This window comes from Serratia sp. BIGb0234 (assembly GCF_024809915.1).
GTDB classification, from domain to species: domain Bacteria; phylum Pseudomonadota; class Gammaproteobacteria; order Enterobacterales; family Enterobacteriaceae; genus Serratia; species Serratia liquefaciens.
In genome coordinates this window covers 115,344-159,274 of sequence record NZ_JANUEI010000009.1, presented here as the reverse complement: position 1 = coordinate 159,274, position 43,931 = coordinate 115,344, and the positions used below count along the sequence as shown (strand labels likewise).

42 protein-coding genes (1 of these 42 only partly in view) are annotated in these 43,931 nt (G+C 54.8%); 29 read left to right on the top strand and 13 right to left on the bottom strand.

Annotation, left to right across the window (positions count from 1 at the left end; all coding sequences use genetic code 11):
• The 3 genes from M2407_RS23750 to mdtD all read left to right on the top strand — a co-directional run.
• A partial coding sequence (locus M2407_RS23750) for a hypothetical protein (RefSeq protein ID WP_259220042.1) occupies window positions 1–188 on the top strand: 188 nt, incomplete at its 5' end.
• Window positions 189–218: 30 nt separating this feature from the next.
• Window positions 219–908 carry a FadR/GntR family transcriptional regulator gene (locus M2407_RS23745; protein WP_201895886.1) on the top strand — a complete coding sequence of 230 codons (690 nt, stop codon included), beginning with the start codon at window positions 219–221 and terminating at the stop codon, window positions 906–908.
• Between the two features lie 66 nt (window positions 909–974).
• Entirely contained in the window at window positions 975–2,390 is a 1,416-nt protein-coding gene (gene mdtD, locus M2407_RS23740) for a multidrug transporter subunit MdtD (protein ID WP_041415120.1), read from the top strand.
• Here the strand turns inward: mdtD and rbsR are convergent.
• The 7 genes from rbsR to kup all read right to left on the bottom strand — a co-directional run bounded on the left by rbsR (window position 2,387) and on the right by kup (window position 10,367).
• A complete protein-coding gene (gene rbsR / locus M2407_RS23735) occupies window positions 2,387–3,388 on the bottom strand; it encodes a ribose operon transcriptional repressor RbsR (protein ID WP_020837691.1) in 1,002 nt (333 codons plus the stop codon). The genes mdtD and rbsR overlap by 4 nt on opposite strands.
• Before the next feature lie 5 nt (window positions 3,389–3,393).
• On the bottom strand, window positions 3,394–4,320 hold the full coding sequence (gene rbsK, locus M2407_RS23730; protein WP_046374851.1) for a ribokinase: 927 nt from the start codon (window positions 4,318–4,320) through the stop codon (window positions 3,394–3,396).
• Between the two features lie 61 nt (window positions 4,321–4,381).
• Window positions 4,382–5,269, bottom strand: a complete 888-nt coding sequence (gene rbsB / locus M2407_RS23725) for a ribose ABC transporter substrate-binding protein RbsB (RefSeq protein WP_041415747.1) — start codon at window positions 5,267–5,269, stop codon at window positions 4,382–4,384.
• A gap of 24 nt (window positions 5,270–5,293) precedes the next feature.
• On the bottom strand, window positions 5,294–6,259 hold the full coding sequence (gene rbsC / locus M2407_RS23720) for a ribose ABC transporter permease (protein WP_259220041.1): 966 nt from the start codon (window positions 6,257–6,259) through the stop codon (window positions 5,294–5,296).
• A 6-nt stretch (window positions 6,260–6,265) separates the two neighbouring features.
• A complete protein-coding gene (rbsA, locus tag M2407_RS23715) occupies window positions 6,266–7,771 on the bottom strand; it encodes a ribose ABC transporter ATP-binding protein RbsA (RefSeq protein WP_046374849.1) in 1,506 nt (501 codons plus the stop codon).
• 7 nt (window positions 7,772–7,778) lie between these two features.
• Window positions 7,779–8,198, bottom strand: coding sequence for a D-ribose pyranase (gene rbsD, locus M2407_RS23710; protein WP_020837697.1), 420 nt, complete (start codon window positions 8,196–8,198; stop codon window positions 7,779–7,781).
• Between the two features lie 300 nt (window positions 8,199–8,498).
• On the bottom strand, window positions 8,499–10,367 hold the full coding sequence (kup, locus tag M2407_RS23705) for a low affinity potassium transporter Kup (protein ID WP_020837698.1): 1,869 nt from the start codon (window positions 10,365–10,367) through the stop codon (window positions 8,499–8,501).
• A gap of 283 nt (window positions 10,368–10,650) precedes the next feature.
• Here kup and ravA point away from each other — a divergent pair, with 283 nt between their 5' ends.
• Together ravA and viaA are read left to right on the top strand one after the other, a co-directional pair.
• A complete protein-coding gene (gene ravA / locus M2407_RS23700; protein WP_020837699.1) occupies window positions 10,651–12,159 on the top strand; it encodes an ATPase RavA in 1,509 nt (502 codons plus the stop codon).
• A 2-nt stretch (window positions 12,160–12,161) separates the two neighbouring features.
• Window positions 12,162–13,625, top strand: coding sequence for an ATPase RavA stimulator ViaA (viaA, locus tag M2407_RS23695; RefSeq protein ID WP_046374847.1), 1,464 nt, complete (start codon window positions 12,162–12,164; stop codon window positions 13,623–13,625).
• A gap of 3 nt (window positions 13,626–13,628) precedes the next feature.
• Here the strand turns inward: viaA and asnA are convergent, their stop codons facing one another.
• The gene (asnA, locus tag M2407_RS23690; protein ID WP_020837701.1) at window positions 13,629–14,621 is read right to left on the bottom strand and encodes an aspartate--ammonia ligase; all 993 of its coding nucleotides are present in this window, start codon (window positions 14,619–14,621) and stop codon (window positions 13,629–13,631) included.
• A gap of 155 nt (window positions 14,622–14,776) precedes the next feature.
• Between asnA and asnC the strand changes: the two genes are divergently transcribed.
• From asnC to M2407_RS23575, 23 genes are all read left to right on the top strand, one after another.
• On the top strand, window positions 14,777–15,238 hold the full coding sequence (asnC, locus tag M2407_RS23685; RefSeq protein WP_004950461.1) for a transcriptional regulator AsnC: 462 nt from the start codon (window positions 14,777–14,779) through the stop codon (window positions 15,236–15,238).
• 97 nt (window positions 15,239–15,335) lie between these two features.
• A complete protein-coding gene (gene mioC / locus M2407_RS23680; protein WP_115060894.1) occupies window positions 15,336–15,776 on the top strand; it encodes an FMN-binding protein MioC in 441 nt (146 codons plus the stop codon).
• A gap of 381 nt (window positions 15,777–16,157) precedes the next feature.
• Window positions 16,158–18,047, top strand: coding sequence for a tRNA uridine-5-carboxymethylaminomethyl(34) synthesis enzyme MnmG (gene mnmG, locus M2407_RS23675; protein WP_020837702.1), 1,890 nt, complete (start codon window positions 16,158–16,160; stop codon window positions 18,045–18,047).
• A gap of 137 nt (window positions 18,048–18,184) precedes the next feature.
• Window positions 18,185–18,805 carry a 16S rRNA (guanine(527)-N(7))-methyltransferase RsmG gene (rsmG, locus tag M2407_RS23670; RefSeq protein ID WP_259220040.1) on the top strand — a complete coding sequence of 207 codons (621 nt, stop codon included), beginning with the start codon at window positions 18,185–18,187 and terminating at the stop codon, window positions 18,803–18,805.
• Window positions 18,806–19,443: 638 nt separating this feature from the next.
• On the top strand, window positions 19,444–19,827 hold the full coding sequence (gene atpI / locus M2407_RS23665; protein WP_020837704.1) for a F0F1 ATP synthase subunit I: 384 nt from the start codon (window positions 19,444–19,446) through the stop codon (window positions 19,825–19,827).
• Between the two features lie 21 nt (window positions 19,828–19,848).
• Window positions 19,849–20,625, top strand: a complete 777-nt coding sequence (gene atpB / locus M2407_RS23660) for a F0F1 ATP synthase subunit A (RefSeq protein ID WP_020837705.1) — start codon at window positions 19,849–19,851, stop codon at window positions 20,623–20,625.
• A 49-nt stretch (window positions 20,626–20,674) separates the two neighbouring features.
• Window positions 20,675–20,914 carry a F0F1 ATP synthase subunit C gene (gene atpE, locus M2407_RS23655; protein WP_004093904.1) on the top strand — a complete coding sequence of 80 codons (240 nt, stop codon included), beginning with the start codon at window positions 20,675–20,677 and terminating at the stop codon, window positions 20,912–20,914.
• Between the two features lie 57 nt (window positions 20,915–20,971).
• On the top strand, window positions 20,972–21,442 hold the full coding sequence (gene atpF, locus M2407_RS23650; protein WP_004950476.1) for a F0F1 ATP synthase subunit B: 471 nt from the start codon (window positions 20,972–20,974) through the stop codon (window positions 21,440–21,442).
• 14 nt (window positions 21,443–21,456) lie between these two features.
• The gene (gene atpH, locus M2407_RS23645; RefSeq protein WP_020837709.1) at window positions 21,457–21,990 is read left to right on the top strand and encodes a F0F1 ATP synthase subunit delta; all 534 of its coding nucleotides are present in this window, start codon (window positions 21,457–21,459) and stop codon (window positions 21,988–21,990) included.
• A gap of 12 nt (window positions 21,991–22,002) precedes the next feature.
• Window positions 22,003–23,544 (top strand): F0F1 ATP synthase subunit alpha, encoded by a 1,542-nt coding sequence (gene atpA / locus M2407_RS23640; RefSeq protein ID WP_020837710.1) that lies wholly within the window; start codon window positions 22,003–22,005, stop codon window positions 23,542–23,544.
• Window positions 23,545–23,602: 58 nt separating this feature from the next.
• The gene (gene atpG, locus M2407_RS23635; RefSeq protein ID WP_020837711.1) at window positions 23,603–24,466 is read left to right on the top strand and encodes a F0F1 ATP synthase subunit gamma; all 864 of its coding nucleotides are present in this window, start codon (window positions 23,603–23,605) and stop codon (window positions 24,464–24,466) included.
• A gap of 32 nt (window positions 24,467–24,498) precedes the next feature.
• Complete coding sequence (atpD, locus tag M2407_RS23630; protein WP_020837712.1) at window positions 24,499–25,881, top strand: F0F1 ATP synthase subunit beta; 1,383 nt, start codon at window positions 24,499–24,501, stop codon at window positions 25,879–25,881.
• 20 nt (window positions 25,882–25,901) lie between these two features.
• Window positions 25,902–26,321 carry a F0F1 ATP synthase subunit epsilon gene (locus M2407_RS23625; protein ID WP_020837715.1) on the top strand — a complete coding sequence of 140 codons (420 nt, stop codon included), beginning with the start codon at window positions 25,902–25,904 and terminating at the stop codon, window positions 26,319–26,321.
• 296 nt (window positions 26,322–26,617) lie between these two features.
• The gene (gene glmU, locus M2407_RS23620; RefSeq protein WP_259220039.1) at window positions 26,618–27,988 is read left to right on the top strand and encodes a bifunctional UDP-N-acetylglucosamine diphosphorylase/glucosamine-1-phosphate N-acetyltransferase GlmU; all 1,371 of its coding nucleotides are present in this window, start codon (window positions 26,618–26,620) and stop codon (window positions 27,986–27,988) included.
• Window positions 27,989–28,279: 291 nt separating this feature from the next.
• Window positions 28,280–30,109, top strand: a complete 1,830-nt coding sequence (gene glmS, locus M2407_RS23615) for a glutamine--fructose-6-phosphate transaminase (isomerizing) (RefSeq protein WP_046374842.1) — start codon at window positions 28,280–28,282, stop codon at window positions 30,107–30,109.
• A gap of 336 nt (window positions 30,110–30,445) precedes the next feature.
• Window positions 30,446–31,486, top strand: coding sequence for a phosphate ABC transporter substrate-binding protein PstS (gene pstS, locus M2407_RS23610; protein WP_020837719.1), 1,041 nt, complete (start codon window positions 30,446–30,448; stop codon window positions 31,484–31,486).
• A 92-nt stretch (window positions 31,487–31,578) separates the two neighbouring features.
• A complete protein-coding gene (gene pstC / locus M2407_RS23605; protein ID WP_044554283.1) occupies window positions 31,579–32,535 on the top strand; it encodes a phosphate ABC transporter permease PstC in 957 nt (318 codons plus the stop codon).
• Between the two features lies 1 nt (window position 32,536).
• Window positions 32,537–33,427 carry a phosphate ABC transporter permease PstA gene (gene pstA, locus M2407_RS23600; RefSeq protein WP_041415128.1) on the top strand — a complete coding sequence of 297 codons (891 nt, stop codon included), beginning with the start codon at window positions 32,537–32,539 and terminating at the stop codon, window positions 33,425–33,427.
• A gap of 54 nt (window positions 33,428–33,481) precedes the next feature.
• Window positions 33,482–34,252 carry a phosphate ABC transporter ATP-binding protein PstB gene (gene pstB / locus M2407_RS23595; RefSeq protein ID WP_369982368.1) on the top strand — a complete coding sequence of 257 codons (771 nt, stop codon included), beginning with the start codon at window positions 33,482–33,484 and terminating at the stop codon, window positions 34,250–34,252.
• 11 nt (window positions 34,253–34,263) lie between these two features.
• Complete coding sequence (gene phoU, locus M2407_RS23590) at window positions 34,264–34,998, top strand: phosphate signaling complex protein PhoU (RefSeq protein WP_020837725.1); 735 nt, start codon at window positions 34,264–34,266, stop codon at window positions 34,996–34,998.
• Window positions 34,999–35,164: 166 nt separating this feature from the next.
• Window positions 35,165–36,004, top strand: a complete 840-nt coding sequence (locus M2407_RS23585) for an ABC transporter substrate-binding protein (RefSeq protein WP_044554285.1) — start codon at window positions 35,165–35,167, stop codon at window positions 36,002–36,004.
• Window positions 36,005–36,083: 79 nt separating this feature from the next.
• On the top strand, window positions 36,084–36,809 hold the full coding sequence (locus M2407_RS23580) for an amino acid ABC transporter permease (protein ID WP_116691524.1): 726 nt from the start codon (window positions 36,084–36,086) through the stop codon (window positions 36,807–36,809).
• 1 nt (window position 36,810) lies between these two features.
• Window positions 36,811–37,551, top strand: a complete 741-nt coding sequence (locus tag M2407_RS23575; protein ID WP_048759323.1) for an amino acid ABC transporter permease — start codon at window positions 36,811–36,813, stop codon at window positions 37,549–37,551.
• Here M2407_RS23575 and yieH read toward each other — a convergent pair.
• Entirely contained in the window at window positions 37,544–38,209 is a 666-nt protein-coding gene (gene yieH / locus M2407_RS23570; protein WP_115060905.1) for a 6-phosphogluconate phosphatase, read from the bottom strand. The two genes, M2407_RS23575 and yieH, sit on opposite strands and share 8 nt — an antisense overlap.
• A 349-nt stretch (window positions 38,210–38,558) precedes the next feature.
• Here yieH and M2407_RS23565 point away from each other — a divergent pair, with 349 nt between their 5' ends.
• Window positions 38,559–39,896 carry an NCS2 family permease gene (locus M2407_RS23565; RefSeq protein WP_020837732.1) on the top strand — a complete coding sequence of 446 codons (1,338 nt, stop codon included), beginning with the start codon at window positions 38,559–38,561 and terminating at the stop codon, window positions 39,894–39,896.
• Window positions 39,897–39,933: 37 nt separating this feature from the next.
• Here M2407_RS23565 and M2407_RS23560 read toward each other — a convergent pair whose 3' ends face one another.
• From M2407_RS23560 to M2407_RS23545, 4 genes are all read right to left on the bottom strand, one after another.
• A complete protein-coding gene (locus M2407_RS23560) occupies window positions 39,934–40,983 on the bottom strand; it encodes a hypothetical protein (RefSeq protein ID WP_041415130.1) in 1,050 nt (349 codons plus the stop codon).
• A 96-nt stretch (window positions 40,984–41,079) separates the two neighbouring features.
• A complete protein-coding gene (locus tag M2407_RS23555) occupies window positions 41,080–41,646 on the bottom strand; it encodes an NADPH-dependent FMN reductase (RefSeq protein ID WP_259220038.1) in 567 nt (188 codons plus the stop codon).
• Window positions 41,647–41,825: 179 nt separating this feature from the next.
• Window positions 41,826–42,551, bottom strand: coding sequence for a 4'-phosphopantetheinyl transferase superfamily protein (locus M2407_RS23550; protein ID WP_020837736.1), 726 nt, complete (start codon window positions 42,549–42,551; stop codon window positions 41,826–41,828).
• 96 nt (window positions 42,552–42,647) lie between these two features.
• Window positions 42,648–43,931: the 3' portion of a lysine N(6)-hydroxylase/L-ornithine N(5)-oxygenase family protein gene (locus tag M2407_RS23545; RefSeq protein WP_259220037.1), read on the bottom strand. The gene runs 30 nt beyond the window's last position; 1,284 of the gene's 1,314 nt are visible here — the last part of the coding sequence; its start codon lies off the right edge, out of view; it ends in the stop codon at window positions 42,648–42,650.

Genomic DNA, 43,931 nt, shown 5'->3' with positions numbered 1-43,931 from the left:
TCGTTAGAGGAGTCGTTGTTCCCGGTCAGTGGAGGCGCATTATAGGGAGTTCTCAGAAGGCCGCAACCCCTAAATGCAAAAAACTTTTCAAGCGCGGTATTTTTCGACAAAACGCTGCACAAGCCAGCGTTTTCGTCACTTTTTCCGGAAATCAGCGACTAAAGCTGGCGATCCGTAGAGTAAAATAAGAGTAACAATGTCAGTAAGGACTCGCAGCCATGCAATTTAATGCTCAACAACAGGCCGCCCAACGCAATCTTTCTTATCTACTTGCAGAAAAACTCGGCCAACAAATTCTGGCAGGCGATTATCAGGCCGGCAGTATCCTGCCCGGGGAGATGGAACTCGGGGAACAATTTGGCGTGAGCCGCACCGCGGTACGTGAAGCGGTGAAGATGCTGGCCGCCAAAGGCATGCTGCTCCCCCGTCCGCGCATCGGCACCCGGGTCATGCCGCAAAGCCAGTGGAACTTTCTCGATCAGGATTTACTGACCTGGTGGATGACAAAAGAGAACTTCGATCAGGTGATGCAGCATTTCCTTATCCTGCGAACCTCGCTGGAACCTCAGGCCTGCTCATTGGCGGCTGCCAACGCCAGCACGCAGCAAACCGCACGGTTGGCTGAACTGATGGCGGAAATGCGGGCACTGCATGTTCAGTTTGACCGCGAGCACTGGATCCAGGTCGATACCCAGTTCCACCAGCTTATCTATGAGGCCAGCGGTAATCCGTTTCTAACCTCATTCGCCAACCTGTTCAGTTCGGTGTATCAAAGTTACTTCCGCGCCATCACCGGTAACGAAGTGATTAAGCTCCAGAACCATCAGGCCATTGTCGATGCGATACTCGCCGGCGACGGCGCAGGGGCATTAGCCGCCTGCCAAGTCTTGCTCAGAAAGAAAGACTAACTCATGCCCTACTTATATATAGAAGAACAATGAAGGGACAAATACGACAGTTAACCGGGAATCATAATGACTAAATCCGCGCGCAGTATGGCAGGGCTCCCCTGGATCGCCGCAATGGCATTCTTTATGCAGGCGCTGGACGCCACCATCCTCAACACGGCGTTGCCTGCGATAGCGCAAAGCCTGGAGCGCTCGCCACTGGCAATGCAGTCTGCCGTAATCAGCTATACGTTGACGGTTGCCATGCTGATCCCGGTCAGTGGCTGGCTGGCAGACCGTTTCGGTACCCGGCGGGTATTTATCTTTGCGGTTTCGCTATTTACTCTCGGTTCGCTGCTGTGTGCGCTTTCCCCAACGCTAAGCGTGTTGGTGACCTCACGCGTCATTCAGGGCGTTGGTGGTGCGATGATGATGCCGGTAGCACGTTTGGCCCTGTTGCGCGCCTACCCGCGCAGCGAGCTGTTGCCGGTTCTGAACTTCGTGACCATGCCCGGGCTGGTTGGCCCGATCATGGGGCCGATGCTGGGGGGATGGCTGGTCACCTACGCCACCTGGCACTGGATTTTCCTTATCAACATCCCGATTGGCCTGCTCGGCATCTTCTATGCACGCAAATATATGCCGGACTTCACCACGCCCAAGCGTCGGTTCGATTTCCTCGGCTTTATGCTGTTTGGCCTGAGTCTGGTGCTGGTTTCTACCGGGCTTGAGCTGTTTGGGGAACAGGTGCTGGCCAGCTATATCTCACTGGGTATTCTGCTCAGCGGCGTGGTGATGCTATTCGGCTATATCGCTCATGCCCGCAGGCACCCTCAGCCACTGATTGGTTTGGATTTATTCCAGACTCGCACCTTCTCCGTAGGGATCGCCGGCAATGTCGCTTCACGCCTGGGTACCGGCTGCGTGCCGTTCCTGATGCCGCTGATGCTGCAGGTCGGTTTCGGTTACTCGGCGATTATTGCGGGCTGCATGATGGCACCGACGGCCATCGGCTCACTGATGGCGAAATCCACCGTGACTCAAGTGCTGCGCTGGTTCGGCTATCGCAAAACGCTGGTTGGCATCACGTTGATTATCGGCGTGCTGATCGCCCAGTTTGCATTACAAAGCCCGGGAATGCCGCTGTGGTTGATGATCCTGCCGCTGTTCGTGCTGGGGATGGCGATGTCTACACAGTTCACCGCCATGAATACCATCAGCCTGGCGGATTTAAACGATGCCAATGCCAGTTCCGGCAACAGCGTGCTGGCGGTTACTCAGCAGCTTTCCATCAGCTTCGGCGTGGCGATCAGCGCAGCAGTGCTACGTTTCTATGAATCTATGTCGCTCGGCACCATGGTCGATCACTTCCACTACACCTTTATCACCATGGGGATTGTCACCCTGGCCTCAGCATTTGTCTTTATGCTGTTAAAAAGGAAGGACGGTCGAAATCTGATCAGTGGCCGTGACAGCAAGAAAGAAGCCGAAGCTACCCGCTAGCGGCGGCCAACCGAAGCGCGTTCCACCAGCTCAGGGGTCAGTACCAGAACCTGAGCTTCACGTTCCGGATTCTGCAGGCGGTTGATCAACGCATCGATCGCCAATTCGCCCAGCGAATCTTTAGGTTGATGGATAGTGCTTAGCGGCGGCGCAAGGTATTTGGCCAGTTCGATATCATCGTAACCCATCACCGCCATGTCCTGCGGTACCGATAACCCAGCCTGATACAACGCCTGGTAAGCCCCCACCGCGACCGCGTCGTTGCCGGCGAACACCGCGTGGGGTGGCTCAGCCAAGGCCAACAGCTGTTTCATGGCGATGACACCACCTTCAAATTCAAAATCGCAGTGCACTTCATACCCCGGCAGGATCGCCAGCCCAGCACGCTGCATGGCACTGCGATAGCCTTCCAATCGGTGACGTGCCGTGGTTTTATCCTGCGGGCCGGCGATGCAGGCGATTTTGCGATACCCGCGAGCGATCAGATGATCGGTCGCCATCTCGCCACCCAACAAAGAGTTGTCCTGGATGATGTCGTTAGCCCCTTCGAACGGCGCCCAGTCCATCATCACTATTGGTAGAGACGGGTAGCGACTCAGCGCATCCTGCGATGGCCGATGGTTTTCGGTACACATCAACAGCAAACCGTCGACGCGCTTTTGCAGCAGCGTCTCCATATTACGGTTCATGCGCGCAGCATCTTCTTCGGTATTGCACAGGATCAAACTGTAGCCACGTTCATAACAACTGCGCTCGACGCCACGCACCACCTCAGCATAAAAGGGGTTGTTGCTGGAGGTGACCAGCATGCCGATGGTTCGCGTCTGATTCAGTTTGAGACTGCGCGCCAGGGCGGAAGGCGCATAGTTCAGTTGTTCTATGGCCGCCATGATTTTGGCTCGCACGCTGTCGCTGACAAAGCGATTGTTATTAATGACGTGCGAAACCGTTGAGGTTGAAACACCCGCCAGGCGGGCGACATCTTTCATGGTGGCCAAGGGGGTTACTCCTGCTGCTGCAAGAAGGCGTCAATCTCTTCGCGCCAGGGCACGGAAGGTTGGGCGCCGGGACGGGTCACCGCAATTGCCGCTGCTGCATGAGCAAAGCGCACCGCATCCGCCATGGTTTTGCCTTCCAGCAGCGCCGTGACCAGCGCCCCGTTGAAGGTATCGCCAGCGGCGATAGTATCGACCGCTTTAACCTTGAAACCGGGTACCAATTTGCCGTTGCCGTTCTCACTCAGCCACACACCACGGCTACCAAGGGTGATGATCACCGTTGCGATACCTTTATCGTGCAACGCCTGAGCGGCGCGCGCGGCATCATTATCGTCATTGACCGCAATACCGGTCAGGCGCTGAGCTTCGGTTTCGTTTGGCGTAATCATATCGATAGTCGCCAGTAGCTCGTCCGGCAGCTCACGAGCAGGTGCCGGGTTAAGGATAACCTGCGTCTGATGCTGTTTCGCCAGGCTGGCGGCTGCGATAACGGTTTCCAACGGAGACTCGAGCTGCATCAGCAACGCGTCGGCGTCGATAACCTTTTGCTGATAACGTGCAAGATAATCGGGGGTCACTGCGGCATTGGCACCCGCATCGATGCCGATCACGTTCTCGCCTTCCGCATTAACGAAAATCAGCGCGACGCCCGTGGTGCTGTCGGCAATAGCTTCTATCGGTTGGGTATCAATGCGATCGCTTGCCAGTTGCTGACGTACGCGTTCACCGATGTCATCGGCACCCACGCAGGCGATAAAAGCGATATCTGCACCGCTGCGCCCAGCCGCCACCGCCTGGTTTGCGCCCTTGCCGCCAAACGCCACTTTATACTGTTTCCCGATCACCGTTTCGCCCGGGCGAGGAAACTGCTCAATATTAAGGATATGGTCGGCATTGATACTGCCCAGAACCACCAGCTTACCTGTTGCCATCGCATTGATTCCTGAATTACGCGCCATCATAAACGCCCCGTTTTGATGGCGCTGGTATGACTTATTGGGTGACCAGTTTCAAATCCACCGGAATGGTAGCCGACACTTTCTCGCCTTTCAGCACTTTATCGGCAGTTTCTACGCCGATCACGCCGATCTGATCCGGACGCTGCGCGACGGTAGCCGCCAGTTTGCCGCCTTCAACCGCTTTCACGCCGTCGGCAGTGCCGTCGAAGCCTACCACGACCACGTCGGTTTTACCGGCGGTTTGCAGCGCACGCAGGGCGCCCAGCGCCATTTCATCGTTCTGGGCAAACACCGCCTGCACATCTGGGTGAGCGGTCAGCAGGTTCTGCATCACGTTCAGGCCTTTGGTACGGTCGAAATCTGCCGGTTGGCTGGCCAACAGTTTGAATTTGTTCTGATCCAGTGATTGTTTAAAGCCTTCGCCACGCTCACGAGCAGCGGAGGTACCGGCGATCCCTTCCAGTTGGATCACTTTAGCGTCTGCGCCCACTTTTTTGGCAATGAAATCACCGGCCATTTTGCCGCCAACGCGGTTATCCGAAGCGATATGGCTGACCACTTCGCCCTTGCTCGCCACGCGGTCCAGGGTGATGACCGGGATCTTGGCCTGATTGGCCATCTTGATGGCGTTACCGACCGCATCAGAATCGGTTGGGTTAATCAGCAGCAGCTTAGGCGCCTGCACCATCAGATCCTGCACGTTAGCCAGCTCTTTCGCCGGGTTATTCTGCGAATCCAGCACCACCAGGTTGTAACCCAGCTTGTTGGCTTCCTGCTGCGCCCCCTCTTTCATTGAGACAAAGAACGGGTTGTTCAGCGTGGAAACCACCAGCGCAATGGTGTCTTTCGCCAGCGCGTTAGCGCTCAGGGTGGCGCTCAGTGCGAAGGCTGAAGCCAAAATTGCCAGTTTTTTCATTTTCATCATCGTGATTCCTGTAGGGGGAGATTATTTGTTGCTTTTGTTCTCTACCAGAACCGCCAGCAGTATCACCACTGCCTTCACGATCATTTGGTAGTAAGAAGAAACACCCAGTAAATTCAATCCGTTGTTCAGGAAGCCAAGGATCAGCGCCCCGATCAAGGTACCAACAATGCGGCCCTTGCCGCCGGCCAGGCTGGTACCGCCCAGCACCACTGCGGCAATGGCGTCCAACTCATAGCCGGTGCCGGCGGTCGGCTGCGCGGAAGACAGGCGCGCCACTTCGATCACGCCCGCCAACGCCGCCAACAAACCACAAAGCGAATAAACGATAATCTTCACTTTATCAACGCTGATACCGGACAGGCGGGTCGCCGCCTCGTTGCCGCCCAGAGCATAAATATAGCGGCCCAGGCGGGTATGGTGCAGCATGTACCACGCAGCGATAAAGACGATCGCCATGATCCAGATCGGGGTTGGTACGCCCAGCGGCCGGCCGATACCGAACCAGCCGAAAGTATCGGCCACGTCGGTAAAGCCGGTGTTCACCGGGCTGCCGTTGGTGTACACCATGGTGACGCCGCGCAACAGCAGCATCATCACCAGGGTCGCAATAAATGCCTGCACCTTGCCTTTGGCAACGATCACCCCGGTACAGGCGCCGACCGCGGCCCCCAATGCCAGTGCCGCCGCCACGGCCACCACCGCGTTGACGTCAAAGCCCACGATCGATGCCGCTACCGCACCAGTTAACGCCAGTAGCGATCCCACCGACAAATCGATGCCGGAAGTGAGGATCACCAGCGTCATCCCCACCGCCATAATGGCGTTAACAGAGGTTTGCTGCAGAATATTGAACAGGTTATTTAGGGTGAAGAAATTCGGGCTCATTGAAGAGACCACGGCGATCAGCACCAGCAGAGCAATTAGTGATTTTTGCTCTAACAGCCACTCTTTACTGAACCAGCGCTTTGCCACACTCTGGGAACTCATATCTGATTACTCCTGCTTTACGCCGTATTGCTTGCCAACGGCCGCAGCCATCAACGCTTCCTGGGTGGCCTGTTCAATCGGGAACTCGCCGCTAAGGTGTCCTTCGTGCATCACCAGAATGCGGTCGCTCATGCCCATGACCTCCGGCATTTCCGACGACACCAGAATGATGCTCAGACCTTCCTGCTTGAACTGGTTAATTAACTGATAGATTTCTTTTTTGGCACCGACGTCGACACCGCGTGTCGGTTCATCGAGGATCAACACCTTTGGCCGCGTCATCAGGCCGCGGGCGATTGCCACTTTTTGCTGATTGCCGCCGGAGAGCAGGCCAATGGGCTGTTCCATCGACGGCGTCTTGATATTGAACAAGCGGATGAAATCCCCCACCGCCTGCTGTTCTTCGGCCTGTTTCAGGCTGCCGCCGGCACGGCTGAAATAGCGCAGCGCGGTCAACGACATGTTTTCCTTCACCGACATCCCCAACACCAGACCATCGCGCTTGCGGTCTTCGGAGATATACACAATGCCGTTCGCCAAACCGTCCTGTGGAGAATGAGTGACCACCTGGCGGCCATCGAGGCTGACCGTGCCGGCCTTGCGCGGTGCTGCCCCGTAGAGAATTTTCATCAGTTCGGTTCGCCCGGCGCCCATCAACCCGGCGACGCCAAGAATTTCGCCACGGTACAGCGTAAAGCTGACGTCATGCACACCCGGACCGGAAACCTGACTGACCTCCAGCCGTTTTTCACCGCGCGGCTGGTTGAGGCGCGGGTATTGTTCTTCCAGCTTGCGGCCGACCATCATTTCTATCAGCGAATCTTCCTGCAGCTCACTGACCGGACGCTCGGCGATAAACTGCCCGTCACGAAACACCGTGACGTCATCGCAAATTTCAAAAATTTCTTTCAGCCGGTGGGAGATGTAAACAATCCCTCGCCCTTCGGCCTTCAGTTCATTGATCACTTTAAATAAAGAGGCCGTCTCGGTATCGGTCAACGCATCCGTCGGCTCATCCATAATGATGACTTTCGATTCGAAGCTCAGCACCTTGGCGATTTCCACCATTTGCTGATCGCCGATCGACAGTTCCCCCACCAGCCGGTGGCTGCTGTAACTCAGGTTCAGTCGTGCGAGCAGTTTGTCTGCTTCGGCATACATGCGCTTCCAGTCGATGCGGCCGATACGGTTAACGAACTCACGCCCGAGGAAGATGTTCTCCGCAATGGTCAATTGCGGGATCAGGTTCAGTTCCTGATGGATGATGCCGATGCCCGCTTCCTGCGAATCCTTTGGGCCGTTGAACGCCACCTCTTTTCCGAGAAAGTACTGACTGCCGGCGTCTTTGTTATAAATGCCGGTCAGCACCTTCATCATGGTGGATTTCCCGGCGCCGTTTTCCCCCACCAGCGCCATCACCTTGCCCGGGTACACGCTGAGCGCAGCGCCGGAAAGCGCCTTCACGCCGGGAAAGGCTTTATCGATCCCTTTCAGTTGCAGTAAAGGTTGCATAAGTGCCTCAGAAAGTTACGCCGGCGCAAAGGATCACGTTCGCGTAGGGCGAACATTCCCCGCTGCGGATCACCGCACGGCAGTGTTCCGTTTGTGCTTTAAAAGCCTGGTGGCTGATATAGCTCAGGCTGATGCTCTTTCCCTGGCGTTGGCCAAGTTCGGTCAGCTGAGCCAATAACGCGCTATGAAGCTGTGGATTTTGCTTAACGATCTCTTCCGCCAGAATGGCGCTTTCGACCTGCATCTCCTGCGTCACGACCTCGAGTACCTGTAGAAAAGTCGGCACCCCCTGAGTCAGCGCCAAATCGATGCGCTGTGTGGCCGCCGGAATAGGCAGACCGGCATCACCGATAGCTATCTGATCGGTATGACCGAGACGGGAAACCACGGCAGAGACATCAGCATTCAGCAACACGCCTTTTTTCATCTTGTTCTTCTCATTCCACCAGCGAAACGTTTCGCTTGTGTCTGGAGTTTAAAAAAACGTCAGTAGAAGGCAACCGGGATAATGCAGAAGTGTGATCGTCATCGAAACGTTTCGCTCGTGTTACCGAGAACAGATACCCTAAATAATTGACGTTGCATCGCGGCGGCAAGCCTGCGAATTCCCGGGAGCATAATCCACTATGTGATCGGGATGAGCTGGTGCAGCCAACAAAGAGGCAGCTTCAAGTATGACGGGGTTAAACAGAAAGGGCCCAGCGGTGGCTGAGCCCTTGAGGGGGAGTTAAATCTCGACCTGGGTTCCCAGCTCGATCACCCTATTGGGCGGGATCTCGAACTGGTCCGGCGCGCGTAGCGCATTGCGGCTCAATGCAATAAACAGCTTGCCGCGCAGGAACAGGTACCACGGCCGTTTGGTCAGGATCAACGACTCGTGCGACATAAAGAACGAGGTTTCCGTCATCCGGCACGGCAGCCCTTCCAGCCCGCAGCGGTGGAACACTTCTTCAACGTTCGGCGTTTCACGCCAGCCATAGCTGGCCACCACCCGCCAGAAGGTCGGTGACAGCTGTTCGATGGTCACTCGCCGCACGTTGTGAACGTAAGGTGCATCCTCGGTACGCAACGTCAACAGCACCACGCGTTCGTGCAGCACCTTGTTGTGCTTTAGGTTATGCAGCAGCGCAAAAGGGATCACGTTGATGGCGCGTGACATAAAGACCGCGGTGCCAGGCACCCGCACCGGCGGCGATTTTTCCAGCGAGGCGATCATCGCCTCCAGGGAATTGCCGTGCTCGTGCATGCGGCGCAGCAGGCGGAAACGTTCGCTCTTCCAGGTGGTCATGATGATGAACATCACCAGCGCCAACATCAGCGGCAGCCAACCACCCGAGAACAGTTTCAGGGCGTTGGCGGAGAACATCGGGATGTCGATAATCAGCAGGACAACCAGAATGCCGACGGCGAAGAAGCGATTCCAGTGCCAGTTTTTAATCGCCACCGACGTCACCAGAATACTGGTCAGCACCATGGTGCCGGTCACGGCGATGCCGTAGGCCGCCGCCAGATTACTGGAGTGTTCGAAACCGACAATCACCAGCACCACCGCGATATACAGCGTCCAGTTGATCACCGGAATGTAGATTTGGCCGGATTCCATCTCAGACGTATGGATGATGCGCATTGGCGACAGGTAACCCAGGCGCACCGCCTGACGGGTCAGGGAGAACACGCCGGAGATCACCGCCTGCGAGGCGATAACCGTGGCCAGCGTCGCCAGAATTAATAGCGGGATCAGCGCCCAGTCCGGCGCCAACAGGAAGAACGGGTTCTTGATCGCCTCCGGATTTTTCAGCAACAGAGCGCCCTGGCCAAAATAGTTCAGCACCAGTGAAGGCAGCACCACGGTGAACCAGGCCAGGCGAATAGGGAATTTGCCGAAGTGGCCCATATCGGCGTACAACGCCTCAACGCCGGTAATCGACAGCACCACCGCACCCAGCGCAAAGAACGAAACCTTCTTATATTCAATAAAGAAGTTCAGCGCCCATTTCGGGTTCAACGCCTGCAACACTTCCGGGTTAGCCATAATGCTGCGCGCCCCCAGTACCGCCAGGACGATAAACCACAGCAGCATCACCGGTGCAAAGAGCTTACCGACGCTGCCGGTACCGTGTTTCTGGATGGCGAACAGCAGCGTCAGCACCAGAATCGACAGCGGAACGATATAGCCATCGAGCGACGGAGCGGCGATTTCCAACCCTTCTATCGCGGACATCACCGATATCGCCGGGGTGATCACCACCTCGCCATAGAAGAAGCTGCCGCCAATCAGGCCCAGGATCACCAACACTGCAGTAGTGCGCGCTGAAGTATTACGCCCGGCCAACGACATCAGCGTCAGGATCCCGCCTTCGCCGGCGTTATCTGCCCGCATGACATAAGTGAGGTATTTAAGGGAAACAATGATGATCAGCATCCAGAAAATCAGCGACAGGAAGCCGAAAACTACGTCTGGACGAACATCGAAGCCGTAATGGCCGGAGAAACACTCTCTGAGAGTATAGAGAGGACTGGTGCCGATATCACCGTAAACCACCCCAATTGCCGCCAGGGTTACCGCCGATAAGGACTGTTTATGCTCTGTGCTCATAATTCGTTTCTTTATTAGAACATCCGTTAGCGATGCATCCGCATCAGCCAGAGATACGGGCTCTAAGATCCGTTACGCCCACTAAAAGGCGCACAGTATGCACGATTTATACTGCTTGCCTACTCTTATATCAGACCCAAAAAATAAACAAAATGTGAACCGGCCGCTCTTTTGATAATAGAAAGATTTTACTAATCAACAAGCTATACCATTAAAAATAATGGTGGTTTATCATCGGATTATCCACCAAGATTGGCTAACTCTCGGACAACACGACAATAATATGGCGCCATCATCACTTCTTGCAGAACGGATTTCCCGCCTCAGCAGCGCGCTGGAGAGCGGTCTTTATGAACGTCAGGAAGCCATTCGCCTGTGTCTGCTAGCGGCGCTCAGCGGTGAAAGCGTGTTCCTGCTCGGTCCACCGGGCATTGCCAAAAGCCTGATTGCACGCCGGTTAAAATTCGCCTTTCGCCATGCGCGCTCCTTTGAATACCTGATGACGCGCTTCTCGACGCCGGAAGAGGTGTTCGGCCCGTTATCCATCCAGGCGTTAAAAGACGAAGGCCGCTATCAGCGCCTGACCGCCGGCTACCTGCCCGAAGCGGAAATCGTATTTCTGGATGAGATCTGGAAAGCCGGCCCGGCAATCCTCAATACCCTGCTGACCGCGATCAACGAACGTCGCTTCCGTAACGGCAACGCGGAGGAACCGATCCCCCTGCGGCTGTTGGTCACCGCCTCCAACGAACTACCGGAAGCCGACAGCAGCCTGGAAGCGCTGTACGACCGCATGCTGATACGCCTGTGGCTGGACAAAGTGCAGGACAAGCAGAACTTTCGCTCGTTGCTGGTCAGCCGCCAGAACGAGAATGAAAACCCGGTGCCGGAAGCCCTGAGCATCACCGACGAGGAGTATCACCAGTGGCAATCGCAGATCGACAAAATCAAGCTGCCTGAAAGCTGCTTCGAACTGATATTCCAACTGCGTCAGCGGCTGGATGCGCTGGACCATGCTCCTTACGTTTCCGATCGCCGATGGAAAAAGGCATTGCGCCTGTTGCAGGCCTGCGCCTTTTTCAGTGGTCGCGACGCCGTGGCCCCGATCGACCTGCTGCTGCTGAAAGACTGCCTGTGGCACGATCTCACCTCGCTAAAACTGCTGCAGCAGCAAGTAGAGCAGTTGCTGAACGAGTCGGCCTACCAACAGCAAACGCTGCTGATCCAGCTGCAACAGATCCACACCCGCTGGCTGCAGCACCAACAACAGCAGAGCGACAGTCAGGCGATCACACTGGTAAAAAAAGGCGGCATGTTCAGCCGAAAGCCGCAGTTTGCCCTGGCCACGCCGCTCGGCACCGGCCCCCTGACACTGTTGCTGCAAAAACCGCTGCAGCTGCATGATATTCAGGTCAACCATCTGAGTATTGAAAACAGCGTGCTGGAAAACTGGCTGCAAAAAGGCGGCGACGTACGCGCCAAACTGAACGGCATCGGCTTTGCCCAGCAGATCGATCTGGAAGTGGACGAAAAACTGCATCTGACGGTACTGGACGTCAGTCGTCAGCCTTCGCTGCTGGCCCTGCCCGGTATAAAGACCGGGGGAACACCTCAGGCAATGCTCGACGAAATGGACCAGTTGGCTCAGCGTCTGGCGGAACAGCGCCGGTTGTTCAGTCAGCATCAGCCCTGCCTGTTTACCCCGGCCGCCAGGCTGGCAAAAATTGAGGCCAGCCTGTTGCAGGTGGCGGAACAAATCAAACAGCAGCACCAGCAGATGCGCGGTCAGTAAGCATGCTCAGCCTGGAAACGCTCGATCTGCTGCTGGCGATCACCGAAGGTGAACTGATCGAGGAAATGATCATCGGTATGCTGGCGGCCCCGCAGCTGTCGATTTTCTTCAAGAAGTTTCCGGCGATCCGCCGGGCGCTGGATCGCGACCTGCCGCGCTGGAAGCTGCAACTGAAACAGCGTCTGCATGAAGCCATGGTGCCACCTGCGCTGGCGCAAGAATTTTACCGCTATCAACAGTGCCAGTTAGAGAACAATACCCAGTTCTTTCATAACCTCAATGACACTCTGGACCTGCTGCGCCAGCTGGTTTCTCCTTTCTATGAGCAGGCCCGCTCGCTGGTGGACGCCGCCGATCTGCCCAATCATCCGCTGGACGACAGTTTCCAGACCCTGTTTTTACAACGCTGGCGTATCAGCCTGACGCTGCAGGCCACCATGATGCACCACCAGTTGCTGGAACAGGAACGCGAACAGCTGATGGCAGAGCTGCAGGAGCGTCTGGCACTGAGTGGGGCGCTGGAACCGCTGCTGTCGGAAAACGACACCGCCGCCGGGCGACTGTGGGACATGAGCAAAGGCCATCTTCAGCGCGGCGATTATCAACGGCTGGTGGAATACGGCAACTTCCTGCAGCAACAGCCGGAGCTGAAAAAGCTGGCGCAGCAGCTTGGGCGCAGCTATCAGGCCAAAGCGGTACAGCAACAGGATGCTTTGCCAGAGCCGTTTCGCGTCATGGTGCAGGTACCCGCCACGCTGCCGGAAGAGGTCAGCGGTATTCATCAGAGCGACGATATTCTGCGCCTGCTGCCGCCTGAGTTGGTCACGCTGGGTATCGAAGAATTGGAATTTGAGTTTTACCGGCGCCTGCTGGAAAAGCAGTTATTGAGCTACCGCCTGCAGGGCGATGTCTGGCAGGAACAGATAACGATCCGGCAGGTCACCCACCAGCAGCAGGATCAGCAGCCACGCGGCCCGTTTATCGTCTGTGTCGATACCTCAGGCTCCATGGGTGGGTTCAATGAGCAGTGCGCCAAGGCGTTTTGTCTGGCGCTGCTGCGCATTGCGCTGGCGGATAATCGCCGCTGCTACATCATGCTGTTCGCCAACCAGATAGTGCATTACGAGCTTACGGCCGCCAGCGGAATTGAACAGGCAGTGCGTTTTCTCGGTCAGCAGTTTCGCGGCGGCACCGATCTGGCAGCCTGCCTGAACGCCACGGTGAGTAAAATGGCGGAGAGCGGCTGGTTCGACGCGGATGCGGTGATCATTTCTGACTTTATTGCCCAGCGGTTGCCGGAGGAGGTCATAAAGAAGGTCAAACAGCAGCAGCAGAACCACCAGCAGCGCTTTCACGCGGTGGCAATGTCCAGCTATGGCAAACCCGGCATCATGCGCATCTTCGATCATATCTGGCGCTTTGATACCGGGTTAAAAAGCCGCTTGATGCGCCGCTGGCGGCGCTGATTTTTACAGAAGCCCTTCGACCGCGTCACGCACTTGCGGTGACCACACGCCGCACTGCACCTGACCAATGTGCGACAGTTGCAGCAACAGCATCACCAGGCGTGACTGGCCGATACCGCCACCGATAGTCTGCGGCATATCGCCACGCAGCAATGACTGATGCCACTCCAGCGCCAGACGATCTTCATCGCCGGTTTGCGCCAACTGGCGCTTCAGCGCACTGGCATCAACGCGAATCCCCATAGAAGAAAGCTCGAAGGCATCCTGCAATACCGGGTTCCAGACCAGAATATCGCCGTTCAAACCTGCCAGGCCTTCTGCCGCCGGTGTCGTCCAGTCATCATAATCTGGCGCACGGACATCGTGTGATTTGCCGTGCGACAGCTTACCGCCGATCCCGATCAGAAATACCGCACCCAGCTCTTTGGTAATCGCCCGCTCACGGCCTTTGGCATCCAGTTCCGGGTAGCGTTGCAACAGGGTTTCACTATGAACAAAATGAATCTGCTCCGGCAGGAACGGCGTTAAGCCATATTCGCGGCTCACTTCGACTTCAGTGGCCTTAATCGCCGCATAAATACTGCTCACGGTGCTTTTCAGGTAATCCAGGCTGCGCTCACCATCCCCCATCACCCGCTCCCAGTCCCATTGATCGACGTAGACCGAATGGATCGCGCTCAGACGATCTTCATCAGGACGCAATGCTTTCATATGGGTATACAGGCCTTCACCGGCGCCAAAATCGTAGCTGCCCAGCGTTTTACGTTTCCATTTCGCCAGTGAGTGCACCACTTCGAAGGTGGCTTCCGGCAGGGTTTTGACCTTTACCTGCACCGCTTTCTCACTGCCTGACAGGTTATCCTGGGTACCGTCACCCAGGCGGCTGAGGATCGGCGCCTGCACTTCGATCAGGCCAAGCTGCTGTTCCAGCTGGCGTGAGAAGAAGGATTTAACCAGGCTGATTTGTTGTTGTTTTTGAATAAACTGTTTTTTCATTGCCGTATCTCTTATAAACCTGTCTCTGTTTCCAACGATTAAGCAACAGAACGGCACAGTAATTCAATATCCACTAATCAATATTGCCTTTTCACTTTTAATCGTTCATTTTGAAGCGGTAATAATTCAACAATCAGCAATTAGTGGGGGATTAAATGGCTGAAAATTATCAGATCGATAATCTCGATCGCGGCATTCTTAACGCTTTGATGGAGAATGCCCGCACGCCTTACGCCGAACTGGCCAAGAACTTTGCCGTCAGTCCCGGTACCATTCATGTGCGAGTAGAAAAGATGAAGCAGGCCGGTATCATCACCGGTGCGCGGGTAGACGTGAACCCCAAACGCCTGGGTTACGATGTCTGCTGTTTTATCGGCATTATATTAAAGAGTGCTAAAGACTATCCTTCGGCACTGAAAAAGCTCGAAAGCCTGGAAGAAGTGGTTGAGGCTTACTACACCACCGGCCACTACAGCGTGTTTATCAAAGTGATGTGCCGCTCAATAGATGCGTTGCAACAGGTACTTATCAACAAGATCCAGACCATTGACGAGATCCAGTCCACCGAAACGCTGATCTCGCTGCAGAACCCCATCATGCGTACCATCACGCCCTAGCCAATTAATTACTATACCCATATTATCCACAGGTAGATCCCAGCCGATTCACAGCGTACAATGCTGCCACTTTGAGAAGGCTGGGATCATTCATTTCATGGCAGACATTACTCTGATCAGTGGCAGTACGCTTGGCAGCGCCGAGTACGTAGCCGAGCACTTGGCTGAAAAACTGGAAGCTGCGGGTTTTACGACCGAAACCCTGCACGGCCCTGAATTGGATGAACTGACCCTGTCCGGGCGCTGGCTGGTGGTGTCTTCTACCCACGGTGCTGGCGATTTACCGGATAACCTGCAACCGCTGCTGGAACAAATAGAAGAACAGCTTCCTGACTTATCCCAGGTGCAGTTCGGCGCAGTCGGTTTGGGTAGCTCGGAATACGACACTTTCTGTGGTGCGATCCAACGGATCGACGATCTTCTGATCGCTCGCGGGGCGAAAAGGATCGGCGATCGGCTCGAGATCGACGTGACTGAACACGAAATTCCTGAGGATCCGGCAGAGGAATGGGTGAAAATTTGGATTAATTTACTCTAATTTGTTCAAAGATCACCCGAACGATTGTGGATAACTATGCTTAAAAGCAGGGTAAAAGCGGTAGTTATCCCAATAACAACCTTAGGTCGCTTTTTGTCCTGTGCATAACATGCCATTTAGATCCCAGCTTATAAGCTATAGGATCACCGATCATTCACAGCTAACGATCCTCCTTAATCCGCTGATCTCAATCACGAATAATCACTTATCCACAGAAGATCGCGATCCTAATAAGAGATCTAATAAAGAGATCTTTAAATAAAAAAGATCTTCTTTTAATTACCGACGATCCTGACCACTTGGTCGATCGACTAAACTTGAGTAGAATCGCCCTCCCCAGGGCAAACAACGATCGTTCGCAATACGGCGAGGTGCAGTTCCATGTTTTATCCAGAGCAATTTGACGTCATCATCATCGGTGGTGGCCATGCCGGTACCGAAGCCGCAATGGCTGCGGCACGCATGGGGCGTCAGACTTTATTATTGACACACAATATCGATACGCTGGGGCAAATGTCTTGCAACCCGGCGATTGGCGGTATTGGTAAAGGGCATCTGGTTAAGGAAATTGATGCACTTGGCGGCCTGATGGCCACGGCGATTGACCATGCCGGCATCCAGTTTAGGATACTAAACGCCAGCAAAGGCCCGGCGGTGCGAGCCACTCGTGCCCAGGCTGACCGCGTACTGTATCGGCAGGCTGTACGCACCGCCCTGGAGAACCAGCCTAACCTGACTCTCTTCCAGCAGCCGGTCGAAGATCTGATTGTGGAAAACGATCGCGTTGTCGGTGCGGTAACTCAAATGGGGCTGAAGTTCCGTGCCAAAGCGGTGGTACTGACTGTCGGCACCTTCCTGGATGGCAAGATCCATATCGGCTTGGAAAACTACAGCGGAGGCCGCGCCGGGGATCCTCCGTCGATCTCGTTGTCACAGCGCCTGCGTGAATTGCCTTTGCGCGTTAATCGCTTGAAAACAGGTACGCCACCGCGTATCGATGCACGCACTATCGATTTCAGCGTTCTGACGCCGCAACACGGTGATACACCGATCCCGGTGTTCTCGTTTATGGGCAATGCCGGGCAACACCCGGAGCAAATGGCGTGCTACATCACCCATACCAACGAAAAAACCCATGACGTGATCCGCAATAACCTCGATCGCAGCCCGATGTATGCCGGGATCATCGAAGGGATCGGCCCACGCTATTGCCCATCGATCGAAGACAAAGTCATGCGCTTTGCCGATCGTAACGCTCACCAGATCTTCCTTGAACCGGAAGGCCTGACCAGCAACGAAATTTATCCTAACGGCATTTCCACCAGCCTGCCGTTTGACGTACAGATGCAGATCGTTCGTTCGATGGAAGGGATGCAGAATGCCCGTATCGTTCGTCCGGGTTATGCCATCGAGTATGATTTCTTCGATCCGCGCGATTTAAAACCGACGCTGGAAAGCAAATTTATCCAAGGCTTGTTCTTCGCCGGTCAGATTAACGGCACCACCGGCTACGAAGAAGCCGCTGCACAGGGCCTGCTGGCCGGTCTGAATGCCGGACGTTATGCCAACGAAGATGAGGGCTGGTCACCACGTCGCGATCAGGCTTACCTCGGCGTGCTGGTGGACGATCTCAGTACCCTGGGTACCAAAGAACCGTATCGCATGTTCACTTCACGCGCCGAATACCGCCTGATGCTGCGCGAAGACAATGCCGATCTGCGCCTGACCGAAAAAGGCCGCGAACTGGGTCTGGTGGACGATGCCCGCTGGGCGCGCTTTAGCGAAAAGCTGGAGCACATCGAACAAGAACGTCAGCGCCTGCGCGACATCTGGATGCACCCGCATGCGGAGAATGTCGATCAGGTCAACGTACTGCTGAAAGCGCCGCTGTCGCGTGAAGCGAATGGCGAAGAGTTGCTGCGTCGCCCTGAAATGGATTACCAACAGCTGACCTCCGTAGCCGCATTTGCGCCGCCGTTGGCCGATACCCAGGCCGCAGAGCAGGTTGAGATCCAGGTAAAATACGAAGGCTACATCGCTCGTCAGCAGGAAGAGATCGAAAAACAGCAGCGTAACGAAAACACCGTGCTGCCGTTGGATCTCGATTATCAGCAAGTTTCCGGCTTGTCGAATGAAGTGATTGCCAAATTGAATGACCATAAGCCGAACTCGATCGGCCAGGCTTCACGTATCTCCGGCATCACACCGGCGGCGATCTCAATTTTGCTGATCTGGCTGAAAAAGCAGGGTTTGCTGCGCCGCAGCGCATAAATCTTGTTTTTGTGCGACCGTTTGTCTACTTGATAGACAAACGGTCGCTGACATCGTCCCGTGCCTGAATTATCATGCTTGGCTTCTTGGCAAGCCCCAATTTGGCTAGTCGTTCCACGCCAGTCAGAGGACCCGTTGTGCAGAAAAAATTAGACTCGCTGCTCACTGCAGCAGGCATTGCGCTTCCCGATCAGCAAAAACAGCAATTGCTGGGCTATGTCGGCATGCTGGACAAGTGGAACAAGGCTTATAACCTCACCTCGGTGCGCGATCCTCAGCAAATGCTGGTACGCCATATTCTCGACAGCATCGTGGTAAACCCGCATTTGCAGGGCTCCCGTTTTATCGACGTAGGCACCGGCCCCGGTCTGCCGGGCATTCCGTTGGCGATCGTTCGTCCTGATTCCCATTTCACCTTGCTGGACAGCCTGGGCAAGCGCGTGCGCTTCCTGCGTCAGGTGCAGCACGAGCTGGGCCTGACCAACGTTGAGCCGGTACAGAGCCGCGTTGAGGAGTTCCCGGCCGAACCGCCGTTTGATGGTGTGATCAGCCGTGCTTTTGCTTCGCTGCAGGACATGCTGTCCTGGTGCCACCATTTGCCGGCGAAAGGGCAGGGGCGTTTCTACGCGCTGAAAGGGGTTCGTCCTGATGAAGAGCTGACGCAGCTGCCGGAAGGTATCGAACTCGAGTCGGTGGTGCGCTTGCGGGTGCCGGAACTCGAAGGCGAACGTCATTTGGTGATACTTAAAGCAAACTGAGTTTGTTTTTGATCAAATAAGCGTGAATTAAAAGATAGTGTCTAGAGTAAATGTAAGCAGGCTAATCAAATGGCGGTTTTTTTAGTTAATTTACTTTTTATTAACACAAAAATAGCCGCCAATTAGCGACAATAGAGTAATTGCAATTCGAAATAGTCACGTTAGCAACGATAAGTTAACGATTCTGCTTTGGCGCTAATGTTAATTGGCTGTTGTAATATTACACGACAAGCTGTCAATAAAAGGTTTTTACCGAGTAGATGGATTGTTTTTGAACGGTTAACTTGTAATATTTTGATTTATAATGTTTTTTGATCACTCAATTTGCTAAAGACGGTTTACACGTCGGTGAGTTATAAATCAGAAAGAGGCATTATTGTGAGCGGTTCGACGTTTCGTACTGTAACGCTGGAATAATCAGACAATTTAATGCGCCCTATATTCCGACCGTTTTCTTGTGAAAATAGCCTGAAATGGGGGAATTTAAATAATTGTTCACCTTTTCGCTACTTATCGATTGAATTCGTTGGTATGCCCCGTATAATTTGCTCGTTTTTTGCTGCTTGACTCAGATCAGTAAAAACAGTTTTATACGTCACTCAGCATACCCCCTCTGGGGTACGGAGAGAACAAACGTCATGTCTGTGTCCCTTTACAGCGGAAAAGTTGCTCGTAAATTGCTGTTTCTGCAGTTAATGACTTTTGTTTTGATCAGCGCTGCCTTCGGTCTGAAAAGCCTGGAATGGAGCGGTTCGGCACTGGCGGGCGGTCTCGCAGCCTGGTTGCCGAGTACCATGTTTATGCTGTTTGCCTTGCGTCATCAGACGCAGACGCAGGCACCCGGTCGGGTCGCCTGGTCATTCGCCATCGGCGAGGGGTTAAAGGTCTTGATCACCATAGTTTTGTTGATCGTGGCGCTTGGGGTGTTCAAAGCGGAGTTTATACCGCTTGGCCTGACCTATTTAGCGGTGTTAGCGGTGCAAATTATCGCACCCGCCGTGATTAACAGTTACCGAAATTAACTAAATAAGGGTAGAGGCATCATGTCTGCAGAGGGATACAACAGTCCACAGGAGTATATCGGTCACCACCTGACGCAACTTCAGGTCGGGACTGGTTTTTGGTCGATTAACCTCGACTCGATGTTTTTCTCCGTTGTCCTCGGGGTTCTGTTCCTGGTGATTTTCCGCCGGGTTGCCAAAAACGCCACCAGCGGCGTACCGGGTAAGCTGCAAACCGCAGTGGAACTGGTCGTCGGGTTTGTCGACAGCAGCGTACGCGATATGTACCACGGCAAGAGCAAGGTAATTGCTCCGCTGGCGCTGACGGTGTTTGTCTGGGTATTCCTGATGAACATGATGGACCTGATCCCGGTCGACTTCCTGCCATTCATCGGTGCCCAGCTCGGTCTGCCGGCACTGCGTGTGGTGCCTACGGCTGACGTGAACGTCACCCTGTCGATGGCGTTGGGCGTATTTATCCTGATTCTGTTCTATAGCATTAAAATGAAAGGCGTTGGTGGGTTCGTTAAAGAGTTAACCATGCAGCCGTTCAACCACCCTGTATTCATTCCTATCAACCTGATCCTTGAAGGTGTCAGCCTGCTGTCCAAGCCTGTTTCACTGGGCCTGCGACTGTTCGGCAACATGTATGCGGGTGAGTTGATCTTCATCCTGATTGCCGGCCTGTTGCCGTGGTGGTCACAGTGGGTCCTGAGCTTGCCTTGGGCTATTTTCCACATCCTGATCATTACGCTTCAAGCCTTTATTTTCATGGTTCTGACGATTGTCTATCTCTCGATGGCATCTGAAGAGCACTGATTTTCTTAAAACACTTGCACTTTTAAACTGAAACAAACTGGAGACTGTCATGGAAAACCTGAGTATGGATCTGCTGTACATGGCTGCCGCTGTGATGATGGGTTTAGCGGCAATCGGTGCTGCGATCGGTATCGGCATCCTGGGTGGTAAATTCTTGGAAGGCGCTGCTCGTCAGCCTGACCTGATTCCTCTGCTGCGTACACAGTTCTTTATCGTTATGGGTCTGGTTGACGCCATCCCGATGATCGCTGTTGGTCTGGGTCTGTACGTGATGTTCGCTGTCGCGTAAGTAGAGAATTTCTCTACACTGAAACCACACTATTAACTTTTAAAGAGGCATTGTGCTGTGAATCTTAACGCAACAATCCTCGGCCAGGCCATCGCGTTCGTTCTGTTTGTCTGGTTCTGCATGAAGTATGTATGGCCGCCGATTATGGCAGCCATCGAGAAGCGTCAGGGAGAAATTGCTGACGGTCTCGCTTCTGCAGAACGTGCCAAAAAAGATTTGGACTTAGCGCAAGCCAATGCGACCGACCAGCTGAAAACTGCTAAAGCAGAAGCTCAGGTGATCATCGAGCAAGCAAACAAACGCAAAGCTCAGATCATGGATGAAGCGAAAGCCGAAGCCGAGCAGGAACGTAACAAAATCGTGGCGCAGGCTCAGGCTGAGATCGAAGCCGAACGTAAGCGCGCTCGTGAAGAGTTGCGTAAGCAAGTCGCGATGCTGGCAATTGCCGGCGCCGAGAAGATCATCGAACGTTCCGTGGATGAAGCTGCTAACAGCGACATCGTTGATAAACTGGTCGCTGAACTGTAAGGAGGGAGGGGCTGATGTCTGAATTTGTAACTGTAGCTCGCCCCTACGCCAAAGCAGCTTTTGACTTTGCCGTTGAGCATCAAAGCGTAGAGCGCTGGCAAGATATGCTGGCGTTTGCTGCTGATGTCACTCGCAATGAACAGATTTCTGAACTGCTGTCTGGCGCTATGGCGCCAGAGACGCTGTCCAAGACGTTCATCGCGGTATGTGGCGATCAACTCGACGAACATGGCCAGAACTTTATCCGTGTAATGGCCGAAAATGGACGTTTACTGGTTCTTCCTGCCGTGCTGCAGCAGTTCAACGAACTGCGCGCCTTGCTGGAATCCACCGTCGAAGTCGACGTGCTCTCTGCGAGCGCACTGAGCGACAAACAGCAGGCTAATATTGCCGCTGCGATGGAAAAACGTCTGTCACGCAAAGTTAAGCTGAATTGCAAAATTGACAAGTCTGTACTGGCCGGCGTAATTATCCGTGCTGGCGATATGGTGATTGATGGCAGCGTTCGCGGTCGTCTTGAACGCCTGACAGACGTCTTGCAGTCTTAAGGGGACTGGAGCATGCAACTGAATTCCACCGAAATCAGCGAACTGATCAAGCAGCGCATTGCTCAGTTCAATGTGGTGAGCGAAGCTCACAATGAAGGTACTATTGTTTCCGTCAGCGACGGGATCATCCGCGTACACGGTCTGGCCGAAGTTATGCAGGGCGAAATGATCGCACTGCCAGGCAACCGTTACGCAATCGCATTGAACCTGGAGCGCGACTCCGTAGGTGCCGTGGTTATGGGTCCGTACTCGGATCTGGCCGAAGGCATGAAGGTAAAATGTACCGGCCGTATTCTGGAAGTTCCGGTTGGCCGTGGCCTGCTGGGCCGTGTAGTTAACACCCTGGGTGCACCTATCGACGGTAAAGGCCCGGTTGATAACGACGGTTTCTCCCCGGTTGAAGCTATCGCCCCTGGTGTTATCGAGCGTCAGTCCGTAGATCAGCCGGTTCAAACTGGCTACAAATCTGTCGACGCCATGATCCCAATCGGCCGTGGCCAGCGTGAGCTGGTGATCGGTGACCGTCAGACCGGTAAAACCGCTCTGGCTATCGATGCGATCATCAACCAACGCGACTCCGGCATCAAATGTGTTTACGTGGCTATCGGCCAGAAAGCGTCTACCATCGCTAACGTGGTGCGCAAGCTGGAAGAGCACGGCGCACTGGCAAACACCATCGTTGTGGTTGCTACCGCGTCTGAATCTGCTGCACTGCAATACCTGGCGCCATACGCCGGTTGTGCGATGGGCGAATACTTCCGTGACCGCGGTGAAGATGCACTGATCGTTTATGATGACCTGTCCAAACAGGCCGTTGCTTACCGTCAGATTTCCCTGCTGCTTCGTCGTCCACCAGGTCGTGAAGCTTACCCAGGCGACGTATTCTACCTCCACTCCCGTTTGCTGGAGCGTGCTGCGCGTGTTAACGCCGACTACGTTGAAGCCTTCACCAAAGGTGAAGTCAAAGGCCAAACCGGTTCACTGACCGCTCTGCCGATCATTGAAACCCAGGCAGGTGACGTTTCCGCGTTCGTTCCGACCAACGTAATCTCGATTACCGATGGTCAGATCTTCCTGGAATCCAACCTGTTTAACTCCGGTATTCGTCCGGCGGTTAACCCGGGTATCTCCGTATCCCGTGTGGGCGGTGCAGCGCAAACCAAGATCATGAAAAAACTGTCCGGTGGTATTCGTACCGCGCTGGCACAGTACCGTGAACTGGCTGCGTTCTCTCAGTTCGCTTCCGATCTGGATGATGCGACCCGCAAACAGCTGAGCCACGGTCAGAAAGTGACTGAGCTGCTGAAACAGAAACAGTATGCGCCGATGTCCGTCGCACAACAGTCTCTGGTGCTGTTTGCCGCAGAACGTGGCTACCTGAACGACGTTGAAGTCGCGAAAGTCGTGAGCTTCGAAGCCGCGCTGGTTGCTTACGCAGACCGCGAGCATGCCGAGTTGCTGAACCACATCAACCAAACTGGCAATTTCAACGATGAGATCGAGGGCAAACTGAAAGCCGTCCTCGAGACCTTCAAGAAAACCCAGTCCTGGTAACGCTCAGCGGCCTGCAGTTGAAAGACAGCAGGCCGTCTGGCAATGAGGAGAAGCAGAGATGGCCGGCGCAAAAGAGATACGTAGTAAGATCGCGAGCGTGCAAAACACGCAAAAGATCACTAAAGCGATGGAAATGGTCGCCGCCTCCAAAATGCGTAAATCGCAGGAACGCATGGCGGCCAGCCGTCCTTATGCAGAGACCATGCGCAAAGTGATTGGTCACCTTGCGTTGGGTAATCTGGAATATAAGCACCCGTACCTGGATGAGCGTGACGTTAAGCGCGTCGGGTATCTGGTGGTGTCTACTGACCGTGGTCTCTGTGGCGGCTTGAACATCAACCTGTTCAAGCGTCTGTTGGCAGAGATGAAAGGCTGGTCCGAAAAAGGCGTTGAAGTTGATTTGGCGCTGATTGGCTCTAAAGCGGCCTCTTTCTTTGGTTCCGTGGGCGGCAACGTGGTTGCCCAGGTTACCGGCATGGGGGATAAACCTTCCCTGTCGGAACTGATCGGTCCGGTGAAAGTGATGCTGCAAGCCTACGACGAAGGTCGTTTGGACAAGCTGTACATTGTCAGCAACAAATTTATCAATACGATGTCCCAGGAACCACAGATTATTCAGCTGCTGCCGTTGCCGCCTTCCGATGACGGTGAGCTGAAGAAAAAATCTTGGGATTACCTGTATGAACCCGATCCAAAAGTGCTGCTTGATACCTTGCTGCGCCGCTATGTGGAATCGCAAGTTTATCAGGGCGTCGTGGAAAACCTGGCCAGCGAGCAGGCCGCACGAATGGTAGCGATGAAAGCCGCAACCGATAACGGCGGTAGCCTGATCAAAGAGCTGCAGTTGGTATACAACAAGGCTCGTCAGGCCAGCATCACTCAGGAACTCACCGAGATCGTTTCGGGAGCCTCCGCGGTTTAAGCTAGGTTTACGAATTACGTAGAGGATTCAAGATGGCTACTGGAAAGATTATCCAGGTAATCGGCGCCGTAGTGGACGTCGAGTTCCCTCAGGATGCCGTACCAAAAGTGTACAATGCTCTTGAGGTAGAAAACGGTACCGAGAAGCTGGTGCTGGAAGTTCAGCAGCAGTTGGGCGGTGGCGTAGTTCGCTGTATCGCGATGGGGACCTCAGATGGTCTGCGCCGCGGTCTGAAAGTGAACGATCTGGAACACCCAATTGAAGTACCGGTAGGTAAAGCTACCCTGGGCCGTATCATGAACGTATTGGGTGAACCAATCGACATGAAAGGCGACATCGGCGAAGAAGAACGTTGGGCGATTCACCGTCCAGCGCCAAGCTACGAAGATTTGTCAAACTCCCAGGATCTGCTGGAAACCGGTATCAAGGTTATGGACCTGATTTGTCCGTTCGCTAAGGGCGGTAAAGTTGGTCTGTTCGGTGGTGCTGGTGTGGGTAAAACCGTAAACATGATGGAGCTGATCCGTAACATCGCGATCGAGCACTCCGGCTATTCCGTGTTTGCAGGCGTGGGTGAGCGTACTCGTGAGGGTAACGACTTCTACCACGAAATGAACGACTCCAACGTACTGGACAAAGTATCCCTGGTTTACGGCCAGATGAACGAGCCACCGGGTAACCGTCTGCGCGTTGCTCTGACCGGTCTGACCATGGCGGAGAAATTCCGTGACGAAGGCCGCGACGTTCTGCTGTTCGTTGATAACATTTACCGTTATACCCTGGCCGGTACCGAAGTGTCCGCACTTCTGGGCCGTATGCCATCTGCGGTAGGTTATCAGCCAACGCTGGCGGAAGAGATGGGCGTTCTGCAAGAACGTATCACTTCTACCAAGACCGGTTCTATCACTTCCGTACAGGCCGTTTACGTTCCTGCGGATGACTTGACTGACCCGTCACCAGCCACCACCTTTGCTCACTTGGATGCAACCGTGGTACTGAGCCGTAATATCGCTTCTCTGGGTATCTACCCGGCCGTTGACCCGCTGGATTCCACCAGCCGTCAGCTGGATCCGCTGGTAGTTGGCCAGGAGCACTACGATGTAGCGCGTGGCGTGCAGTCTATTCTGCAACGCTACCAGGAACTGAAAGATATCATCGCAATCCTGGGTATGGACGAGCTGTCAGAAGATGACAAACTGGTCGTATCCCGTGCGCGTAAAATCCAACGCTTCCTGTCTCAGCCGTTCTTCGTGGCAGAAGTCTTCACCGGTTCTCCGGGCAAGTTCGTATCGCTGAAAGACACCATTCGTGGTTTCAAAGGCATTATGGACGGCGACTATGACCACCTGCCTGAACAAGCGTTCTACATGGTTGGCGCCATTGAAGAAGCAGTGGAAAAAGCCAAGAAACTGTAACGCCTTGAGAGGAGGGTGATATGGCTATGACTTACCATCTGGATGTAGTCAGCGCGGAAAAACATATGTTTTCCGGCCTGGTGCAAAAGATCCAGGTGACAGGTAGCGAAGGCGAACTGGGGATTTTCCCTGGCCATGCGCCGCTGCTGACTGCCATCAAGCCTGGCATGGTGCGTATTGTTAAACAGCACGGTGAAGAAGAGTTCATCTACCTGTCCGGCGGTATCCTTGAGGTACAGCCGAGCGTGGTCACCGTGTTGGCGGACACTGCCATCCGTGGAACGGACCTCGACGAAGCGAGAGCGCTGGAAGCTAAGCGTAAAGCTGAAGAGCACATCCGTAGCTCTCATGGCGATGTCGACTATGCTCAGGCATCTGCGGAACTGGCGAAAGCGATCGCAAAACTGCGCGTTATCGAGCTCACCAGAAGAGCGATGTAACATTTTGGCGCGTGCATAACGCAACCAAAATTAAGAAAGCGGCCTATTTGGTCGCTTTTTTTTTGCTTTAAAATAAGCGTTTCAACCCGGTGGGCATTGTGATGTATAACCCTCGAGAGAGGCTAAAAATGTCTCCGATCGCCGACAGTTCCACCCAGGCTGAGCTTGCCTGAGTGTTAGCTGTGGCGCGCCTAGTGCCCCATGGCATGCGCCGGGTTCGTGCAGAGAAATATGTAGTAATATCGTCACTAAAGAGTTCTACTTTCGTCTATCAAAATGGAGTTATCAGGTTGCTTATGTCGAACAGCGCAATGAGTGTGGTGATCCTCGCCGCGGGCAAGGGAACACGCATGTATTCCGATCTTCCCAAGGTGTTACATCCATTGGCTGGTAAGCCGATGGTGCAGCACGTCATTGATGCCGCGATGAAACTGGGCGCGCAAAACGTCCATTTGGTCTACGGCCACGGCGGTGAGTTGCTGAAAAAGACCCTGACCGACAGTGCGCTGAACTGGGTGCTGCAGGCCGAGCAGTTGGGGACCGGCCACGCCATGCAGCAGGCTGCACCGCATTTTGCCGATGATGAAGACGTGCTGATGCTGTACGGTGACGTTCCGCTGATCTCTGTCGATACCCTGCAGCGCCTGCTGGCGGCGAAGCCACAGGGCGGTATTGGTCTGCTGACCGTAAAACTGGCTGATCCAAGCGGTTACGGTCGTATCGTGCGCGAGAAGGATACGGTGGTGGGAATTGTTGAGCACAAGGATGCCAGCGAAGCCCAGCGTCAGATCAATGAAATCAATACCGGTATCCTGGTGGCCAACGGGCGCGATCTGAAGCGCTGGCTGGGGATGCTGAACAACGACAACGCGCAGGGTGAGTTCTATATCACCGATATCATCGCGTTGGCACATGCCGACGGCAAGAAAATTGAGGCGGTCCATCCATCTCGCCTGAGTGAAGTGGAAGGCGTGAATAACCGCCTGCAGCTGTCGCGACTTGAGCGCATTTATCAGGCAGAACAATCTGAAAAGTTGCTGCTGGCCGGCGTAATGCTGTTGGATCCGGCGCGTTTTGATCTGCGTGGGGAACTTGTACACGGTCGCGACATCTCTATTGATGCCAACGTGATTATTGAAGGTTCGGTCAAGCTGGGCGACCGCGTGAAAATCGGTGCCGGCTGCGTACTGAAAAACTGCGTAATTGGCGACGACTGCGAGATCAGCCCGTATAGCGTATTGGAAGATGCGGTGCTGGCAGCGGAATGCACCGTGGGGCCATTCGCCCGTCTTCGTCCGGGTGCAGAGCTGGCGGTAGGCGCCCATGTCGGCAACTTCGTCGAAATGAAAAAAGCACGCTTGGGCAAAGGTTCCAAGGCGGGCCATCTGAGCTACCTGGGCGATGCCGAGATTGGTGACGATGTGAATATCGGCGCCGGTACTATCACCTGTAACTATGATGGCGCCAACAAGCATAAAACCATTATTGGCGACGGCGTGTTTGTTGGTTCCGATACCCAACTGGTGGCACCGGTCTCCGTCGGCAAAGGCTCTACCATCGCCGCTGGCACTACGGTTACCCGTGATATCGGCGAGGACGAACTGGTGCTGAGCCGCGTTAAGCAGGTGCACATCCAGGGTTGGCAGCGTCCGGTGAAAAAGAGATAGCCCTTCATCTTTCGAGCTGCAGCGTTGTTGGCTTCATGCCAGAACCCCAGTCACTTACTTGAGTAAGCTCCTGGGGATCCTGACATTTGCCGCCTAGCTGCAACTCGAAATCTATTGGGCGGCAGCATGTAGTAGAAAGAATATGTTTTGTATTGCGCTCCAATGTAGAGCCCAATACAAAACATAATAATCCCCATTCTCTACAGGCTCGGGGACGCACGGTAAAAACCGGCAAAATCAGGTCAAGACATCGAAAGCGCCCCGAAAGGCGTTTAATTAGGAATACAACTGATGTGTGGAATTGTAGGCGCAGTAGCGCAACGTGATATTGCAGAGATCCTGTTGGAAGGTTTACGCCGCCTTGAGTACCGTGGCTATGACTCAGCCGGTTTGGCAGTGGTGGATGCGGAAGGCAACGTGAACCGTTTACGCCGCGTGGGCAAGGTCAATAAACTGGCCGAAGCCGCGGAACAACATCCCTTGCACGGCGGCACCGGTATTGCTCACACCCGCTGGGCAACGCACGGTGAACCTACCGAAGCGAATGCGCACCCGCATGTTTCTGATTACATTACCGTGGTGCATAACGGCATCATCGAAAACCACGAACCGCTGCGTGAATTGCTGATCGAACGGGGCTATCACTTCAGCTCCGAGACCGATACCGAGGTGATTGCTCACCTGGTGCATTGGGAACAGCGCCAGGGCGGCAGCTTGCTGGAAGTGGTGCAGCGCGTGATCCCACAGCTGCGTGGCGCCTACGGCACCGTGGTAATGGATAGCCGCGACCCGAGCGTGCTGGTGGCAGCGCGTTCCGGCAGCCCGCTGGTGATCGGCCGCGGCGTGGGTGAAAACTTCCTGGCATCCGACCAATTGGCGCTGCTGCCGGTGACCCGTCGCTTTATCTTCCTGGAAGAAGGCGACGTGGTGGAAATGACCCGCCGCACCGTCAACATTTTCGACAAACAGGGTAACGCCGTTGAACGCCCTGAGATTGAATCTCAAGTGCAATACGACGCCGGTGATAAAGGCGCTTACCGCCATTACATGCAAAAAGAGATTTACGAACAGCCGCTGGCGCTGAAAAACACCCTGGAAGGGCGTTTCAGCCATGGCCAAATCAACCTGAGCGAGCTGGGACCGCGCGCCGATGAGCTGCTGGCGAAGGTGCAGCATGTGCAGATCATTGCCTGCGGTACGTCATACCACTCTGGCATGGTTGCTCGCTATTGGTTCGAATCTCTGGCCGGTGTGCCTTGCGACGTCGAGATCGCGTCTGAATTCCGTTACCGCAAATCTGCCGTGCGTCCGGGCAGCCTGATCATCACGCTGTCACAGTCCGGCGAAACCGCCGATACCCTGGCGGCGCTGCGCCTGTCGAAGGAATTGGGCTACCTCGGTTCGTTGGCGGTGTGTAACGTGGCCGGTTCTTCGCTGGTGCGTGAATCCGATTTGGCGCTGATGACCAAGGCCGGGACCGAAATTGGCGTGGCCTCTACCAAGGCCTTCACCACCCAGTTGGCGGTGTTGTTGATGCTGGTGGCGCGTTTGGGCCGACTGAAAGGCATGGCGGAAAGCGTTGAGCATGAAATCGTACACGGCCTGCAGGCGTTGCCGGCGCGTATCGAACAGATGCTGTCGCTGGACAAAAGCATTGAAGCGCTGGCGGAGGGGTTCTCCGACAAGCATCACGCGCTGTTCCTCGGCCGTGGCGATCAGTATCCGATCGCCATGGAGGGTGCACTGAAGCTGAAAGAGATCTCCTACATTCACGCGGAAGCCTATGCGGCCGGTGAATTGAAGCACGGCCCGCTGGCGTTGATCGATGCCGATATGCCGGTGATCGTGGTGGCGCCGAACAACGAACTGTTGGAAAAACTGAAATCCAACATCGAAGAAGTTCGCGCGCGCGGTGGCCAGCTGTATGTGTTCGCCGATCAGGATGCCGGTTTCGTCAGCAGCGAAGGCATGACCATCATTCCATTGCCGCACGTAGAAGAAATCGTGGCCCCTATCTTCTACACCGTGCCGTTGCAGCTGCTGTCTTACCATGTGGCGTTGATCAAAGGTACCGATGTTGACCAGCCGCGTAACCTGGCTAAGTCTGTCACCGTAGAGTAATCCGCTGCTGTTAATCTCTAAAAGCCGGCCACTGTGCCGGCTTTTTTCATTACGGGATCAAATATGACAAGAGTGCTACAGCGGAGATAAAAGTTGTCATATTCAAACGGATAGCGGCGATGGAAAGGGTTTTTTTATTGATTAATTACTGAGTGGTTTTATGTTTAATGGTTTGATTTTTATAGAGTAATCACATTCGTGTTCTCACTGTAATATAACTGTCATATTTCGTACATTTTACTGTCACCAAACTGTCCTATTTTCCCTCCTGCAGCAATACTTACTCTGATGAAAACGACTCAAAGTCGATTTTTGAATATCCCATTAGGAGGGATTATGAAACTGATGCGTACCACCGTCGCCAGTATTGTGGCAGCGACTTTCTCCCTGACCGCCGTGTCCGCGTTCGCTGCTGCTAGCCTGACCGGTGCAGGTGCGACATTCCCCGCTCCGGTTTATGCCAAGTGGGCAGATTCTTATCAGAAAGAAACCGGCAACAAAGTTAACTATCAGGGCATCGGCTCTTCTGGTGGCGTGAAGCAAATCGTCGCCAATACCGTTGACTTTGGTGCCTCCGATGCACCTTTGAGTGATGACAAGCTGGCGGCCGATGGCCTGTTCCAGTTCCCTACCGTGATCGGTGGCGTGGTGCTGGCCGTTAACATCCCGGGCATCAAATCCGGTGAGCTGACCCTGGATGGGAAAACCCTGGGTGATATCTACCTGGGCAACGTGAAAAAATGGAACGACCCGGCGATCACCAAGCTGAACCCAGGCGTCAAGCTGCCGGATCAGAACATTGCGGTTGTTCGTCGCGCGGACGGTTCAGGCACCTCTTTCGTGTTCACCAGCTATCTGTCTAAAGCCAACGCGCAGTGGAAAGAGAAAATCGGTGCAGGTTCTACCGTTAACTGGCCAACCGGTCTGGGCGGCAAGGGCAATGACGGCATCGCCGCATTCGTACAGCGTCTGCCAGGCTCCATCGGTTACGTTGAATACGCGTATGCCAAACAAAACAACCTGGCTTACACCAAGCTGATTTCTGCCGACGGCAAAGCGGTTAGCCCAACAGAAGAGAGCTTCAGCGCCGCCGCTAAAGGCGTTGACTGGAGCAAAACCTTCGCCCAGGACCTGACTAACCAGAAAGGTGACAACGCCTGGCCAATTACCTCCACCACCTTCATCCTGGTGCACAAAGAGCAGAAAAACCCGGCTCAGGGCACCGAAGTTCTGAAGTTCTTTGACTGGGCGTATAAAACCGGCGCCAAGCAGGCTAACGACCTGGATTACGCCACGCTGCCGAACGAAGTTATCGAGCAGGTGCGTGCAGCATGGAAAACCAACGTAAAAGACAGTTCCGGTAAAGCGCTGTACTAACAACGCAGGGGCGCGTGATTCGGCGCGCCCCACTCAGTTTTTCAGGGCTCAATTCAGGTTGGGCCTGCCAGGGTTAACACAGAGAGTGATCTATGGCTGAGTACAAGCCGACCATTAAAGCACCGAGTAAAAATGGTGACGTCATCTTCAGCGCGCTGGTTAAACTGGCGGCGCTGATTACCCTATTGTTGCTGGGCGGCATTATTGTTTCGCTGATCTTCGCCTCCTGGCCGAGCATACAGAAATTCGGTTTCTCCTTCCTGTGGACCAAAGAATGGGACGCGCCTGCTGAGCAGTTTGGCGCCCTGGTACCGATCTACGGCACCGTCGTCACCTCGCTGATCGCATTGATTATCGCCGTACCCGTCAGCTTCGGCATTGCGCTGTTCCTGACCGAGCTGGCACCAAACTGGCTGAGGCGCCCGCTGGGTATCGCCATTGAGCTGCTGGCCGCGATCCCGAGTATCGTTTATGGCATGTGGGGCCTGTTCGTGTTCGCCCCGCTGTTTGCCGAATATTTCCAGACCCCGGTTGGCGAGGTGCTGTCCGGCATTCCGATTGTCGGTGAGCTGTTCTCTGGCCCGGCGTTCGGTATCGGTATTCTGGCTGCCGGGGTGATCCTGGCGATTATGATTATTCCTTATATCGCCGCCGTAATGCGCGACGTGTTCGAACAAACCCCGGTGATGATGAAAGAGTCGGCCTATGGCATCGGCTGCACCACCTGGGAAGTGATTTGGCGCATCGTATTGCCGTTTACCAAGAATGGCGTGATTGGCGGTGTAATGCTCGGCTTGGGCCGTGCGCTGGGGGAAACCATGGCGGTGACCTTCATCATCGGTAACACCTACCAGCTCGACAGCGCTTCACTGTATATGCCGGGCAACAGCATCACCTCTGCACTGGCCAACGAATTCGCCGAAGCGGAGTCGGGCGTGCACACCGCCGCGTTGATGGAGTTGGGGCTGATTCTGTTTGTTATCACCTTTATCGTGCTGGCGCTGTCGAAGCTGATGGTGATGCGCCTGGCAAAGAGTGAGGGACGCTAACGTGACGACTATGGATATGCAAAATAGCGTAGCGCTGCTGGAAAGCCGCCGCAAAATGCAGGCCTGGCGCCGCCAGAAGAACCGACTGGCGCTGTTCCTGTCGATGGCGACCATGGTGTTTGGCCTGTTCTGGCTGGTGTGGATCCTGTTCTCCACCGTGACCAAGGGCATCGACGGCATGTCGCTGGCGCTGTTCACCGAAATGACTCCTCCGCCGAATACCGCGGGCGGTGGCCTGGCAAACGCCATCGCCGGTAGCGGCCTGTTGATCCTGTGGGCTACCGTGTTCGGTACGCCGCTGGGCATCATGGCGGGGATTTACCTGGCGGAATATGGCCGTAAATCCTGGCTGGCGGAAGTCATCCGTTTTATTAACGACATTCTGTTATCGGCACCGTCGATTGTTGTGGGCCTGTTCGTGTACACCATCGTGGTGGCGAAGATGGAACACTTCTCCGGTTGGGCCGGGATCATCGCGTTGGCGCTGTTGCAGGTACCGATCGTGATCCGTACCACCGAGAATATGCTGAAGCTGGTGCCGGATACGCTGCGCGAAGCCGCTTATGCGCTGGGCACGCCGAAATGGCGCATGATTTCCGCCATCACGTTGAAAGCCTCGGTCTCCGGCATCATCACCGGCGTGCTGCTGGCGATTGCGCGTATCGCAGGGGAAACCGCACCGTTGCTGTTTACCTCGCTGTCGAATCAGTTCTGGAGCACCGACCTGATGCAGCCGATCGCCAACCTGCCGGTGACCATTTTCAAATTCGCCATGAGCCCGTTCGCCGAATGGCAAGAGCTGGCCTGGGCCGGGGTGCTGTTGATAACCCTGTGCGTACTGCTACTGAATATCCTGGCGCGTGTGGTTTTCGCCAAGAAAAAGCATTCATAAAATTTTGAGCGCTGCCGTGGCGGCGCTGATGAAAAGAGAGAAGTCTTGATGAGTATGGTTACTGACGCTTCCAGCAGCAAAATTCAGGTACGCGATCTGAACTTCTACTATGGCAAATTCCATGCGCTGAAAAACATCACGCTGGATATCGCCAAGAACAAGGTTACCGCGTTTATCGGCCCGTCCGGCTGCGGCAAATCTACCCTGCTGCGCACCTTCAACAAAATGTATCAGCTGTACCCCGAGCAGCGTGCCGAAGGTGGCATTCTGCTGGATGGGCAGAACATTCTGACCGACAACTCGGATATCGCACTGCTGCGTGCCAAGGTCGGCATGGTGTTCCAGAAGCCGACGCCGTTCCCGATGTCGATTTACGACAATATCGCCTTCGGTGTGCGCCTGTTTGAAAAGCTGTCACGTGCCGACATGGATGAGCGTGTGCAGTGGGCCTTGACCAAGGCGGCGCTGTGGAACGAAACCAAGGACAAGCTGCACCAGAGCGGTTACAGCCTGTCGGGTGGCCAGCAGCAACGTCTGTGCATCGCCCGCGGCATTGCCATTCGTCCGGACGTGTTATTGCTGGACGAACCTTGCTCGGCGCTGGATCCGATTTCCACCGGTAAGATTGAAGAGCTGATCAGCGAACTGAAGTCTGACTACACCGTGGTGATCGTAACCCACAACATGCAGCAGGCCGCGCGTTGCTCCGACTCCACGGCATTTATGTATCTGGGCGAACTGATCGAGTTCAGTGATACTGATAACCTGTTCACCGCGCCACAGAAAAAACAGACCGAAGACTACATCACCGGCCGTTATGGTTGATAGGATGCATCATGGATAACCTGAATTTAAATAAGCACATTTCCGGCCAGTTCAACGCAGAACTGGAGCATATCCGCACCCAGGTATTGACCATGGGCGGGCTGGTGGAACAGCAACTGACCGACGCTATCACCGCGATGCACAATCAGGACGGTGAATTGGCCAAGCGCGTGATCGAAGGCGACGCCAAGGTCAATATGATGGAAGTGGCGATTGACGAAGCCTGCGTACGGATCATCGCCAAACGCCAGCCGACCGCCAGCGACCTGCGTCTGGTGATGGCGATCATCAAAACCATTTCCGAGCTGGAACGCATCGGCGACGTGGCGGACAAGATTTGCCGCACCGCGCTGGAGAAATTCTCGCACCAGCACCAGCCACTGCTGGTCAGCCTGGAGTCGCTTGGTCGCCATACCGTGCAGATGCTGCACGACGTGCTGGACGCCTTCGCGCGCATGGATTTAGATGAAGCTATCCGCATTTACCGCGAAGACCGGAAGGTCGATCAGGAATATGAGGGCATCGTACGCCAGTTGATGACCTACATGATGGAAGATACGCGTACTATCCCAAGCGTGCTGACCGCGTTATTCTGTGCCCGTTCGATCGAGCGTATCGGTGACCGCTGCCAGAACATTTGCGAATTTATCTTCTATTTCGTCAAAGGTCAGGACTTCCGTCATATCGGTGGCGACGCGCTGGAAAAGCTGCTGTCATCCGACGGAAAAGACGATAAAAAAGAGTAATTTCCCCCGAGAGTTACCCCTGAAGGCGCAGAAAACTGCGCCTTTATGCTGTTTAAAACCCTTAAAGACAAAAAGGTTATAAATATAGCTTTTTATATTATTTCCTGACCTAAGTGGGTCTTGCTAGCTTAGCAGCCAGCAGGACATCAACCCTTAGGAGCTCCCCATGAAACATCGCGCTTTGGCCTTAACCTTATTAGCCAGCCTGACCAGCCTCGCCACCGGTGCCGCGCATGCGGACAAACTCGACGACATCAAGAAAGCCGGCGTAGTGCGTATCGCGGTGTTCGACAGCAATCCGCCGTTCGGTTATATCGACCCGCAAAGCAAAAAGCTGGTGGGTTACGATGTAGATGTCGCCGATGCGATCGGCAAAGCGCTGGGCGTGAAGGTTGAGCTGCGAGCCACCAACCCGGCCAACCGTATTCCTTTGCTGGTCTCGAAAAAGGTCGACCTGATTGCCGCTAACTTCACCATTACCGACGAGCGCGCCAAGGAAGTGAACTTCAGCGTGCCGTATTTCGCCACCGGCCAGAAATTTATCGCCCATAAAGGCGTGCTGAAAACCCCGGAAGACATCAAAAAGCTGCGCATTGGCGCGGACAAAGGCACGGTGCAGGAAATTACCCTGCGTGAACATTATCCGACGGCGAAAGTGATCTCTTACGACGATACCCCGCTGGCGTTCGTGGCGCTGCGTAACGGTAACGTGCAGGCGATCACCCAGGATGACGCCAAGCTGGTGGGCCTGCTCGGCAACCTGCCGGCCGCCCAGAAAGCTGACTTCGAGATCTCGCCGTTCAGCATTACCAAAGAGTACCAGGGAGTCGGCATTCCCAAAGGCGAAGATCGCCTGACCGCCAGCGTTAACGACACGCTGATCAAACTGGAAAAGGACGGCGAAGCGGTGAAAATCTACAATCGCTGGTTCGGGCCGGAAACCAAAACGGCTCAACCGCGCGGCGATTTCACCATCGCACCCCTGGATCAGCAGCCTAAGGCCTGATTCTGCGGGGTCGTGAAGTCAGAACGGAGGGGCGCAGCTTGCTGCGCCCTTGGCGCATGGTGCAAAACAAGGATTAGGCATGAATCTGCAACAACTCTCAGACTGGCTGCTGGCGCCGCAGTATCTGAGCTGGTTATGGGATGGCTTCCTGCTGACGCTGTGGCTTTCCGCCTGTGCGAGCCTGGCAGCCACGCTGTTGGGTTTTTTACTGACGGCGATGCGTGACAGCCGCCTGAGGGTGCTGCGCTGGCTGGCGGTCGGTTACAGCTCATTGTTTCGCAATACGCCGCTGCTGGTGCAGCTGTTCTTCTGGTATTTCGCCGCCGGGCAGATTTTGCCGTCTGCCGCCATGCAGTGGCTGAATACGCCACACCACATCGGCCTGCTTGAGTGGCCCTCATTTGAATTTCTGGCCGGTTTCTTCGGCCTGACGCTTTACTCCACTGCTTTTATCGCTGAAGAGATCCGCTCCGGCATCCGTGGTGTCGCCAGCGGACAAAAGTACGCCGCCAACGCGCTGGGGCTGACCGGATGGCAGGCCATGCGCTATGTGGTGCTGCCGCAGGCGCTTAAAATTGCCATGCCGCCGCTACTGGGCCAATACATGAACGTAATAAAAAACTCCTCGCTGACCATGGCGATCGGCGTCGCTGAACTTTCCTATGCTTCGCGTCAGGTAGAAACCGAGACGCTACGCACCTTCCAGGCCTTTGGCGTGGCGACGGTGTTGTATATCGCCATCATTGCGCTATTAGAAGGTTGGGGCATGTGGCGGCAGCAGCGTAAACCGCTGGGAGGACATTAAGATGGATTTCAGCATCATTTACGACAACCTGGGATATCTGCTGTGGGGCACCTGGCCGGATGGGCCGCTGGGGGGCGCGGCGCTGACACTGGCTATCAGCCTGATGGCGGGGGTGGCTTCGGCTATTCTCGGCACGCTGTTGGGGGTGGCATTGGCGATGTCACGCGGTGTGGTGGCCGGGCTGTTGGCGGCGATTTTGGGCTTTTTCCGCGCAATTCCGGTGATCATGCTGATTTTCTGGACCTATTTCCTGCTGCCCATCGTTTTTGGCGTAGATATTCCTGAAATTACCACGGTGGTTTGCGCTCTGGCGTTGATCGCCTCCGCCTATCTGGCGCATGCGGTGAAAGCCGGCATTGCCGCCATCGGGCCGGGGCAGTGGCAGGCCGGGTTATCGTTGGGGCTGACCCGCTGGCAAACGCTGTGGTTGATAGTGCTGCCGCAGGCGCTGCGCATGATGGTGCCGTCGTTTATCAACCAGTGGATTTCGCTGATCAAGGACACCTCCCTGGCCTATATCGTTGGTGTCAGTGAGCTGACCTTTCTGGCGACACAGGTCAACAACCGCAGCATGGTGTATCCGATGGAGGTATTCCTGTTTATCGCGTTGGTGTACTTCGTGTTCTGCCTGGCGTTGGATCTGCTGGCCAATGCGATCAATCGCCGCTACAGCCCGCAGACCCGGGCTGTAAAACGGTCATGGCGCTGGTGGCGCAACAAACCGCCGTTGCCGGCTAGTTAGTCAGCTGCCAGCCGCGTTCACGCCAGAGCGCCGGCAATTGCGCCAGATTATCGAATGCGGTGACCAAGGGGTGATCGATAGGTTTATTGTGCGGATCGGCGCAGAAGTAAAACACCGGGATCCCGGCGGCGATCCCTGCCTGTGCTCCGGCGGCGGAATCGTCCACCAGGATGCAGCGCTCCACCGGCACCTGCATTTTTTCGGCGGCGTGGAACACAATGGCCGGATCCGGCTTCCAGCGTTGGATGTCATAGCCGCTGAACAACCGGTCATCAAAATAGTGCAGCATATCGGTCAGGCCGAGCGAGTGTTGCATTTTGCTGACCGGGCCGTTGGAAACGGTGCACATCGGCACCTTCACCTGTGCCAGCAGTTCACGCGCCCCGGCGATTTGTTGCAGCTCGCTATCGAACAAGCGGGCCACTTCCTGGCGGTACAGCGGTTCAAGCTCTTCCTTTGCCAGCGTGGTGCCCTGTTCTGCATTAACCTGTTCGATAATTTCGTACAGCTTCACTCCTTTGAATCTTCTGAACACGTCGTCCAGCGACAGGTGGATGCCGAAGTGGGCAAACATGTGCACATAGGCTTTGCTGCACAGCACTTCGCTGTCCACCAGCGTGCCGTCGCAATCAAACAAAATACAGTCAATCTGGTTCATCAGCGTCAGTGTCCTTCGAGTCAACAGCGATAATGCCACTTTAACCGCATCAGGCAGGATTGCGACTCCTGAATCCTGGTTTTCCGATGAATATCAGCAAATACAACCTGTTGGGGTTTATGGCCGTAAAGACGGCGAAAAAAACCTGTGATCAGCATCAAAACCCTGACTTTTTGTTATATACCCGGCATACTTGAAGCCGCATCTGTGTTGGCTGCGAACGCTCACCCCAGTCACTTACTTGAGTAAGCTCTTGGGGATTCGCGTTCTTGCCGCCGTGATGCGACTCCAATTATTTTGGGCATAGGATAGCCGGCGACTGTCCATTCCCCTCTTCGGAATTCTGATAATGAGCAAACCAGTATCTGGCCTTGACGTCGAGCAAGGCTTGCTTGGGCGCGTGTTTAAACTCAAGCAACATGGCACTACGGCGCGTACGGAAACGATTGCCGGTATTACCACCTTTTTGACCATGGTGTATATCGTGTTCGTTAACCCCCAAATCCTGGGCGCGGCGGGCATGGATACGCAGGCGGTGTTCGTGACAACCTGTCTGATTGCCGCTTTCGGCAGCATTTTCATGGGCCTGCTGGCGAACCTGCCGGTAGCGCTGGCACCGGCGATGGGCCTCAATGCGTTCTTCGCATTTGTGGTGGTCGGCGCAATGGGCATCTCATGGCAGATCGGCATGGGTGCCATTTTCTGGGGGGCAGTCGGTTTATTGCTGCTGACCATTTTCCGCGTACGCTACTGGATGATTGCCAATATTCCGATGAGCCTGCGGGTGGGCATTACCAGCGGTATCGGTCTGTTTATCGGCATGATGGGGCTGAAAAATGCCGGTATCGTGGTGGCTAACCCGGACACGCTGGTGACCATCGGCAGCCTGACTTCGCACAACGTGCTGCTGGGCGCGCTGGGCTTCTTTATCATCGCGGTATTGTCTTCACGCAACTTCCATGCGGCAGTGCTGATTTCTATCGTGGTGACCACGCTGATCGGCTGGGCGTTGGGCGATGTGAAATACGGCGGCGTATTCTCGATGCCTCCTAACATCACGTCGGTAGTGGGTCAGGTTGATCTGGCCGGGGCGCTGAATATTGGCCTGGCCGGGGTGATTTTCTCCTTTATGCTGGTCAACCTGTTCGACTCCTCTGGTACCTTGATTGGCGTAACCGACAAGGCCGGGCTGACTGACGACAAGGGTAAGTTCCCGCGCATGAAGCAGGCACTGTATGTCGACAGCATCAGTTCGGTAGCCGGTTCCTTTGTCGGCACTTCTTCGGTTACCGCCTACATTGAAAGCTCCGCCGGGGTGTCTGTCGGCGGCCGTACCGGCCTGACCGCTGTGGTAACCGGTATCCTGTTCCTGTTGGTGATTTTCCTGTCGCCGTTGGCGGGTATGGTGCCGGCTTATGCCGCAGCCGGCGCGCTGATCTACGTTGGCGTGCTGATGACATCAAGTTTGGCGCGGGTGAAGTGGGATGACCTGACCGAAGCCGTTCCGGCGTTCGTCACGGCAGTGATGATGCCATTCAGCTTCTCGATCACCGAAGGCATTGCGCTCGGCTTTATTTCCTATTGCGTGATGAAGCTGGGGACCGGTCGCTGGCGCGAAATCAGCCCATGCGTGGTGGTGGTGGCGCTGCTGTTTGTGCTGAAAATTGTGTTTGTAGACGGCCATTAATACGGCAAGGGCCGACGCTGGTCGGCCCCGTTATCTTTTAGGCACCCGGCGTTGCGTCGGGCGCCTGCTGCAACATCCACTGTAAAGGTCGTTTAAAACGGGCCTGCCAGCCGCCGTCAGGGTTCTCTCCCTGAGAAAAATGCAGCGTTTCTACCTGGTTATTCTCACTGAACAAATTGGCGAAATGCATCGCCAGCGCCTGATCGCTGAAGTTTTGCCGATCGTAATACGCCACCACCAAGCGCTTATTGGTCGCCAGCGATTGCTGGGCCTGCTTGATCTCACCATTGGGGGCGATCAGCATCGCGCCGGCATATAGCTGGGGATATTTGGCCAGCAGATTGGCCGCGTGCAGCGCTCCTTGCCCACGGGCGGTGAGGTAGACCTGCTGCGGGTTGAGTTTTAGTTCTGCGGCCGGTTGCAAAGCCCGCCGGATCGCGCTTTGGGTGCTTTCGTCACTGTAATTCGACCAGCGGAAGCTGTTCTCCGACAGCATCTGGGTACCGTTGATCTCAACATAGGCCACGCCCATCTCGCTAAACAACAAACGCTCTTCGGGTGTGATGCCGGCGCTCTTGCCGTAGGTATGCAGGTACACCACCGTTGGCCAGCCGCCGGCAGGCGGTGTGCCTTCAGGAATGGCGTAGCTGGCTTTGCCTTCGTACCAATGCGCATGTTGCAGGTAGCGGGCTTTGGTGACCGCCAATATTGATTGATAGGTCCTGCTGTGCTGAATGCTATTGAAGGCGTCGTCCTCCAACAGGTTGTAGTAATACCACAACCCGCGATCGGCACTCAGCTGCAGATAGCGCTCCGCCAGTTCGGTTTGGCCCTTTTCCGCCGAAGAGGCCGCCAGTTGATAGGGGGCCCATATGTTCCGCCCGTCTTCGCGCATCAGCGTCAGGTACAGCGACATGGCCGCGATCTTTTTGTCTTCCTGGCCCTGGGCGGTGCGTGGGTATTGGGCATTCAAAGGGCTATGTACCGGCAGCTCGATCGGCTCTTCTCCGGCGGGATAACGCATTTCTGCGGCTGATAATGGTCTGGTGATGAAAGCCAGTAATATGGCTAAAATGAGAAAATACATAATTTTATGACTTTAATTTTAATGGGTTATAAAGTGATCTCTCATAAGAATGACGCCTTCAGTCAATTTTCTGCCGAAGGCGTCTGTAAAATAATCTTACTTCAGTCGACGAATATAATCACTGAATGCGGACAGCTGGCCGGTGAGGAAGTCCAGCGTGCCCTGATCAATCAACTCCCCAGCCTGAGCATCCACTTTATTCTGGATCACGCCGCCCATAAATTCCGGTTTGTTCATCACCATGGCATCGAGAAACACCAGGATCTGGCGCAGGTGATACTGGCAGCGCGCGCCGCCAATCGGCCCCATAGAGCTGGTCTGAATGGCTACGGGTTTACCGGCTAACGGCTGGTTTGGCAGGCGAGACACCCAGTCGATGGCGTTTTTTAACCCGCCCGGCACCGAGTAGTTATATTCCGGGGTAACGATGATAACGCCGTCCGCCTGACGGATTTGCTCTGCGATCGCTTCCACTGCAGCAGGGAAACCTTCTTCCTGTTGCACATCGGCATCATACAGCGGGATATCACGGATTGAAGGAAGCGCTTCGATGGTGACGCCTTGTGGCGCAAGGCCCGGCAGGGCATTGGCGACCATGGCGTTGTACGAGCCTTTACGCAGGCTGCCGAGCAGGGTAACGATTTTTAATGCTTGGTCTGACATGGTGATTCTCCCTTTCGAATGAACAGATTCAGCTTAGAACATCAGGAGATAGTAGGGCAAAGCTGCAGGAGAGAATAGATGATTGCTGAATATTTAGCTGACTTTACAGTTTTATGCAGGAATTTATGCGTTAAAGAAAGTTTTATCTCAGGGGTTCGTCGCAGGGTAAGCGGCCGATGTCAGCGGTGAAGTGCCAGGCTGGTCAGTTTGATAAAGCGGGTGGAACTGGCCGGTGCTCGTGGAGAGATCTCGCCGTTTTTCTGCAGGCCTTTATTGGCTTCATACTGCCAGCATACCAGACGTTCCAGGCTGGGTTCGCGTGCGCAAGCCCAGCTCAGATATTCGTCGGCATCGCTCATTACCTGAACCTGGGGGGTGATGCTGGATCGCAGGTGGCCGGAAAAAGGGTGCAGCAGCAGCGACGATTGCCCGCTGTTACCCAGGCCGGAAATTTTCAACACGCTTTGACGGATGCTCCACAGCTGCGTTTCCGCCTCCAGCCGATCGTATTGCGCACTGATCCAGGCACTTTCTGCCGGCGTTTGAAATTGGTCTTGCAGCCTTTTCTGTTGCCCGCCCCGGGCACGCATGACTTCAATATCCAGCCCCACCTTGCCTTCATCGCTTAACAAAACCCCTACCGTATCGCTGGCGTAGGCCAGGCTGAAATCGGGCAGGTGGTTGTCGACAAAACAGGGACGGCCGGTAGGTGTGGTAGCGATGGGGGGCAATGTCGGCAGGCCGTAGAGATAAAACATCATTTCGGCGAGCAGGATACGCCCCTGCAGAAAGCGTTGGCGGCGTTTAATGGAAAAAGCGGTGGTAGCAGCAACGACCTCGGCGGAGAGCCTCCGGGTATCCAGTGCGGTGGACGTGGGGATCCATCGGGCAAAATGACACGCCATTATTCACTCCATACCAGAGGGGTCGCTGAAAACGCAGGGGAGTTAGATTAAGCATAAGTCGAGGATTTATCATCAAAAAACAGTATGCGTTTTATCCTATTTATTTGTTTGAGTAATATCATCGTCCGGGGCAGCGCCGCTCCACCATTGGATCAGCGAGGCGTTTGGTGCCAGATCAAAATGGGGTTTACCGAGCAGATGATTCAGAATGCGTGCTGAGCGCCAGGCCATCAGGCTGAGCCCGCCTTCCGCGCTGCCGTGGCTGTGGATACCGGCATTCACCGCATAAATGCGATTCTGCTCAGGCCCCTGCCATTCGAGGTTAAAATCGGGCAGTAACGGCAAGTGTTGTTGGTCGTCGAAAGGAATGCGTGGCAACAGGGGGTTTAAATAGGCAGGGAGTGAAGGGCGATAACCGGTTGCTAAAATGACGACATCGGCATTGAATCCTTCCTGGCGATTTTCAAGACCGTGTCGGGTGCGCAATTGGAACCCTTTGCCTGTCGGCTCGATCGCCAGCAGAGTGCGATGCGGCAAAAGACGCACGTTGCGCGGCTGGTGCATCACATCGAAACGCATATAAAGCTCCCGGTACAAAGTACGTAGCGTATGGTTACTAATACCGTCGGCCGGCAGTTTCTGAGTCTTGAGTTCGCGCTCGCGGATATCCTGCGGCAGCGTATAAAAATAATCGACGTACTCCGGGGTGAAATATTCATTGGTGAAGGCAGACTCGTCCAGCGGCTGAAAATTGGGCCGACGGGAAATCCAGTCGAGCTGTGCCGGTTCGCCCCAGTGCCCCCGCAGCGCGTTCAGAAAAATATCGGCACCGCTTTGGCCGCCGCCAATCACCGCCACCCGCTTACCGGTCAGATCCGGATTACGCAGGCCGATTTCGGCGGCATGCAGGCAGTTTTCACCCAGTGCCGGATAAAACTCCTCAGGCAGCCAGGGGTCGTGGCCGGTGCCCAGACAGATATTCTTCGCCCACAGGGTTTGGTCGCGGGTGCGTACTTTGAACAGCTGTTTTTCATCGTCAAAATCGATGCTTTCAACCGACTGCGAAAACTGTAACCCTTCTAATCTATTACAGGCCCAGCTCAAATAGTCGGAGAACTCTTCACGGCTGATAATTTGCTGTTCGGTAATCAGAAAACGATAAATTTTTTTCTGCTCGACCAGGTAATTGATAAAGGAGAATTGGCTGCGAGGCGTTACCGCCGTAACCAGGTCCTGCAACACATAGGTCTGCATATAGGCGGAAGGGAGCAGCATGCCGGGATGCCAACGGAAGCTGGCGTTGCGATCGAGAAAGGCATAATTCAGTGCACCACTTTCATAGGCCAACGCCGCCAGGCTGAGGTTGAAAGGGCCAAGGCC

What these genes read in the sequence shown, in the direction of transcription:
- M2407_RS23745 (WP_201895886.1), top strand. Translation starts at nt 219, where the DNA reads ATGCAATTTAATGCTCAACAACAGGCCGCCCAACGCAATCTTTCTTAT.
- mdtD (WP_041415120.1), top strand. Translation starts at nt 975, where the DNA reads ATGACTAAATCCGCGCGCAGTATGGCAGGGCTCCCCTGGATCGCCGCA.
- rbsK (WP_046374851.1), bottom strand. Translation starts at nt 4,320, where the DNA reads ATGGCAACAGGTAAGCTGGTGGTTCTGGGCAGTATCAATGCCGACCAT.
- rbsB (WP_041415747.1), bottom strand. Translation starts at nt 5,269, where the DNA reads ATGAAAATGAAAAAACTGGCAATTTTGGCTTCAGCCTTCGCACTGAGC.
- rbsC (WP_259220041.1), bottom strand. Translation starts at nt 6,259, where the DNA reads ATGAGTTCCCAGAGTGTGGCAAAGCGCTGGTTCAGTAAAGAGTGGCTG.
- rbsA (WP_046374849.1), bottom strand. Translation starts at nt 7,771, where the DNA reads ATGCAACCTTTACTGCAACTGAAAGGGATCGATAAAGCCTTTCCCGGC.
- rbsD (WP_020837697.1), bottom strand. Translation starts at nt 8,198, where the DNA reads ATGAAAAAAGGCGTGTTGCTGAATGCTGATGTCTCTGCCGTGGTTTCC.
- kup (WP_020837698.1), bottom strand. Translation starts at nt 10,367, where the DNA reads ATGAGCACAGAGCATAAACAGTCCTTATCGGCGGTAACCCTGGCGGCA.
- ravA (WP_020837699.1), top strand. Translation starts at nt 10,651, where the DNA reads ATGGCGCCATCATCACTTCTTGCAGAACGGATTTCCCGCCTCAGCAGC.
- viaA (WP_046374847.1), top strand. Translation starts at nt 12,162, where the DNA reads ATGCTCAGCCTGGAAACGCTCGATCTGCTGCTGGCGATCACCGAAGGT.
- asnA (WP_020837701.1), bottom strand. Translation starts at nt 14,621, where the DNA reads ATGAAAAAACAGTTTATTCAAAAACAACAACAAATCAGCCTGGTTAAA.
- asnC (WP_004950461.1), top strand. Translation starts at nt 14,777, where the DNA reads ATGGCTGAAAATTATCAGATCGATAATCTCGATCGCGGCATTCTTAAC.
- mioC (WP_115060894.1), top strand. Translation starts at nt 15,336, where the DNA reads ATGGCAGACATTACTCTGATCAGTGGCAGTACGCTTGGCAGCGCCGAG.
- mnmG (WP_020837702.1), top strand. Translation starts at nt 16,158, where the DNA reads ATGTTTTATCCAGAGCAATTTGACGTCATCATCATCGGTGGTGGCCAT.
- atpI (WP_020837704.1), top strand. Translation starts at nt 19,444, where the DNA reads ATGTCTGTGTCCCTTTACAGCGGAAAAGTTGCTCGTAAATTGCTGTTT.
- atpB (WP_020837705.1), top strand. Translation starts at nt 19,849, where the DNA reads ATGTCTGCAGAGGGATACAACAGTCCACAGGAGTATATCGGTCACCAC.
- atpE (WP_004093904.1), top strand. Translation starts at nt 20,675, where the DNA reads ATGGAAAACCTGAGTATGGATCTGCTGTACATGGCTGCCGCTGTGATG.
- atpH (WP_020837709.1), top strand. Translation starts at nt 21,457, where the DNA reads ATGTCTGAATTTGTAACTGTAGCTCGCCCCTACGCCAAAGCAGCTTTT.
- atpA (WP_020837710.1), top strand. Translation starts at nt 22,003, where the DNA reads ATGCAACTGAATTCCACCGAAATCAGCGAACTGATCAAGCAGCGCATT.
- atpG (WP_020837711.1), top strand. Translation starts at nt 23,603, where the DNA reads ATGGCCGGCGCAAAAGAGATACGTAGTAAGATCGCGAGCGTGCAAAAC.
- atpD (WP_020837712.1), top strand. Translation starts at nt 24,499, where the DNA reads ATGGCTACTGGAAAGATTATCCAGGTAATCGGCGCCGTAGTGGACGTC.
- M2407_RS23625 (WP_020837715.1), top strand. Translation starts at nt 25,902, where the DNA reads ATGGCTATGACTTACCATCTGGATGTAGTCAGCGCGGAAAAACATATG.
- glmU (WP_259220039.1), top strand. Translation starts at nt 26,618, where the DNA reads ATGTCGAACAGCGCAATGAGTGTGGTGATCCTCGCCGCGGGCAAGGGA.
- glmS (WP_046374842.1), top strand. Translation starts at nt 28,280, where the DNA reads ATGTGTGGAATTGTAGGCGCAGTAGCGCAACGTGATATTGCAGAGATC.
- pstS (WP_020837719.1), top strand. Translation starts at nt 30,446, where the DNA reads ATGAAACTGATGCGTACCACCGTCGCCAGTATTGTGGCAGCGACTTTC.
- pstC (WP_044554283.1), top strand. Translation starts at nt 31,579, where the DNA reads ATGGCTGAGTACAAGCCGACCATTAAAGCACCGAGTAAAAATGGTGAC.
- pstB (WP_369982368.1), top strand. Translation starts at nt 33,482, where the DNA reads ATGGTTACTGACGCTTCCAGCAGCAAAATTCAGGTACGCGATCTGAAC.
- phoU (WP_020837725.1), top strand. Translation starts at nt 34,264, where the DNA reads ATGGATAACCTGAATTTAAATAAGCACATTTCCGGCCAGTTCAACGCA.
- M2407_RS23585 (WP_044554285.1), top strand. Translation starts at nt 35,165, where the DNA reads ATGAAACATCGCGCTTTGGCCTTAACCTTATTAGCCAGCCTGACCAGC.
- M2407_RS23580 (WP_116691524.1), top strand. Translation starts at nt 36,084, where the DNA reads ATGAATCTGCAACAACTCTCAGACTGGCTGCTGGCGCCGCAGTATCTG.
- M2407_RS23575 (WP_048759323.1), top strand. Translation starts at nt 36,811, where the DNA reads ATGGATTTCAGCATCATTTACGACAACCTGGGATATCTGCTGTGGGGC.
- yieH (WP_115060905.1), bottom strand. Translation starts at nt 38,209, where the DNA reads ATGAACCAGATTGACTGTATTTTGTTTGATTGCGACGGCACGCTGGTG.
- M2407_RS23565 (WP_020837732.1), top strand. Translation starts at nt 38,559, where the DNA reads ATGAGCAAACCAGTATCTGGCCTTGACGTCGAGCAAGGCTTGCTTGGG.
- M2407_RS23560 (WP_041415130.1), bottom strand. Translation starts at nt 40,983, where the DNA reads ATGTATTTTCTCATTTTAGCCATATTACTGGCTTTCATCACCAGACCA.
- M2407_RS23555 (WP_259220038.1), bottom strand. Translation starts at nt 41,646, where the DNA reads ATGTCAGACCAAGCATTAAAAATCGTTACCCTGCTCGGCAGCCTGCGT.
- M2407_RS23550 (WP_020837736.1), bottom strand. Translation starts at nt 42,551, where the DNA reads ATGGCGTGTCATTTTGCCCGATGGATCCCCACGTCCACCGCACTGGAT.